The organism is Hymenobacter koreensis (assembly GCF_039541855.1).
Classification (GTDB): domain Bacteria; phylum Bacteroidota; class Bacteroidia; order Cytophagales; family Hymenobacteraceae; genus Solirubrum; species Solirubrum koreensis.
In genome coordinates this window covers 57,672-115,342 of record NZ_BAABHA010000003.1, presented here as the reverse complement: position 1 = coordinate 115,342, position 57,671 = coordinate 57,672, and the positions used below count along the sequence as shown (strand labels likewise).

43 protein-coding genes (1 of these 43 only partly in view) are annotated in these 57,671 nt (G+C 56.2%); 29 read left to right on the top strand and 14 right to left on the bottom strand.

What is annotated here, in order from left to right; genetic code table 11:
• Positions 1-143: the final stretch of a LysE family translocator gene (locus tag ABD903_RS08855; protein WP_345223365.1), read on the top strand. Its footprint begins 487 nt before the window's first position; 143 of the gene's 630 nt are visible here — the last part of the coding sequence; the start codon falls outside the window, past its left edge; it ends in the stop codon at positions 141-143.
• 115 nt (positions 144-258) lie between these two features.
• Here ABD903_RS08855 and ABD903_RS08850 read toward each other — a convergent pair whose 3' ends face one another.
• Entirely contained in the window at positions 259-990 is a 732-nt protein-coding gene (locus ABD903_RS08850) for a hypothetical protein (RefSeq protein WP_345223364.1), read from the bottom strand.
• Positions 991-1,168: 178 nt separating this feature from the next.
• Here ABD903_RS08850 and ABD903_RS08845 point away from each other — a divergent pair, with 178 nt between their 5' ends.
• From ABD903_RS08845 to ABD903_RS08835, 3 genes are all read left to right on the top strand, one after another.
• Complete coding sequence (locus ABD903_RS08845) at positions 1,169-1,564, top strand: hypothetical protein (protein WP_345223362.1); 396 nt, start codon at positions 1,169-1,171, stop codon at positions 1,562-1,564.
• Positions 1,565-1,781: 217 nt separating this feature from the next.
• Entirely contained in the window at positions 1,782-2,108 is a 327-nt protein-coding gene (locus ABD903_RS08840) for a hypothetical protein (protein WP_345223360.1), read from the top strand.
• A 192-nt stretch (positions 2,109-2,300) separates the two neighbouring features.
• Complete coding sequence (locus ABD903_RS08835) at positions 2,301-3,341, top strand: RtcB family protein (protein ID WP_345223358.1); 1,041 nt, start codon at positions 2,301-2,303, stop codon at positions 3,339-3,341.
• Positions 3,342-3,425: 84 nt separating this feature from the next.
• Here the strand turns inward: ABD903_RS08835 and ABD903_RS08830 are convergent, their stop codons facing one another.
• From ABD903_RS08830 to ABD903_RS08805, 6 genes are all read right to left on the bottom strand, one after another.
• The gene (locus ABD903_RS08830; protein ID WP_345223356.1) at positions 3,426-3,878 is read right to left on the bottom strand and encodes a hypothetical protein; all 453 of its coding nucleotides are present in this window, start codon (positions 3,876-3,878) and stop codon (positions 3,426-3,428) included.
• Between the two features lie 133 nt (positions 3,879-4,011).
• Positions 4,012-4,629 (bottom strand): recombinase family protein, encoded by a 618-nt coding sequence (locus ABD903_RS08825; RefSeq protein ID WP_425555442.1) that lies wholly within the window; start codon positions 4,627-4,629, stop codon positions 4,012-4,014.
• A 164-nt stretch (positions 4,630-4,793) separates the two neighbouring features.
• On the bottom strand, positions 4,794-6,146 hold the full coding sequence (gene nhaA, locus ABD903_RS08820; protein WP_345223355.1) for a Na+/H+ antiporter NhaA: 1,353 nt from the start codon (positions 6,144-6,146) through the stop codon (positions 4,794-4,796).
• 195 nt (positions 6,147-6,341) lie between these two features.
• Positions 6,342-6,653 (bottom strand): immunity 53 family protein, encoded by a 312-nt coding sequence (locus ABD903_RS08815; protein WP_345223353.1) that lies wholly within the window; start codon positions 6,651-6,653, stop codon positions 6,342-6,344.
• A 106-nt stretch (positions 6,654-6,759) separates the two neighbouring features.
• Complete coding sequence (locus ABD903_RS08810; RefSeq protein WP_345223351.1) at positions 6,760-7,596, bottom strand: relaxase/mobilization nuclease domain-containing protein; 837 nt, start codon at positions 7,594-7,596, stop codon at positions 6,760-6,762.
• Positions 7,593-7,913 (bottom strand): plasmid mobilization protein, encoded by a 321-nt coding sequence (locus ABD903_RS08805; protein WP_345223349.1) that lies wholly within the window; start codon positions 7,911-7,913, stop codon positions 7,593-7,595. The genes ABD903_RS08810 and ABD903_RS08805 overlap by 4 nt, the downstream gene beginning before the upstream one ends.
• 736 nt (positions 7,914-8,649) lie before the next feature.
• On the opposite strand from ABD903_RS08805, the gene ABD903_RS08800 reads away from it, so the two are divergent.
• The 4 genes from ABD903_RS08800 to ABD903_RS08785 all read left to right on the top strand — a co-directional run bounded on the left by ABD903_RS08800 (position 8,650) and on the right by ABD903_RS08785 (position 12,909).
• Entirely contained in the window at positions 8,650-9,459 is an 810-nt protein-coding gene (locus tag ABD903_RS08800; RefSeq protein WP_345223347.1) for a ParA family protein, read from the top strand.
• A gap of 12 nt (positions 9,460-9,471) precedes the next feature.
• Positions 9,472-10,116: a hypothetical protein gene (locus ABD903_RS08795; protein WP_345223346.1), complete on the top strand. Its 645-nt coding sequence runs from the start codon at positions 9,472-9,474 to the stop codon at positions 10,114-10,116.
• Positions 10,117-10,243: 127 nt separating this feature from the next.
• Positions 10,244-12,112 carry a sensor histidine kinase gene (locus tag ABD903_RS08790; protein WP_345223344.1) on the top strand — a complete coding sequence of 623 codons (1,869 nt, stop codon included), beginning with the start codon at positions 10,244-10,246 and terminating at the stop codon, positions 12,110-12,112.
• 32 nt (positions 12,113-12,144) lie between these two features.
• Complete coding sequence (locus tag ABD903_RS08785; protein WP_345223342.1) at positions 12,145-12,909, top strand: LytR/AlgR family response regulator transcription factor; 765 nt, start codon at positions 12,145-12,147, stop codon at positions 12,907-12,909.
• A 144-nt stretch (positions 12,910-13,053) separates the two neighbouring features.
• Here ABD903_RS08785 and ABD903_RS08780 read toward each other — a convergent pair whose 3' ends face one another.
• The gene (locus tag ABD903_RS08780) at positions 13,054-13,518 is read right to left on the bottom strand and encodes a hypothetical protein (protein ID WP_345223340.1); all 465 of its coding nucleotides are present in this window, start codon (positions 13,516-13,518) and stop codon (positions 13,054-13,056) included.
• 272 nt (positions 13,519-13,790) lie between these two features.
• Here ABD903_RS08780 and ABD903_RS08775 point away from each other — a divergent pair, with 272 nt between their 5' ends.
• The 17 genes from ABD903_RS08775 (at position 13,791) to traN (ending at position 41,958) form a co-directional block, all read left to right on the top strand.
• The gene (locus tag ABD903_RS08775) at positions 13,791-16,754 is read left to right on the top strand and encodes a T9SS type A sorting domain-containing protein (protein ID WP_345223339.1); all 2,964 of its coding nucleotides are present in this window, start codon (positions 13,791-13,793) and stop codon (positions 16,752-16,754) included.
• A 19-nt stretch (positions 16,755-16,773) separates the two neighbouring features.
• Entirely contained in the window at positions 16,774-20,340 is a 3,567-nt protein-coding gene (locus ABD903_RS08770) for a carbohydrate binding domain-containing protein (protein WP_345223338.1), read from the top strand.
• A 39-nt stretch (positions 20,341-20,379) separates the two neighbouring features.
• Positions 20,380-25,623, top strand: a complete 5,244-nt coding sequence (locus ABD903_RS08765; protein WP_345223337.1) for a DUF6443 domain-containing protein — start codon at positions 20,380-20,382, stop codon at positions 25,621-25,623.
• A gap of 728 nt (positions 25,624-26,351) precedes the next feature.
• Positions 26,352-28,739 (top strand): M4 family metallopeptidase, encoded by a 2,388-nt coding sequence (locus ABD903_RS08760; RefSeq protein ID WP_345223336.1) that lies wholly within the window; start codon positions 26,352-26,354, stop codon positions 28,737-28,739.
• 69 nt (positions 28,740-28,808) lie between these two features.
• Positions 28,809-29,258, top strand: coding sequence for a hypothetical protein (locus tag ABD903_RS08755; RefSeq protein ID WP_345223335.1), 450 nt, complete (start codon positions 28,809-28,811; stop codon positions 29,256-29,258).
• A 3-nt stretch (positions 29,259-29,261) separates the two neighbouring features.
• On the top strand, positions 29,262-31,580 hold the full coding sequence (locus ABD903_RS08750) for a T9SS type B sorting domain-containing protein (RefSeq protein WP_345223334.1): 2,319 nt from the start codon (positions 29,262-29,264) through the stop codon (positions 31,578-31,580).
• A 576-nt stretch (positions 31,581-32,156) separates the two neighbouring features.
• Positions 32,157-32,984: a hypothetical protein gene (locus ABD903_RS08745; RefSeq protein WP_345223332.1), complete on the top strand. Its 828-nt coding sequence runs from the start codon at positions 32,157-32,159 to the stop codon at positions 32,982-32,984.
• Positions 32,985-33,044: 60 nt separating this feature from the next.
• Positions 33,045-33,365, top strand: a complete 321-nt coding sequence (locus ABD903_RS08740) for a DUF4134 domain-containing protein (RefSeq protein ID WP_345223331.1) — start codon at positions 33,045-33,047, stop codon at positions 33,363-33,365.
• Positions 33,366-33,375: 10 nt separating this feature from the next.
• On the top strand, positions 33,376-33,708 hold the full coding sequence (locus tag ABD903_RS08735; protein ID WP_345223329.1) for a DUF4133 domain-containing protein: 333 nt from the start codon (positions 33,376-33,378) through the stop codon (positions 33,706-33,708).
• Positions 33,709-33,736: 28 nt separating this feature from the next.
• Positions 33,737-36,232 carry a TraG family conjugative transposon ATPase gene (locus ABD903_RS08730; protein ID WP_345223327.1) on the top strand — a complete coding sequence of 832 codons (2,496 nt, stop codon included), beginning with the start codon at positions 33,737-33,739 and terminating at the stop codon, positions 36,230-36,232.
• A 21-nt stretch (positions 36,233-36,253) separates the two neighbouring features.
• On the top strand, positions 36,254-36,901 hold the full coding sequence (locus ABD903_RS08725; RefSeq protein ID WP_345223326.1) for a hypothetical protein: 648 nt from the start codon (positions 36,254-36,256) through the stop codon (positions 36,899-36,901).
• A gap of 27 nt (positions 36,902-36,928) precedes the next feature.
• Complete coding sequence (locus tag ABD903_RS08720; RefSeq protein ID WP_345223324.1) at positions 36,929-37,570, top strand: hypothetical protein; 642 nt, start codon at positions 36,929-36,931, stop codon at positions 37,568-37,570.
• A gap of 43 nt (positions 37,571-37,613) precedes the next feature.
• On the top strand, positions 37,614-38,057 hold the full coding sequence (locus ABD903_RS08715) for a hypothetical protein (RefSeq protein ID WP_345223323.1): 444 nt from the start codon (positions 37,614-37,616) through the stop codon (positions 38,055-38,057).
• A 38-nt stretch (positions 38,058-38,095) separates the two neighbouring features.
• Positions 38,096-39,208, top strand: coding sequence for a TraJ family protein (locus ABD903_RS08710; RefSeq protein ID WP_345223321.1), 1,113 nt, complete (start codon positions 38,096-38,098; stop codon positions 39,206-39,208).
• Positions 39,209-39,247: 39 nt separating this feature from the next.
• Positions 39,248-39,862, top strand: coding sequence for a conjugative transposon protein TraK (gene traK, locus ABD903_RS08705; protein ID WP_345223320.1), 615 nt, complete (start codon positions 39,248-39,250; stop codon positions 39,860-39,862).
• A gap of 12 nt (positions 39,863-39,874) precedes the next feature.
• Positions 39,875-41,077 (top strand): conjugative transposon protein TraM, encoded by a 1,203-nt coding sequence (traM, locus tag ABD903_RS08700; protein WP_345223318.1) that lies wholly within the window; start codon positions 39,875-39,877, stop codon positions 41,075-41,077.
• A gap of 14 nt (positions 41,078-41,091) precedes the next feature.
• The gene (traN, locus tag ABD903_RS08695) at positions 41,092-41,958 is read left to right on the top strand and encodes a conjugative transposon protein TraN (protein WP_345223317.1); all 867 of its coding nucleotides are present in this window, start codon (positions 41,092-41,094) and stop codon (positions 41,956-41,958) included.
• A 104-nt stretch (positions 41,959-42,062) separates the two neighbouring features.
• Here traN and ABD903_RS08690 read toward each other — a convergent pair whose 3' ends face one another.
• The 4 genes from ABD903_RS08690 to ABD903_RS08675 all read right to left on the bottom strand — a co-directional run bounded on the left by ABD903_RS08690 (position 42,063) and on the right by ABD903_RS08675 (position 48,599).
• Complete coding sequence (locus ABD903_RS08690; protein ID WP_345223315.1) at positions 42,063-44,006, bottom strand: SBBP repeat-containing protein; 1,944 nt, start codon at positions 44,004-44,006, stop codon at positions 42,063-42,065.
• 278 nt (positions 44,007-44,284) lie between these two features.
• Positions 44,285-44,713: a hypothetical protein gene (locus ABD903_RS08685; protein WP_345223313.1), complete on the bottom strand. Its 429-nt coding sequence runs from the start codon at positions 44,711-44,713 to the stop codon at positions 44,285-44,287.
• 231 nt (positions 44,714-44,944) lie between these two features.
• The gene (locus ABD903_RS08680) at positions 44,945-47,254 is read right to left on the bottom strand and encodes a T9SS type B sorting domain-containing protein (RefSeq protein WP_345223312.1); all 2,310 of its coding nucleotides are present in this window, start codon (positions 47,252-47,254) and stop codon (positions 44,945-44,947) included.
• A 340-nt stretch (positions 47,255-47,594) separates the two neighbouring features.
• Positions 47,595-48,599, bottom strand: a complete 1,005-nt coding sequence (locus tag ABD903_RS08675; protein ID WP_345223373.1) for a Fic family protein — start codon at positions 48,597-48,599, stop codon at positions 47,595-47,597.
• 1,171 nt (positions 48,600-49,770) lie between these two features.
• On the opposite strand from ABD903_RS08675, the gene ABD903_RS08670 reads away from it, so the two are divergent.
• The 4 genes from ABD903_RS08670 to ABD903_RS08655 all read left to right on the top strand — a co-directional run bounded on the left by ABD903_RS08670 (position 49,771) and on the right by ABD903_RS08655 (position 55,423).
• Positions 49,771-51,342, top strand: coding sequence for a class I SAM-dependent DNA methyltransferase (locus ABD903_RS08670; protein WP_345223310.1), 1,572 nt, complete (start codon positions 49,771-49,773; stop codon positions 51,340-51,342).
• Positions 51,342-52,715: a restriction endonuclease subunit S gene (locus ABD903_RS08665; RefSeq protein ID WP_345223308.1), complete on the top strand. Its 1,374-nt coding sequence runs from the start codon at positions 51,342-51,344 to the stop codon at positions 52,713-52,715. The genes ABD903_RS08670 and ABD903_RS08665 overlap by 1 nt, the downstream gene beginning before the upstream one ends.
• 1 nt (position 52,716) lies before the next feature.
• A complete protein-coding gene (locus ABD903_RS08660; RefSeq protein WP_345223307.1) occupies positions 52,717-54,423 on the top strand; it encodes a restriction system-associated AAA family ATPase in 1,707 nt (568 codons plus the stop codon).
• Positions 54,424-54,523: 100 nt separating this feature from the next.
• Positions 54,524-55,423, top strand: a complete 900-nt coding sequence (locus ABD903_RS08655; protein WP_345223305.1) for a hypothetical protein — start codon at positions 54,524-54,526, stop codon at positions 55,421-55,423.
• A 176-nt stretch (positions 55,424-55,599) separates the two neighbouring features.
• Here ABD903_RS08655 and ABD903_RS08650 read toward each other — a convergent pair whose 3' ends face one another.
• Entirely contained in the window at positions 55,600-56,580 is a 981-nt protein-coding gene (locus ABD903_RS08650; protein ID WP_345223304.1) for a tyrosine-type recombinase/integrase, read from the bottom strand.
• A 135-nt stretch (positions 56,581-56,715) separates the two neighbouring features.
• On the bottom strand, positions 56,716-57,564 hold the full coding sequence (locus tag ABD903_RS08645) for a phospholipase D-like domain-containing protein (protein ID WP_345223302.1): 849 nt from the start codon (positions 57,562-57,564) through the stop codon (positions 56,716-56,718).
• Positions 57,565-57,671 lie beyond the last annotated feature (107 nt).

The window sequence follows — 57,671 nt, the reverse complement described above, 5'->3', positions numbered from 1 at the left end:
GTTGGTTTTCCATCCTGACGCTGTTTGCCTCGTATTTCTCGGCTCGGGTCGTGAACAGCCCCCACGCGAGCCGGTGGTTGAACCGGTTATCCGGGGTTGCCTTTCTCGCCATGGGCCTTAAACTGGCGTTGACCAAACGATAGGCGGGCAACGATACCGCTCGTTTTGCTAGAATTACCCTTTCGTTGAACCGGTAGGGCTTTGGAAACACGGCTTTGGGGTTGCTGGGCACCCCGGTCTACGAGGCCAGCCGCTTCTTCACCGCAGATCCGGCTCCATCCGAAAATTGAAGCCGTACAAGTAAGGACTTTGGGGCGCGGCATTCGGGTCCACCACCCAGGCAAATTGGTGGTTCCGCTTCGCGCGCACCAACACCCCCGCCAACCGAATCAACGGCCGCGTGCGCCCTCCCAGGGTTGGGGTCAAGTAGGCAAAGCCTTGCAGGCTGAAGGAGCAGACCCGGCCGTAGTCGCTGTCGAGTTGCCGAAAGCGGGGCTTGGCCCGTTGCCACGCGGCAACGCTGCCCCCCCAGGGGTTGCCCTTCGCGAGCAACGCGTCGTAGTCGCCCGCTTGCAGGAGCGGCAGGGCGCGTTTCAGCAAGGCCTCGCTCCGCTCCACGCGGGCCAAGTGGGCCAGGGGAAACTCGAACTGGCTGCTGGTCGTCTTTCCCTTGAGGGTGATGCGGACAAAGGCATGGGTTGCCCGGTGGCGGGGCGAGAGCTGCCGGTAGAACAGGTACGCGCAATTCGAGGCGGGCAGGTGCAGCGTCTGGAAGGACTGCTCCATCCGCTCCGCCATCCCGCCGGCCAACGTGATGCCGAAGTACCGGCCGTGGGGCCGGCCGGGGGCGGGCTGGGCCACGCCCTCGGCCACCGTGGCCGACCCAGCGCCGTAGAAGCGCCGGAGGGGCTCCACGCTCGGGGCTTCGGGGCCGCGGCAATTCGGCAGCGCGAGGGGCAACAAAAGCAAGACGACCAAGAAGGCGCGCATACCGGGCTTACGTGTGCGGGCAAAGGTACGTGCCTCGCGCCGGCTGCGGGGGTAAATCGGGTACAAGGCAAGACCTGCTTTCGCCCGGCTGCCTTCGCCTGCGGGGGTGTACTTTGGGACCCCTTCTAGTAAGCACAAGCAGTAATTCCTTTTAGAAAAGCCGAACGACCCGAACGCAATGGATACACCCCTTGAGGGACGCGAATACGCACAGATGGAGCAAGCCTTGTTCATCGACTTGATTCGCTCTGCCCCGTCAGGGGCTGATTTGGTCATCACACCGGATTCCTGGGACGGCTTGCCGGCCCTCTTTGGGGAACGGCTGACCACAGTCGTGGCAGGCAACAGCGAGGAGTGGGTAGTGGCGCTTACCCCGCAAAACCGCAATTTCTTGGTGGCCCAGGCCCTGGAAGACGAGGTGTACGGCAAGTTCGTGCACTTCTACATTGTCGCAGCCGGCAAAGAGATTGTCAGCTCGTACGACCACATGGCCTGCCTGATTCTGGACCCGAATTTTCCGGATTACCGCCGCATAGTAGCTGAGTACGCCCCACTGGGCGACATCATAGGTTAACGCTCGTTTCGCGAGTCGGACCGTTTGGCTGAACATCATGCGTTATATGCAAGGGGCGTAGTAGACTGGGCGAAAGCATTCAACACCCGATCCCTACTTTAGGGCCATGAGGTACCGGTTTGCGTGGCTGTGGCTGCTGTGGTCTTTTGCGAGTTGTCGACCGGCCCCGCCACGGCCTCCGTTGCTGGGGCATTGGCGGTTTCAACAACAAGATCAGGTGCACTACCGACCCGACGGCACCGTGTTGGAGGCCAGCACGCACCGACCGCCGCAGGCCCAGTACCGCGCCCTGGACATCACGGCCCGCGAAATGGTCTACCACCACGTGCTCGGAGACCGGTCTTTTCCCGGCGACAGCACCTACACCGTGACCCGTTCGTATACCCGCCAGGACACCATCCTCTGGGTGGTGCCCTTTCCCGGGATAGAAGCCGGGCCCGTGTTCATTCACCGCTTGACGGACCAGCACCTGACGTTGCGCGTGGCCCAGGAACGCGTGCCCGGGGCACCGTACAGCGTGCGGCGCTTGTCCTTTACCCGGTAACGGTCTTGACCATGACAACGGCAGGCCGCTGATGCAGCCCCTGCCTACTGGTTTTGCCTCATTCACCCTTTATACAAACTATTATAATCTACTACCTTTGTGGTGGCCTATGCTAAGGCCCCTTCTCGCGCGCCCTTCTTGCGGCTGCTCCCCGGCGCGCGTCCCTGTCATTTACTGGTAACCCAGACCCCCGTGAAAACTAGTTATTTTACGGATCGTAGCGGCGTGGAGCAGCACGCGCTACAGTCCCTGCTCGCCTTCGAGCAACAAGAAACCATCGGCCGGATGGCCGTTTTTCCCGATATCCACTACTGCTCCGAACGCTCCATCCCCGTGGGGGTGGCGTTTGCCACCACCGATGTGTTTTATCCCCTGGTGACGGGCAAGGACATGGGCTGCGGGGTGGCCTACCTGCGCATCCCCCGGCGGGACGTGTTGCGCCCCTTCGAGAAAGGCAAACACTACCGGGCCCTGGAACGCGAAGTCCACGCCATGACCGACGAAGGCCTGGGCGGGGGCAACCACTTCCTCTCGCTGGAAGCCTCCGAGGAGTATCTCTATGTGCTCGTGCACACGGGCAGCCGCAACCTGGGCATTTACATGTACCAGCAGAACCGCGCCCTGTTGCAACAGCACAACCCCGGTCAGGACTGGCTGCCCCGGGAGCTGGCCACGCCGGCCTATGTAAACGAATACGAGCGGGTGCTGGCCTACGCGGCGAGCCGCCGGCAGGCGTTCGTGTCTAAAACCTACGACTTCCTGCTGCGCAATCAGTACGTGGCCGCCGGCACCCCGGTGTATGCGGACAGCTGCCACAACCTGCTGGAATTTCATCCGCACCAGGTGATCCACCGCAAGGGCAGCACGCAGTTGGCAGCGGAGCGCGAAGTGGTGATTCCGCTCTCCATGAGCCGGGGTTCGCTCATCGTCAAGCCCAACCGCTGGGACCCCTCGCTGGAGCACGCGCTCTGGAGCTGCTCCCACGGGGCCGGCCGGGTCTTGAGCCGCACCGATACGCTCAAGCACTGGCACTCGCTCAAAAGAGCCGAGAAGGATGCCTACCGCCAGCGCTTCCCGGAGTTGCTGAATCGGCAAGGCGACTTTGAGAGCAGCATCCTGCAGGAGTTCGACTTTGCCTACAAGGACGCGACAGCGTTGCTGGCCACGCAACCCTTCCTCATTTGCTGTGACCAGACCCAACCACTGGTAACGGTGAAATTTACGGGAGTCTAGCCGCTGTTTCTTGGAAGCGAAAACGCGATAGGTTTCGCTTCCAAGAAGCCAAGCGGGTGATAGTTTGTCCGAATCACCGTTTTCCTAAACTTTCCTCAGCCTATTCGGACGTTTGCCCGGGCGAATCAATTCACCCCCTGTTCGCCACAATTTAAGGCTGTACACCGCCCCATAACTCGCCATCAAGAGTAGTAAAAAACGGGAAATCAGTTCGCCACGCATGGTTTCGCCCTCCGGCAAAAAGATGTCGGGGTATCGGCCCCAGTGGCGCAAGAGAACGGTCTGCCCGACAACGGCCGCTTCTAAATCTTTGCGCGCCACCCGAATCGAATACGCCCGTTCTTGGTAGCGAAAATCCAGGTAGTAAAGGGTCTTGCCTAGGTGCGTCTGCGCCAAACGCGTCACCTGCACCCCAACCAGTTCACCCTGCCGTGCCACCTCGTGCTTCCGGTACATTTTGGGTGCGGTATAGAGCATCAGGCCCACGAAGTACAGGCCGATAAAGAACATAATGGCCCAAACGTTAAGGTAACGCATCTAGCTTAGCAATGAGGGCAAATGCGTTTGCGCCGGGCTAGTGGCCACACTCGATTTCGCAAGAACGCCGAGTAGTAAAGGTAACCATGCCGGCAAAACAGACACCACGTTGTTCACTATTCCGCTCCTTTCGCTAAATGGAAACGTCTGCCACCGGTTTCAGGGCCTTGCGGTGGGGATAGACGGGCACGCCGCGGTGGCGCAGGTACTTGTAAAAGGTGGCCTTGGAGATACGCAGGCTGCGGGCCATGTCGTCGACGCTCAGCTGCTGGGCCCGGTAGAGCGTTTCGGCGGCCACGGCCGTGCGCTGAGCTTGCTCCGACAACCCGGGCTTGCGCCCGCCCACGCGGCCCCGGGCGCGGGCTGCCGCCAGCCCGGCGCAGGTGCGTTCGCGGATGAGCTCGCGCTCGAATTCGGCCAGCGAGGCGAACAGGTTCAACACCAAACGCCCTTGGGCCGAGTGGGTGTTAATCGCATCCGTCAAGGAGACCAGGCCTACCTCGCGGCGCTGCAGGTCGGCCACCAGGTCCAGCAGGTGCTTGAGCGAGCGGCCCAGCCGGTCGAGCTTGTAGATGTAGACCGTGTCGCCCGGGCGCAACTGGGCCAGCAGCTTGTCGAGTTCGACCCGGGCGGCCAACGCCCCGGAGGCTTTCTCTTGGTAAATGAGCGTGCACCCGGCCTGCGTCAAGGCGTCGAGTTGCAGTTCGAGGTTCTGGTCGCGGGTCGAGACCCGGGCGTAGCCAATCTTCATACTTTGGGAGTTTAGGGAACTCGTCCCAAAGTAGCGTTTCGTGAACTTTGAAAGGTGAACGGGTTTCGTAAACTCGAGTAGCCCGGTTTTTAATCACTGTCGGGCTTCGCCTGTGTTAGCGGGCGCCTCGTTTCTTCGTTCACGCAAAGGAGCATTAAACCAATTTAAATCCGGGTGCCTACCTGCTCTTTTCCTTCAATGGCTTCCTGATTCGTATCAGGAGCCATGCGCAGCAACGCATAGCCCAGCAGGCCCGCACTAAGGGAGGCGACCAGAATAGCCAGCTTGGCCACGTCGGCCCCACCCGAGGCCTCGCCTAGTGCGAGCAGGGTGATGAAGATGGACATCGTAAAGCCGATGCCCCCCAGCAGGCCCGCGCCCCACACGTGCCGCCAGCGCACCCCGGGTGGCAGCGTGGCCCAGCCCAGGCGCACGCTCAGCCACGACAGGCCCGCGATGCCCAGGGGCTTGCCCACCACCAGCCCGGCCAGGATGCCTAGGCCCAAGGGCGAGAGCAAGCCCCGCACCGCCGCCGGCGCAATCACCAGGCTCGTGTTGGCAAAGGCAAAGAGGGGAATGATGCCGAAGGCCACCAGCGTGTGCAGCTGCTGCTCCAGCCGCTGGGCCGGGGAGCTGCTGCTCAAATACAGGTATTCCAGCTCCTCGCTGATGGTGCGCGGGTCGGCGTCGACGGCATGCAGCTCGTGGCGCAGCAGGGCCAGCCGCTCGTCGACGCGGTGCAGCAGCTCCGGGCGGGAGTACGGGATGCGGAAGGGAATGGCGACCGCCAGCATGACGCCCGCCAGCGTAGCGTGAATGCCCGATTCGAGCATGAAGTACCAGAGCACCGCCCCCAAGGGCAGATAGGCCCAGAGGCTGCGCACGCCCAGCTTATTGAAGGCCAGCAATACGCCCCAAGTACCCAGGGCCCCGTACAAGGCATGCAGATGCAGCTCGGTGGTGTAGAAGCCGGCGATGACGAACACCGCGCCCAAATCGTCTACGATGGCCAGGGCCGTGAGAAATACTTTCAACGCCAGCGGCACCCGGGGCCCCAGCAGCTGCAACACGGCCAGGGCAAAGGCAATGTCGGTGGCCATGGGAATGCCCCAACCGCCGGCCGTGGGCGTGCCCCGGTTGAAAAGCGCGAAGAGCAGCGCCGGCACCAGCATGCCGCCGAGTGCCCCCGCGATGGGCAGGGCTGCCTGACGCCAAGAGGACAGCTCGCCTTCCATAACCTCGCGCTTGATTTCCAGGCCCACGATGAGGAAGAACACGGCCATCAGCCCGTCGTTGATCCAGTGCAGCAGGCTGTGGTCAAGCACGAGCCCGCCCACGGCCACGCGCAGGTGGGTGTCCCACACGGCGGGAAAATAGCGCGCCACGCCCCAGTCCACATTGGCCAAGACCAGCGCGAGTACGGCACTGCCCATCAGCACGATGCCGCTGGCGGCCTCGCGCCGAAAAAACTCGGTGAACGGACGCACCAGCGGGCGGACGATATCAGATACTGCCATGAGAGGGGTGATGGGAGGCCAGACCAGCGCCGGCACCCGGGTTAAACAGGACGCGACCGACGGGAAGGCCGGCACAGCCCTCTACCTACGCAGCAGCGCCTAGAACGTCTAGTTAGGCATCCACCCGGTGGGCGGCCAGTGGCTCGTTGGCATGCGGTTGTGTTCAGCAGAAGGGTCCGATAAGCGAGAGGAGCCTTAACCTTGAGAGGCGGAAGGAACGCCGTTTTCGATCAGGTTTCGAAACACGCGTAAAATGTGTTCCAACTTGGTTGGGTCGCCAGAACCCACAAACAAACCATCTTCCAAGAGATACCCGTACCAATCGTTTTCGGATCGGTAGAACTTGGTGAAGGGAATCTGGACCTCTTCCAACGGGGTGTCCGACACGCTAATTTCCACGCTCCAGCCCGGGTTGCTGACGGAGAGCAATTTGATGCCTTCCCGGAACTCCCATTCCCCGTCGCACCGGGCCAGGTACCAGGTTTGCAACCACGTCAGTGTTTCCATCCTTACAAAATAAGTAGGGGTAGCCAGAACGGGAGATACCGCCCTTTTGGGAGCAAGCTACGAAACAGCCTACCCATGCATTAGGAGGCGTTCAGGAAAACGGTCGTTATTTCAGCTTTCGTCTTATTAGTTTCTTGTCTAAAGTATCAGCAAGTTTATGCTGTGCGGCATCTTCTGTCAACAAAGCGTTTATTGCTTGCCTGGTCAACGTGTCACGTAATTGGGCAGCCTTGAACCCAACTTCCTGACCCTTTACTCCTACCCCATCTAGTTCAAAGCTGACCCCGCGCAGGGTGCCACCCTTGTCGTGGGTGTAACGCACACTTATCCGCTGTTTGTGCAACTGCGCGGCCAGCCACTCCTCCCCTCCCCTATCGGCTTGGCTTAAAATCTGCTTCACCGCTTGGCTTACCCGCTCCCGGACGGCTTCCTTTCGGGGATCCAAATCTTTAATGCTGCGGCGCCGCTCCGGAATGGGCTGCATCCCCAGCTCTTGGCTTATCTGCTTGGTGATAGCCGGCTGTCGGTAGAAATTATTGTCCGTCCGCAGGGCTGGGCCGCCGTGAATCGGCACCCGGTTGATGTAGATGTGCACGTGGGCGTGCTTTTTGTCGCGGTGCTCATATACGACTACCTGGTGGCGGGCAATCGGCGCCCCTATCAGCTCACAGTAGCGCTGGGCCGCCGCGACCTTTTGCTGCTGACTCACCTCCTCCCCTTCCTTCCAGGAGAGCACCGTATGCCATACCGGCTTCTGCACTTTCCGGCTCCGGTTGGCGATGTATTTCATCTCCTGAGCCATCTCGGCAGGGCTGCCAGGTATGACGTTGGACACGACCAACAGCGGAGCCTCCCCGGGTTCCTTTCCTTTGCCCCGCCGCTGCCCCGCCCCGTACGTCAGGGCACCCTCGAAGTCGCTGCCCGTGGTGGTTTTCGCTATCATACCAGGTAGCCCCGAATGATGGAAAGAGCTTGCACAAGTTGCGCCTCGTGGTTGGGGAAAGTCTTACCAGCTTGTGCCAGGCGAGCAATCTGATTTAAGTTGGTGCCAATTCCCACCAGTTGCCGCCGCAGTTCTGCCGGCAGTACTTCCTTGACTTCGGCACCCATTCCAAGCACCCGCAAATAATCGGACACCTTCCTAAATCCTGCTGCCTTAGCTCTGGCCTCAATGGCTGTTTTCTCGTCGGCAGTCACGCGAAAATGAATCTGCTGGTCGCGGTTCGGCTCGGCCGCTTCTGGCTTTACTTCGTCGGTCATATTCCCTCTGGTTGATTTCTGGGCTAACCTACGTCTAAATTCAAATGAAGGGTATTTCCAGTCGTCTGCTTTAGCAAGCCAAGCCCGGTGAGCCTGCGAATCGGGCGGTGTTATTGGCGGACGCAAACGCAGTTCGTGTACACAATGACATGGCTTGCTGGTCGTTGAACGAGGCATCAGAACGAGACCGTTGAACAGTCGTTGAACGAAGCTAAGGCTAGGCAATCTATTGCTTCACTGCTTCAAAACTTCATTGCTTCATTGAAGCACAAGCATGGCAGATATTATCAGGAAATAGCAATGGTGAGCAGCGCGATTGAAAACGTCGTTGGGCACCCTTCATTCCTGCTTCAATACATCGGCGCTTCATTGCTTCACTGCTTCATACAAAGCAAGAAGAAATACGTTTGTCAGACCCACCCAACTACGCTTCATTGCTTCAAAGCTTCTCTGCTTCAAAGCTTCTTGATGTATGTACAATTAACTGGCTGCATAAGGCTTCTACGCATCATTGCTCAATGCTTCATTGAAGCGGTACTTCAGCGCTTCTAGTTCTTCTTGCTTCATTGCTTCGTAGTTTCATTGCTTCGGTGTACTTTTGAAGCGTTGCTTCTTTGCTTCGCCACGTCAGGCAAATGATGATGCAACGAAGCATTGCATCGGTGCTTCGTTGAAGCATTGAAGCAGCGATGCACATTCTCTCAGAAACCTAACGTCTTCAACCGCTCTTCTCTTTATGAATAAACCCCGTGTAATTGCCTTCGCGACTCAGAAAGGAGGGGCGGGCAAGTCGACCATTGGGACGCATGTCGCCTCGGCGCTTTGCTACCTCTACGGCTATAAGGTGGCCATGCTCGACTGCGACTACCCGCAGAATACCCTGCATGCCTACCGCAACCACGAGCAGCAGCTGCTGCAGTCAGACGTGGCCTTTCAGGAGCGGCTCATCAAGCAGGGCGTCACCCCGTATCCCATCGCCATTTCCAGCATGGAAAAGGCCGTGGAGGCCATTGACACGCTAGCTGAGAAAGAGTACGACTTCATCCTGGTGGACACACCCGGTACGGTAAACGTCTCGGGCCTGAGCGAGCTGCTGGAGCGGGTGGACTACATTTTCCTGCCCATGGAGCCGGACATGGGCACCATTGCATCCACGATGTCCTACATGCATATCCTGGGCAACTTCACCCAGGCGCAGCGGCCCGAATCCAACCTGGTGGGCTTTTATGCCTTCTGGAACAAGTTTCTCAAGGCCGAGAAGCGCACGGTCTACACCAAGACCGCGGAGCTGTTCCGCGAGAAAGGCTACCCGCTGCTCAACAGCCGGGTGGAGTCCCTGGTCAGCATCAAGGACAAACGCTCCACGATGTTCCCCATGCCCGAAAAGGAGCTGAGCAAGCTGGGGCTGGGCAACCTAATTACCGAGATTCTGACGCTGGTGGTCGGCCAGGGCACGGTGACGCCCTCGGGCAAGCGCCTGGAATTCGCCCCAATAGAATTCGAGCAGCCCACGCCCGCCACCACCCTCGACGGCAACGCCAAATAACCTCCTTCCATCATGGCCAAGAAAACACCAGAATCGAAAGAAGAAGCCGCTGCCCGGCGCCAGCGCGAACTAGCAGCCCTTACTTCGGGCGTCGCGGCGTTCAGCCTCATGGGAGGGCCGCCAGCCCCAGCGCCGGTGGAAGCCCCGGCCGCACCAGCGGCCCCAGCCCCGGCGGCTACGCCGGCGCCGGAACCGGCACTGCAACCAGCGGGAAAGAAAGCAGCGGCTCCGCCGGCAGTGGAAACTCCTGCCCAGGATAAAGCCGCGTCAACCACGGCGCCGGCGAAGAGGGTAGGAGAGGAGCCCGTTGCTTCCCTTAAGGCAGTATCCGCCCCGGCACAGGGAGATACCGAGCCGGAGGCCGATGAGGACCCGGAGCAGGATGCTCCCGAAGTGGAGGCCGCAACATCTACCGAACCCGGCGAGCTGGACCTGGCCCGGCTGTTTGTGCCATCCAGTGAAAAGAAGGGCACCACGCTGCGCATCACGGCCGACCACCAGCAGTTCTTCACCAACATGGGCTTTCTGCTCGGCAACGGCGCTTCCGCCCCGGACATCATCCACAACATCCTGACCCGCTTCCGGGCCGACCACGAGGCCCAGATTCAGAAGGCGATGAAAAAGCAGCTGCGCCAGCTGATGACGCCCAAAAAGTAAACCTGCCGCTACCTGATTTTATTGCAAGGCCCGCTGCCCCGGCGCGGGCCTTGCTTATTAAGGCCTTTCCATTCCCGGCATCCTGGTTTACCGGCAGGGTAGGGGAGGGGCTTTATCGCTACCCAATATGTTTCCCGTTCGTGTTCTTGATGGCCGTAAGCTGCTGGCCGGCCTGACACTGGTGTGCTATAACACCGTGACCCAGGCGGAAACGCTGCCCTCCCCAGACCCGCAGGCCCGCAGCCAGGTGACCCTTGATTCCTTGCGGGGCCTGCTCCGGCAGCCGGGCCTTGCGGACTCGACCCGATTTCACCACTTAGGGGCGCTGCGGGACGCGTTGTTTGCCCAGGGCGCCCCGGATGCCCGCCGGGTAGGCGAGCAAGCCGTTGCGCTGGCCATCCGCCGGCGCGACTGGCCGGGTGCGGCCGATGCGCTGTACCAGCTGGTCGTCTCCTGCGAGCGGGGCAGCGACTACGTGGGGGCCACCAAGTACAGCCAGCAGGGCGCGGAGTTGGCCCGGGCGCACCAGCTGCCCGATCGGTGGCGCTTCACCCAGTGCCAGGGTTTGGTGGCAGTCGACACCAAGGACGTGGCCGGCGGACTCAAGTACCTGCGGCTGGCCTTGCGCCAGCAGGATGCCATTCCTACGGTTGGGCCCAAGGAGCGGGGCGGCCTGCTGCTCAACCTGGCCAATACGCTGCTGGTCCTGCAGCAGTACGACTCCGTGCTGCACTACGCGGCCCGGGCGCTGACCTACATGCAGCGGGCCGGCGACGCCCGCGGCCAGGGCTACGCCTACCAGTTCAAAGGCGAAGTGTACGCCCTGCTAGAGCCGCAGACGCCGGCCCGGCTGGACTCGGCGGCCGTGAACATGCGCCGGGCCCTGCAGATCATGCAGCGCCACGACTTCAAGCCCCAGGCGGCGGCCTCCGCCCTGGCCCTGGCCCGCACCTACCGGCGGCAGGGCCGACCCGAAGCCTCCCAGCAGGCAGCGGAGCTGGCCCTGGGTTTGGCGCGGCAAATCGGCACGGCCGAGTACGAGGCCGACGCGCTGGCAAGCCTGGCCTGGGCGCAGGCCGACCTGGGCGACGTGAGGCGCTCCATCGAGCTGGATAACCAAGCCATGAACCTGCGCGACTCGGTCTTCAGCAAGGACAAGGCGCAGGCCCTGGCCGCATTGCAGGTTGAGCAGGATGTGAAGCTGTTGCAGCAGCAGACCCGGGCCGCCGAATCCGAGCAGCGCACCCAGCGTGCCCGGCTGCAGTCCCTGCTCTTGCTGCTGGGTGGGCTCACGGCCACGCTGGGCGTGGGCAGCTGGCTTCACTGGCGGCTGCGGCGGCAGAAAGCGCTGCTGGCCGTAGCTAACGAGGCCAACCGCCAATCGGCGGCCGAGAAGGAGGTGCTCCTGCAGGAGATTCACCACCGGGTGAAAAACAACCTGCAGCTGGTCAGCAGCCTTCTGGCCTGGCAAAGCAGCGTGCTGCCCGACCCGGCGTTGACGGCGGCGCTGGCCGGCAGTCAGGCGCGCATTCAGAGCATGGCCCTGGTCCATGAATTCCTGTACCGGGCCGACAACCTGGCCCAGGTGCGCATGGATGACTACCTCGCGCAGCTGCTTGAGTCGCTGCATACTTCCCTCAATTCACCCGAGTTCCCCGTGCAGCTCAGCACCAACCTGCAGCCCCTGGTACTGGGGGCCCGGGAGGCCACTTCTTTCGGGCTGATGGTAAACGAATTGGTCAGCAATGCGTACAAGCACGCTTTTCGGGGGCCCGGGCCGGGCCGTTTGCACGTTCCCCTTTCCTCAAGTCCCACCGGTTTTGAGCTGCGCGTCATCGACAACGGCGTCGGCTTGCCGGCCGAGGGGGGAGGGGAGGCCGCTTCCCGCTCGCTCGGGCTGCAGCTCGTGCGCCGGCTCGCCAGGCAGTTGAACGCAACGGTGACGGCCTCGGCTTCCGAACCCACCGGCACCCGCATGGAGGTTACCCGCAACTGAGTCGGGGCCCGGCGGGAGTCAAACGCTACGCTATGGCTACTATCCTGATTGTGGAGGACGAACTACTGATTGCGGACGAAATACAGCGGGCCCTCGTGCGCCTGGGTCACACGCCGCTCGAACCCGTCGACAGCAGTGACGAAGCCCTGCAGGTGCTGGCCCGGCAAGCTGTGGAGCTGGTCTTGATGGACATCAACATCGCCGGCGACTGCGACGGCATCGCCGCGGCCCTGCTCGTGCGTCGGCAGTTTGCCGTGCCCGTGGTGTTTCTCACGGCCCGCTCCGACTCGGCTACCCTCAACCGCGCCAAGCTGGCCCAGCCCTATGGCTACCTGGTCAAGCCCTTCACCGATGATTCCCTGCGGGCCCAGATTGAGCTGGCCCTTTACAATGCCTACCAGGCCGGGCCCGCCGGTCCGGTAATGGACCTGGCCGCGGCCGGTGGGGATGAGGTGCTCGGTGCCGCCGAGCGCTGCCCCAAGTTCAAGGAGTACCTGTTCGTGCGCAAAGGCTCGGGTCACGTCAAGGTGCTGCTCAGGGACATTCTTTATTTCGAGGCCCTGCAGAATTACGTGCGCCTGCACACAGTCAAGGAAAACTTTGTGTTCGACTCCACGCTCAAGGAGCTGGAGCAGAAGCTGCCCGACCAGTTCTTGAAGACCCACCGCTCCCACATCGTCAACCTCGACCACGTGCAGGCCTACGAGGAAAGCAGCGTGCTGCTGGGCAAGGATTACATCCCGGTTAGCCGTTCCTGCAAAGAGGAGTTCAAAAACCGCATTCATTTAGTGGGGTGAACTCCTACGGGTCCCGATTTGCGTGCAAGGACAACTCGCCTGGCCAACCCCGTAAGGTTGGCCAAGGCTCGATTAATGTACGCCTGTGGGCGATGACTTCCGGAAGAAGAACCCAAACCCCAACCGAAGTAATTACCGCCGAGCTTAGTGTTTGTAGGTGTAAAAGTAACGGCGCATGATGTTCCCGGATCTTTGCTCGAAGCTGATCTTCAGTTGCTCTTTTGTAAGTCCATCCACGCGAAAGTCAGCGGGTGGACTGCCCGTCTGTGTAAAAGTCAACTTCTTTTCGTCCGCGCTCAGACTCCAAGTACCCGTCAACGTTCGAGGCGGCTCGCCGTTGTCCAAACATCCATCCAGGGCGCTAAAGGTATCGGGGTAATCTAGTTTGATATATTCCTCCGCGCAGAAGTCCACGTTCATAACAGTTGTTGTTCCACCACCGACTGGCGTAGACTCGGCTGTTAAAAGAACGGGCAGCCATTTGCCGGCCGCCAGCAGCTCTTTCGTGGAGGCGGGTTGTTGCTCGTCCTTCTTGCAGGAGCAAAGGCTGCCGAAGATCAGCAAGCACCATAGCGCAACGCCTGAAGCACGCGAAAAGATGTAATACATGATAAGAGAGGGTTTAAAGTGATTACAAAGTACCCGCAAATATTTATTATGCAACTAGTATAGTTTAGCGGCGATCTTCCTATCATTGCGCTGCTTACCTGCTTGCATTACCCCTGCTTTCCCGCAAAGCAGGCGGCTCCCGCTCCTTCCCCTTACACACCTTGTTTGCGGCTAACAGTACCCGACTGGAAAATCCAGTCGCGGCTACCTATTGCTTGCGCATAATGGGTGTGTCCCACTTCTCTTTCCGTACGCGTGGCCCGGCGATCGCCTTGAAAGCGACTGGCCGTGGTTTAATCCTGTGGTTGGCCCTGTTGGCAGTGCTGTTGCTGCAGCTCTTCCCCAACGCTGCTCGGGCGCAGTGTCCGGCGCCCATGTGCGTGCCGGGGGCCGCGCCCGCGGCGAACCTCGCCTTCGGCATGGGCATTTACCGCGTGCAGCTGGCCGGCCTCGACACCGTCACCCGCGGGGCTGCCGACGGCTACCGCGACTACAGTTGCGCGAATGGCGCGCAACTGCAGCGCGGTGCTACTTACACGTTGCGCGTGACAACCAGCCCCGGCGCGGACGAGACCGTGCGCGCCTGGCTCGACTTCGACGCCGACGGCCAGTTTTCGGCCGCCGAGCTGGTCCTCTCGTCCCCCGCCGCCCGCTCTCACCAGGCCGCCTTCACCGTGCCGGCGTCGGCCACCCTAGGCCAGCCCCTGCGCCTGCGCATCGCCGCCGACTACGCCTTGGCCCCCGTGCCCACGGCCTGCAGCACGCCCCAGTATTCCCAGACCGAGGACTACCGCGTCGTCGTGTCCGCTACGGCTTTGCCCGCCCCCGTGGCGCGCTTCGCTGCCCTCGACACGGTGAGCTGCGGCAGCCCCGTGGCCTTCCGCGACCAGTCCCTCAACGCCCCCACCAGCTGGCGCTGGCGCTTCGGCGACGGCACCGCTTCGACCCAGCAACACCCCACGCACACCTACGCCCAGCCCGGCACCTACGCCGTGTCGCTGCGCGTGTGCAATCCCGCCGGCTGCGACTCGCTTACCCGCACGGGCTACGTTACGGTGCTGCCCGCCGGCCCGCGCCCGGCCGCCTGCCAGCCCGCCACCACCGCCTACTGCTGCGACTTCGGCGTGCGCCGCGTGCGCCTGGGAACCCTTGACCACGCCTCGGCCGGCGGGCAGACCGGCTACGAGGATTTCACCTGCGCTCGCCGCGCCACGCTCACGGCCGACCAGTCCGCGTTGCTGCAACTGACCACTGGCCCGGCCGCCCACGACGTGCGCGTGTACCTGGACGCCAACGACGACGGGCAGTTCGACGCGGCCGAGCTGCTCTACCAGGGCCTGGGGGTGATCAGCCCCAACACTCCGCTGAGCGTGTCGGCTACCCTACCTGGCCTGGTCTACGACCGCCCGCTGCGCCTGCGCGTGTGGGCCGACTACGCCGGCAGTCCGGGCACCACGGCCTGCGCCAGCCCGCAGCGGGGCCAGGTGGAGGACTACACCCTGACGGTGCGCCCCAACGCGGCCGCGCCCGTGGCCGCTTTTGTTCTAGCCTACGAGCAGCTCTGCGGGCCTGTGCGCGTGGCCCTGACCAACCAGACCACCGGCGGGGCCACCGCCTACGCCTGGGACTTCGGCGACGGCACCAGTTCTACCGCGGCCGCCCCGCCGGCCCACGCCTACGCCACCCCCGGCGTGTACCCCTTAAGCCTGGTTGTGAACAACGCCTTCGGCAGCGACACGCTGACCCGGCTGGTGGCCGTGGCCGGCAACTGCCCGAGCTATTGCACGCCCAACGGGCGGGGCGCCAGTTCGTCCGCCCCGCAGCACTTGACCCGGCTGCAATTGGCCGGCCTCGATAATCGGTTGGTGCGCCCATTGGCCACACCCTACTTCGACTTCACTGCCCAGTACACGGAACTGGTGCAGGGGCGCACGTACGTGCTACGAGGCGAGTCGCCGCCGTGGTACTTTGCCGGGCAGGGACCGTGGGTGGAGGTTACGGCCTGGATTGACTACAACCAAGATGGCATAATGGGGGCGTCCGAAATCCTGGGCACGCAGACCACCGGCAGCCCGCACGAGCTTTCGTTCCGGGTGCCGCCGCGGGCCGCGGCCGGGGCTACCCGGCTGCGCGTGCTGGTGGCCATGCGCAATCAGCTTGTCTACTCGCATTCGTGCACCCCGGTCAACCTGTCGGCCTCGACCGAGGATTACACCGTGGTGATTGTGCCCGAGCCGGTGGCTCCGGCCGCTGGTTTTCTGGCCCGCCAGCGCACGAGCTGCAACGGCGCCGTGCAGCTGCAGGACACCAGCGGGTTCAGCCCCACGGTCTGGCTCTGGAACTTTGGCGACGGGGGCAGCAGCATTCAGCAACACCCCACGCACCAGTACACGCAACCCGGCACGTACACCGTGGAGCTGACGGCCTCCAACGCCTTTGGCAGCACCCTTGTTTCGCGCGCCAGCTACGTGACGGTGGCGGCCCTGGCCCAGGGGCCGCGGCCGATGGCGTGCCGTCTGCCGACCCCGGCCACCTGCTGTGGTTACGGACTAGCCCGGCTGTCCATCGGCTCGTTTGTCTACGCCAACACCGTGGCGCCCGCCGCCGGGTACATCGACGAAACCTGCACCGTGCCGCCCTTGCAGCTCACAGCCGGTTCGGTATACCCGCTGACGGCCTCGTTTCAGCGCGGGGCTTACACGTCCGCCTACGCTTGGCTGGACGCCAACGACGACGGGGTCTTTGCCCCCGGTGAGGTGGTGTACAACTCCAACAGCGAAACCAACACGGCGCTCCCCCGCTCGGGGCCGCTTCAGGTACCAGTGGGCGCGGTAACGGGCCGCCCGCTGCGGTTGCGCGTGCTGCACATGAGCAACTGGGACGGGCTCTCGCCCACGAGCGTGCCGGACCCGTGCCGGCGCGACGAGCAGCGGGCCCAAGTGCGCGATTTCGCGGTGATAGTTTCCGCCGCGCCCCTTTCCGTCAATCCGGCGGCTGGAACTCGGGCGGATTGGACGTTTTATCCCAACCCGGCCCACGGGTCGATTACGATCAGCAGCCCGAAGAAAGGACCCTTAACCGTGCAAATAATTTCTCAGATCGGGGGAGTACTACTGGAAAAGAGAATAGAAGGCTTTTCCAATAATGCTGTCTTGTCAATAGCAGAGCTTCCAAGCGGCATTTACATACTCTCCCTGTCCAATCACCACAAGAAGCACAAGCTAATTGTAGAATAGCACAAGCCATAGCTAGACCATGAAATCACTATTTCTTTTTCGCGCCACGATGGTGTTGCTGGCGTTGACCCAGCTTAAAGCGCAAGCCCAAGACTTTAAAGTTATCCTTCCGCCTTCCCCTAACGCATCCTCGTTGGGGAAATACGGAGATGTGCCGGTTTCACCGTATACCGGCTTGCCCACCATTAACATTCCGCTGTACACCGTTAGAACGCGCAGCTTTGAGTTACCCATTTCCATTTCTTACCACGCCTCCGGGAACCGGGTCGAAGAAGAGGCCTCTAGTATCGGGCTGGGCTGGACATTGCTGGCAGGCGGTACGATCACGCGCAGCATCCGGGGAATTGATGATTTAGCCCCGGGTTTAGCTCAATCCTACCAGGCAGATGCTGCCCTGCCCGCGGCGGATGGCAACAACAACTTTCCAACAACACCGGGCACTTACAACCCCAAACCATGTGCGGAACTCCGGCCCATAGCCGTAGGATGTACTGACATTAAGCCTTATTTTAAATCTTATTGCGACGGCAATTTTGACACGGAGCCCGATGTGTATTACTACAATTTTGGCAGCAAATCCGGAAAATTTGTAATAAGCAAAAGCAACGGCGGGCCAAAGTTATTAACGCAAGACAAATTGCGTTTTGAGTACAATTACAACTCGTCCATTTGGACAGCTTTTGATGAAAGGGGAAATAAATACGTATTTGCTGCAGTCGAGTTAACAGACATTACTACCCACCCGGCGCCCCCCACCACCAATACACCACCGGCTCGTGTATCCAGTTGGCATTTAACGCGCATTACCACTGCACAGGGTGAAGACATTGATTTCTTTTATCACGGCGCATACGACCCAATCACCGGGATACAGGCTCAGTCGAAAAGAACACCTAGCATATCCGAAATCCGTAGAACTCATCTTGACTGGCGCTATTGGTGCTGGCCCAGCAGTGTAAATAATCCCAATTGCGCGCCACCACAAATTGCTTCGTCCGAGTACCGAACGATTGCAACGACTTTCTGGACGAAGAATTTTCTAACCCTGCAAAAAATCGTTTACCCGGGTGGGTCAATTGAGTTTGACTTATTCGACAGGGACGACATTGAGTCTGTTTATTTCTCGGCGGGCAGAAGAATAAAAGCAATTAGTGGGTTTGTCATTAAGGACGGTATTTTACCCAATAGCCGGCTGGTGAAACGCATTCGTTTTCACCAGAGCTATTACAATCAAGCGGACTTTTCTGCAAACAACGGTACGGAACCCCAAAAATATACGGCCCGCAACCGGCTTTGGCGTTTGAAGCTTGACCGTGTGGATGAGGTATCAGGCGCAGACCAGACCGAACCGTACGTTTTTACCTACAACACGACCAGCCTTCCTGAAAAAGGATCATTGAACCGCGACAATTGGGGATTTTACTGCATGACCGGTTCAACAACCTCTTTGATACCGGCAGTTGTCGTGCCGTTCCCTTTTCACACCTCACAACCTGACTTCGTTTTAAGTCAAGACGCTGCTGCACGTTCTACTCCTGATTTAGAACTTACTAAGGCCGGAATTCTCAAGAAAATCACATATCCCACCAAGGGGTATACGGAATTTGAATACCAGTTAAACGATTACTTCGATCCGGCCAGTAATAGCACGAAGGGAATAGGCGGGTTACGGATAGTGGATATAAATACTGCGGAAAGCTCCACTGGGCCTATTAAAAATCAACATTTTGTGTACACCCACAACGGCGTTAGCAGCGGCAAACGTATGTCACCAAACAAGTTTTATTATATAGAAGCCTCGGATGTGAAAGCAGTGAAGAACTGCGGAGGCGACTTGTACGACTTTCAGTTTGCCTATGCCGTCCGTACCTCGCAGAGCAACCTTCCTTTGGGTGATGGTGCGCAAGGCAACCATGTCGGCTACAGCCATGTAACCGTGCTGGAGGGGCCAAATGGCGAGAACGGAAAGACGGAGTATACCTACCGGAATAATGCCGAGATACCTGCCTCATATCCGGTTCCGGGATGGGAACCTTCTTATGTCCCCAACGTCCCCAACACGGTTCCCGCAGGCAACGGCCTGCTATTATCGGAAACTTCCTTTAAACGAATAAACGTGGCCGGCGCTAACCGGTTTGTGGAAGTAGCAAGCACTACCAATGAATATGATTTCTCCGCGCCCGTTCTCGTTCCGGGAATGATTGTCAACGGCTCCCTCTGTCCCTTCGTGACCAGCGGGAATCACCCGGAAGTATGTGCGTTCATTGCAGAAAAAGTAAAGTTTTACAATTACGAATCCACTTGGATTAAAAGGCTTCGTACGACTAACAGAATATACGATCAACAAAATACCACCGAGAATTCACCGAATTTTCTGGCAACAAGTGTCGCGTATGAATACGCCAACCCTACCCACCTGCAAACCACCCGGGTTGAAACCACGGCTCCCGACGGCATTGTACAAAAACAGTACTTGCGGTACCCGGCCGATTACGGCAATACCAACCCTGTGTTGGCAGCCATGGCCGGGGCCAAACACATGCACAGCCAACCGGTAGAGGTTTATTACACCGTCACGCGACCAGGAGGAGCGGAACAAGTGGTCAATGGCTTATACACTGATTTCAACCAATTCGGCACGCTGACCTTGCCCCAGCAGGTACGGATCCTGCGAACAAACACCCCCTTAACGGGCCTATCCAACTCTACCACGGCGGGACCTGACCCGCGCTACATTCCCGAGCAAACTATTTCCTACGAACCCAGCCCTGCTCCCGGGAATGCCAATACCGTGCGCTCGCCGTTCAAGCCAACGATGTCCTACCAGTGGAGCAAAGACCACCAGCAGGTGGTAGGGGCCTTCGTGAACGCGTCACGGGAGCGGAGCGGACCGCTGAGTTCGGCACCCGAACTGGGAAACGAAGCCAGTTGGATAGGTTTTGAAAACGCCAATACCCAAGGCGGTACAGCGGAAGACGACTATTGGTCTTTTAGCACTTCCCCGCAGAGCAGTTTGGCCACCGGCACTGCGCACACCGGCACCTACAGTTGGTATGTCAATTCCACACCCACAGGGTCGCAGTTGTCTGGTCCCGGCCGGGTATTTAGTCCGGAGCGACAAAACCATCGCTATAAGCTTTCGGCGTGGGTAAGAACCACCGGAAATATCAATGGCAAACTGGTGCTTGTGGTCCAACGTGAAAACCCGGCCGACCCACCTTTGACCACGGCGGGCAGTTACCAAGACCAATCTTTTGGTAATACCGGAGGCGAATGGCGCTACGTGGAAGTGATTCTTGACCTCAACCAAGCTCGTCCGGCCGGCAACACCGAACGACTGAAAATCAACGCCTTCAGCACCAACAACGGCGGCGTGGGGTACCACATCGATGACATGCGGTTTCAACCCGTCGAGTCGCAGGCAACGACTTATACCTACGAGGCGGGCAATCCCCAACCGAGCAGCGTGAGCGGCGCCGACAGCCGGCCCCAGTACTATGAATTCGACGGCTTGCAACGGGTAAAGGTGGTGCGGAACTTCCGGAAAGAAATCATCAAACAGTTTGACTACCGCTATAAAAAATAGCTCTCACACTTGGTGTCCATTCCTCCTATGCGTCCTCCCATGAATATATTCTACAGTATTTTTCTTCGGCTTTTTGCAACGGTGATGTTGCTATGCTGTGCTTTCTCATCCCGCGCTCAGCAACCCACGGTAACCGGAAGTGTGACGGTATTGCCCGACCCCATTCGATACACCTATACCTACAACGGCCCTGCAGATCACCAATTTCGTAATTGGGTTGTTAACGGGGGCACGATTGTATCGGACCCCAACAACCCTCAGCAAATAACCGTCAAATGGGATCCCAATTACGTATGGTGGGGGACACCAGGCGAAGTGTTGTTCATATCCAATAACGTCAGCAAATCAGCTTACCTACAGAACATCTATGTCGGTTGCTCCTTGCAGACCATTGACAACTACTTTGAGGTAGGAGAATTGGATCCTTGCGGTGATAGTTATACCCGGACCGTAAATACGGATCCGGTCAACTGTTTTGCCAATGAAATGGGCGGCAGCGAGTCCCAGGGAACGGAGGCCTATTTCGAGTTCAGCTTGGCGGAAGACGCTGAAGTGGAAATTTCCACTTGCGGCAGTTCCTACAATACGTATATGTATTTGAAGGAATGGGAATATCCTATCAACACGCAAACCTTCCTGACGTCCAACGACGACGGGGGGCTCAGCTGCGGGGCTTCCCAAGCTTTTATACGGCGCCGGCTTCCCGCGGGCATGTACTACATCATCGTGGATGGCAAGAGCGATTTAGACTTCGGCAATTTGACCCTGAACATCAACGTTTCCCCTGCCCAACCGCTCGTCACTGTTACACCCAGCCTCACCCGGCAAATCGACCCGGGCGAAACGGTGGAGTTGACCGCGACCGGCGCGGGCAGCTACACGTGGTCGCCTGCCTCGGGCGTAACCCCACTTACCCCGTCGGGCAACCGGGTTCAGGTTTCCCCAACGCAGACCACGACCTACACGGTCATCGGGCGCTCTGTGTGCGGGACGGATGGCCCGCCCGTATCCGTTGTCGTTACGGTGTCACAGGGCAATTACAATTACATAACGTCCCGGACCCCCCTCGTTCCAAACCAACAAACGACGGAGCAGTTGGCCTTCTTAAACAACACGCAACTTCTGCAATCAACCACCTATTTCGATGGATTGGGACGCCCCTCGCAAACGGTAGCCAAACAACTAAGTCCTTCCGGCAAGGATGTTGTCGAACAGCTTACCTACGATGCATTTGGCCGAACAGACAAAACCTATCTGCCCTACAGCGCCGGCACCAACGGGTTGTTTAAACCCAATGGGTTGGCAGAACAATCGCAGTTTTACCTCAACACCAACGACAAAGTAATTAACGACGCGGCCCCATTCGTGGCGGCAGCTTACGAGGCATCGCCCTTGAACCGGGCCTTAAAAATGGGGGCGGCCGGCGCCGCGTGGCAACCGGCTACGGCGCACGCCCTCAAGGCCGAAACCCGGCTTAATACGGCAGCAGACGAGGTGCTGAACTGGCAGTGCGATGCCGCGGGACTGCCGATCCTGTCGAGCGTGGCGGCGAACCGGTTTTATGCTGACCGGCAACTGATCGTGGCCAGTACCTGGGACGAGGACGACCACCAGGTGCTGGAGTTTAAAAATGCATTCGGCCAGGTGGTGCTAAAACGCACGCAGCTGGAAGAATACTCCAGCACCATCTTCGGTGACACCTATTACGTCTACGACGATTTGGGTTCGTTACGGGTGGTGATTCCACCGCAGGCAGTGGTGGAAATCAAGGCGTCCAACTACGCCGCCATTAGCCCTTCCTTCTTGGCCCGTTGGTGCTTCGGCTACCGGTACGATGCCCGGGGCCGCGTGGCCGCCAAAAGCGTGCCCGGGGCAGGCACCACGCTGTTGGTATACAACAAACGAGACCAGGTTATTCTTTCCCAATCGCAAGAGCAACAGCCCACAACAGCCAAGCCAACGGGCGAATGGCTCTTTACGAAATACGACGCGCTGGGGCGGCCCATCCTAACGGGTCTGTACGCGAGTACGCTGTCCCAAACAGCCGAACAATCCGCGGCCGATAATGCGGTCAACCAAGCGCACGAGGATCTGGTCCCGATCAGCCCGGGCTCCAACCGGCTGCGTTATACGCTTGACCGCGCCTATCCGCGCACCGTAACCGAAGCCAACTTGCTAACGCGGGCCTATTACGACACCTACCAGCACGACGCCCTAGCGGACCGGACTTTTCAACCAACTACTCTGGTTGTTGCTTCCGATGACATCAACTTTTCAATTGTTGAGGGAGACAAAAACACGCACGTGCAAGGCTTGCTCACTGGTAGCTCCAAACGGGTGCTGGACGGCACGCCCAACGGCCCGTGGTTGCATTCGGTCACGTATTACGATGCGTTGGGTCGTGCGCTGCAAACCCAAGGGGATCATTATCTGGGGGGCAGCGAGCATACGTCGGTCAAGCTGGATTTCTCCGGGCGCGTTCTGGAGTCGTACTTGACGCATTCCTATCCCGTGGGCACGGATGCGCAGCTGGCAACCCACCACCGGTACCTTCGCCACGGGTATGATCCGGCCGGACGCTTGCTTAACACCTACCAAAAGCAGGACGCGGAACCGCTGGTACTACTGGCCCAGCACGAATACAACGAACTCGGGCAGCTGGTGGACAAAAAGCTTCATTCCACCAACTGGCGCCCCGGCAACGGCGCGCGGCAGTACCTGCAATCGGTGGATTACCGATACAACATCCGCGGCTGGCTCACCCACATCAATAACCGCAACGCGTCCAACAACGAATTCCTCGACGGCACGGACCCCAACAGCGATGATCCCCTCACCGAAGACCCCGATCTATTCGGGATGGAGCTCAACTATAACGACAATTTGCAGACAGGCCAAGTACCGGCGCAGTATAACGGGAACATCGCCGAAGTGCTGTGGAAAGCGAAGAACCCACAAAAGAGTGTGCATCACCTGCATGGTTATGCTTACGAGTACGGTAAGGGTAACCGCCTGAAGGGGGCCAAGCATCGGATGTGGAACAACGGGTGGTACGAGGACCCCACGTCGAATTTCAGTGTTTCTTACCTCCATTACGACCGCAACGGCAACATCAAATCCATGGACCGCAGGGGTACCGTTAGCGGCGGCAACGCCCAGCCCGTAAACGGTTGGCTCGATCTGCTGGACTATTACCACGTGGGCAACCAGCTGGTGGGCGTAGACGACTACGCGAGCACGCCCGGCGCCACGCACGACTTTAAAGATCTGTCAGGCGTTTACACGAGCAGCAACCCCGAGTACACATATGATTTGAACGGCAACCTAAAAACGGACCGCAACAAGGGCATCACGAATATCACGTACAACTACCTGAACCTGCCGGAGCTCATCACGTTTGCGGGCAGCAAAAGCCTGAGGTTCGTGTACACCGCCACCGGTGAAAAGCTTTCCAAGATTGCGACCGAACCGGCCGGAAAGGGGCAGACCGCGTCTACGCGTACGGATTACGTGGGCGGATTTGTGTACCAAACCACCGGCTCTGCGCTGACCTCTGCCGGCCGGGTCTTGGTGTTTGCTCCAACTGCGGAAGGCAGAGTGCTTTACACGCCCAACCCGCCCCTGAACGGGTACCGCTGGAAATACGAATACCACCTGCGGGACCACTTGGGTAACCTGCGTCTGGCGTTCCGGGACCACGGCAACTCGACCCAGCAACGCACCGCCGGCATGGAGCCAGTCAACGCGGCAAAAGAAGAACAGGAATTTGAGCGCGTGGCCGAGACCCGCCTGCAGGATGTCAATCACGCCCGCACGGGGGACTATGTGGCCAAGCTCAATGCCGGCCAAGGCCGTCGCCTGGGCCCGAGCATTCGCCTGGCCGTGCAGGCTGGCGACAGCGTGTACGCGGAAGTATACGGACGTTACAACCACGGGGCAGTCGGTAAATCCTGGCAGCGAAAGGCACTGCTGACCGGGGCCAGTGTGGCTGGTTCAGCCGGCCCGGTGGCCACGGACAAAGGCCAACCCACGCCCGCTCGGTCCCGGCTGGTGCCCCAAATTAGTGCCTCGTTAGCGCTAGTGCCGCAGCTGCTGTTCGCCCGGCGGGCAGAAGTGCCACTGGCCTACCTTCGCTACGATCTGTTTGACCAGGATAGCCAACTAGTGGCCACGCGAAAAGTGAACTTGCTGCCAACTGCCACCGACGAGTGGCAGCAGCTCAAGACGGGCCTTACAGCCGACAGCGCGGGTTATGTAGTGGTGACGCTGGTGAACGAAAGCAGCATCGATGCTTATTTCGATGACTTAGCGCTACGCCCGGTAGATCAAACCTTAGTGCAGGAAAACCATTATGACCCCTGGGGCATGAACTTGGTGGGAATAGAGTCCACGGGAAGCCCTGATGCCAAGTTTCAATACAACGGGAAGGAAAAACAGGAGGACTTTGGGTTAAACTGGAATGACTACGGGGCGCGCATGTACGATGCACAACTAGGAAGATGGCATGCTGTGGATCCAAAAGCAGATGCTTTTTATCCACAATCACCATATGCTTACACCTTTAATAATCCTTTGAAATTTGTTGATATTAGCGGGTTATATCCTAAATCAATCCTAACTTACAGAGATGGTGAATACCGTTTCACTCAATCAGCTGCTCACTTACTATCATTAGTGTCTGGAGTTGATAGAGTTTATATTGAGAACATTGTTGTTAAAGAAAGGGGAGTTGGACACTACAGACCATTCTACAATGCTAATGAAGGTGGAGGAGCTATTACAGTTGGTCATAATAGTTTTGGTGCTACAATAACATATACTCAGAATTGGTTTGCGGATGATCCAGATTCTTACAGTGGCCATGGGTTCGGCCAAAACGTAATGCGATGGTTAGCTCTCTCATCACACGAGGTGGGTCATATACCTCAAATCTCAAAAGAGGGAGGGCTACTAGGTTATTTAACAGAATTCGCTAAGCAATATGCCCAAGCAGGAGAACATGATGGTGCGCCTTATGAAGAAGATGCAAATAGAGGAAAAGAAACTTTTTTAAAATTTAATAATTTTGTTGAAAATACGTACGGAACGGGAGCATTAACTGGCCTATTTGATTCTAAAAAGTCACAAACTAATAAAATTGAGACTCTAAATAATTGGTGGAATGCTTTTCAAGGAGAGCAGGGAGGACAAAAGAAATCTTCAACAAATTCATTCCTTAATAGCTTCCAGAGCATTGAGCCTGGAAAGTATAAATGGGACGGCAGTAAATGGGTTAAAGAATAAAGTGTCTCGTCATGGCAAACCTTCGAAAATACACAACGTCATTAAGGCTGATTTTATTATCGACGCTTCTTTACTCGTGTCATAATAACAATAATATTTATTATGACACGAGTAAAGAAGCAATCGTAACATGCAGCGGAAAAAATATCACTAGTCTTCATATAGTTAGCAACAAGGCGGATTTTTATCATTTTAAAAAAATACCTAAAAAAGCAGGAACAAATACTTTTAATCTAAAAAACATAAACAATAACTACAAAATAGAAGATATTTATAAAGAAATTGACTCGAAAGCGTTCAGTCTTAAACCTAATACAATCTATAAAGTAAGTAATACTTCGATTGGAGACGCTGCCTATTCAGAGATAGAAATAAGGACAGATGAACGCAGTAAAATAATTTTTTCAAATACTAAATCTTGTAAATAGACCCCCATTCGCTTGCGCAAGTTTGCAGGCCTTGTCTTCATACTGTTTTATAAGAACATAAACGAAAGCCCACTCCCTTTAGTCATGCACTGAGTTATAAAATATCCCCTCGTCTAGCTTAATGGTTTTCCGCTACTCGTCACCGTTTACACTATACCCCCTTGCCTACTTTGAGGGTACGACTTTCTGTTTATACATAAATTTAATTTTCAAAGTCCCTTTCAAATCTTTGGTATTGCTAAAACTACTAGATCTAAAACATCCCATTGACTTTTCTTTTTTCCTGCTTAAGCACTACATATGATAATTTTCTCTTCCAAATGCATCCAATTATGGCGTTTGACAAAGCAGCAACAGTCGCAACTTGTTGTCTTGGTGAGTGGCTTATTAATGTTGATCACACAGCAAAGTGCGGCACAGTTCCAAAGCAGAAAGGGCGTAACCATGCCCTACCCCAAAGAGAAAATAGGACAATTAGCCAAAGAAGTCCGCTCCGACGGTTGGGTGTACTTCAAAGAAGGACTGAAGGCCAAGCCGGAGGAAATTGCCTCCAAGCACAAAGATGCCTTCGGACTAAGCGCCCGCGACGTATTGAAGACCACCGAAGTGGTAACGGACGAACTAAAAATCACCCGTTTCCGATACCAGCAGCTTCACCTAGGTCTTCCCGTGGAGGGGGCTGACTTTAGCGTATACGCCAAAGGCGGCCGGGCTACGCACGCAGCGGGCAAAATCGTTCCGGGCATGGATCAGGCAAATATCCCCCGCGTATCGGAGGCCCAGGCGCTGGCAGCCGCCTTAGCAGCCGTACCAGCTAAGCGGTATGCATGGCAGGATAAATTGCAAGAAGCCGAACTCAAGCGCGAGGCCAACAACCCCAAAGCCACCCATTACCCGGTTGCCCAACTGCTGTACGCTTTACCGGCCACAGATCCTAACGCCGCCGACACCCGCCATCAACTGGCTTACCGGTTTGTAATCATGCGCGTTGAGCCCAGCGCGTACGAAGCCGTGTACGTGGATGCCGCAGCTGGCAAAGTGTTTCGAACCGACAACCTGGAGAAAGCCTGTAATTCGAACACGGTCGATACGTTTTACAACGGCAACCATACTGTGGAAACGCACTGGGATGGCTCGCGCAACAAATTTCAATTAAAGGATTTCTGCCGGGGTGGGGCAATTAACACCAAGTACAGTGGCTGGACAACCGACGGCTGGAATGCCGCCGTGCTAATTGAGGCCAGTGGTTCGAATTCCAATCCGTACGCCACGAACTGGAACTGGGATTTTACCGCCAAGGCGTGTGCCTCCGCGCACTGGTCTTTGCAGCGGGCGCACGATTATTTTTGGAATACCTACCAGCGCAACGGCGGGGCAAACGACAACCGGGAGCGTCGAATCGAAGTGGATTTTCAGCCTTTACAACTCGGGGCCAGCTACAAAAATTGGGACGGCAAGGATTACTTCAAGGTCAGCCGCAACCCGTATAACAACAACAGCATGGCGGAGCTCGACGTCGTTGCCCACGAGTTTACCCACAGCGTGACGGAGTTCTCCGCCCACTTTCAGTACCGGTACGAGTCGGGCGCGTTGGACGAATCGTTTGCCGATATCTTTGCCTTGATGACCGAACGCTTCATCACGGGCTCACTAGACTGGGTAGTGGGCGCGGGCGCGGGCTATCCGCGCTGGTTTGCAAATCTGGGGTACTCGATCGATCCACAAGCGCAATCGTACCTATCGACTGGCGCAGGCTGGCTGTATCCCAGTTCGTTCGACCGCAATGACGACTTCGGCTGGGTGCACATCAACAGCGGCGTGCAGAATCGGTGGTTTTACCTGCTGGCAACCGGCGGCACCGGGAACTTTGGCACTGTCGTCTCGGGCATCGGCCCGGATAAAGCAGCACGCATTGCCTATCGTTCCCTGACCACTTACCTAACTTCTACGGCTACTTACCCGGATGCTCGCGCCGGAGCCATCCAGGCCGCGCAGGATTTGTACGGGGAGTGCTCGGCGGAAGCAATTGCCACGATTCAGTCCTGGCGGGCAGTTGGCGTTGGCGGTCCGGCGCCTGCCTTCTGCGCGGGTGAAATCCGCGGATCTACCGATTTTTGTTTGGAAAACGGCCCTTATATCTCCGCGTACTATACGGCCGCTGCTTCACCGGGCGCGACAAAATTTTGGAGTTCGTCTAACGGAAACTTCATGTTTGATCAACTCGGGGTCCTTGATGGCGTAAGGCTAAGGCAAATACCGACCTACGCCGAAGCCACCTCGCTTTCGGTGGAAATTACCTACAACGGCAATACGACCACTAAGTACCTTACCATTGCCGCTCAGGATTGCTACCCTGATCCTCCTTATTGCCCGCCGGGCCAGCCTTGCGAGCTAGAAGTACAACCTAGAGCTCGTAAAAGTGGCGACAGGGCTGGGATAAGCGGCCAGGATTACGCAGTGCATCCCAATCCGGCCAGTTATTACCTCACGGTGACGCTGCCGGATGGGGAATTCACCGGCATGCTGATCATGACCGACATGTTGGGTAGGCGTGTGGCTACTCATCGCTTTGCGGCCGGACAGCGGCAGGTGGAACTGAAGGTCTCTGACCTTCCAACTGGAACCTACCTGTTATCTGTAACAGGGGCACCCAAAGCGCCGGTTAAACGGATTCAGATAATTCGCTAGTTTGATTGGCCATTCCGTGCGATGGTGGATCCTGAGTCGCGTTTATAATACCCGATCAAAACAGCTGTTATGAAACAAACTTTTCTGCTCTTTACGCTGCTGGTAAGCTTTAATGCTTGCAAAAAGGAAGAAAAAGGACCCTCTACCGAGCACATTGCCGTCGCCTTTTCGCAGGAATTCACCCTGAATTACCAGCAGGCGGCCCACCTGCCGGAGGTGGCGGCCCCGGCTGCACGGGTCTTGCTGCAGGATATCACGGATACGCGGTGTCCATCCAGTATGCGGTGCTTTAGTCCGGGAGTTGCCGAGGCAACGGTACGGGTACTGGGCAGTCAGAGCGGCGATCAAACCGTCGTGGTACGTGCGTTCGGCGAAAAGTCAGTGCCTGATTCAGCCACTGTACAGGTAAACGGCTCGCGCTATACCTTGCTCATCCGCGCCATTGAGCCCGGCCCGACGGCATCGGAGTATGCCAAGAAAGAACAGGGCCGGGCAACGCTTCGCCTCCTACCCCGCTAGCTTGTGCCCCGTTTCACTCCGCGCAGCTCCTGCTTTGGTATCACGGCCCTTCGCCTCTTTTTTATCATAACAATTAGCTGGCTGCGGCCCTCACCCGCCTGCGCACAGTTGCAGGCGTCGCACTGGTTTTTTGGACAAAGAGCCGGCCTGGACTTCCGAGCCGGGTTGCCCATTTCGCGCACCGACGGCGCGTTGACGGCAGCTGCAGGCTGCAGTTCCCGCGCCGATAGTCTCGGCAACTTGCTTTTCTATACCAACGGGGAAACGGTCTGGAACCGGCAGCATCAGGTAATGAATGGTGGGGGAGGGCTGCTGGGTAACAATTCAGCTACGCAACACCTGATTGTACCTGGCCCGGGAAGCGACCGGCACTACTACATCTTTACGCTTCCCGGCCAGGGCACCGGCGGGGCTACTTATGGCCTGCGGTATTCGCTGGTGGACATGAGCCGGCAAAATGGGCTGGGGGAAGTGACGCGACGAAATGAGCTTCTTTTATCCAGCGCATCGTCGCGGGTAGCGGCCGTCCCGCACGCCAACCGCCGGGATATCTGGGTGGTCACGCATCAGGTCGATTCAGATGTCTTCTATGCTTACCTGCTCTCTGCGGGAGGAATAGTGGCTCCGCCCGTAACCAGCCGCGGCAGTTTCGTGCACGATTCCAACGTGGGGGGAGGAAACGGGCAGCTAAAAATCTCACCGAACGGAAAGCAGCTGGCATTGGCCGCCGAAACCTCGTCAACCCAGCGGCCACAGGATAAGGTAGGCCTTGAAATCGCTGATTTTGATCCTCAAACCGGACGGGTAAGCAATGCCATTTCGTTGCCCCCCCCGCAACTGGCCGCCTACGGGGTAGAGTTTTCGCCTGATGGCAACAAGCTTTACGTAACGGACCCTAGCTTCAACGGGCTTTTTCAGTACGACCTGCTGGCTAGCAACATAGCGGCTTCAAAAGCACAGGTTGCTTCGCCGGTACGGCCGGGATTGGGGCAAACGCCCAAGCACAGCCTGCAGCTTGGTATTGATGGGCTAATTTACGTGGCGCATCCTAGGGAAACCTACCTGGGGGTGGTTGCCGAACCGAATCAACCGGCCAATAGCTGCGCTTACAATGATAACGCTGTTGCGCTGGCCGGGCGAACCAGCGAGCTGGGACTGCCTTCTTTTCTGCAACGGGACTTGTGGCATTTCACCAGCCGCGGGGCGTGTCAAAATTTCCCGGTTGCCTTTGCTTTTCCGGCAGGATACGCCCCGGATTCGGTTCGCTGGCATTTCGGCGACCCCCAAGCCGGGCCAAGTACGCATTCTACGCAGACGTCTCCCTCCCACACGTACAACGCTCCCGGCCGCTACTTGGTAAGCCTCACCTTGATTTTGCCAGGCGGCTATGCTTCTACCCTAAGGAAGTATATCGAGATTTTTCCAGTTGCCCGTGTTAGTCTGGGCCGAGATACAACCTTGTGTCCCGGCAGCACTGTTAGCCTGAATGCTGCTTCGGCAAATGCACGTTACCGGTGGCAGGACGGCTCAACCGATGCAACTATTACCGTTTCCCAAGCTGGCTGGTATTGGGTTGAGGTAACGAATGCAGCGGGTTGCACCACCCGAGACTCGGTACGCATCATGGCTTCACCCGTGCCAAGGGTTCAATTGGGAGCCGATACAGTGGTCTGCCTTGGAACAGCGCTGGAACTTCGACCTGGGCTGGTGGAGCCAGGCGTACGGTACCGTTGGAATAACGGGGCAATAGGTACCAGTCAGGTAGTTGGTCAAGCGGGTAAATATTGGGTGGAGGGCACCAACAGCGCCGGATGCAGCGCACGGGATTCCATAGAAATCTTTTACCTGGACCCTCCTACGGTCTACCTGGGCCGGGATACGCTTTTGTGCATCCAATCGGATCGGCCGCTGGTACTCAACGCCGGTCTGCCCGGGGTTCGGTATCGGTGGCAGGATGGCTCTACAGGTCCAACCTTTGTGCCCACCAGCACCGGCCTTTACTGGGTCACGGTTTCGACGGCATTGTGTAGTGCTTCCGACACCATTCAGGTCCGGCTATTTGAATGCCGGCAAACCGTGTTTGTGCCCAATATTATTACGCCCAACGGCGATGGGAAAAACGATGAGCTGCACATCATCGGTTTAGGGGATGAGGGTTGGTCGCTCAGCATATATAATCGGTGGGGCCAAGCCGTTTACGAAACCAGTCATTACAAGCAAAACTGGAATGCAGAAGGCTTAGTGGACGGGGTGTACTATTACATGCTCCGACAGTACTATACAAATCAGCAAGTAAAAGGCAGGGTAGAAGTACTGCGGTGAAGCAGAACTAGGCAGCATCATTAAGTCAGTGTACTGTGCGCAGGGCATAAAACGCGAAATAGCTTCACAAGTGCACCGATGAGCTTTAGCGCATGGATGAACACTAAATTATTGGTAGCCCCTGCCACATCTCATTCAACTGAATTAGGCGAACGAATAAAGCTTAGTGGATGCGGACTGGTGCCTTTTCTCACGCAGGGAGCGGCATGGGGTAGGTGATGCACTGGCTGCGGCGCCATTAGCAGCGACCTCGATGGCAGTCCGTCTAGACACGTGGCTTTTGGGCTTGTTTCATGAGAGCATTAGGTTAGTCCCTACCGCTCATGGATGTGGTGCGGATGCGCTTCACGGCTGGGCAAACTCTGGTAGACGACCCGCAGAACAAGGACAGCGGATCTCTTAACCAAGGTACGCCATTCGTGTGGAGTGGGTGCACCTCACCGGCTTTTTTTAACCGTTCGTCAACTTTCTACCAATCGGGTTTTAGGGGCCGATAGGTTTGCAGCGTCAAACTCCGGTTTGGCATGTTCCCGCCCGGGTCAGCCGACTCAGGGGGTGCCACGCTAATCCCAGACGATGCTCAGCGCTTACTCTTGGAGCCAATTTGGCCTGTTTGTCCTGGCCCTGGTCCTGCTCTACTACTTGGTAGTCGGATTGCTCTACTACCGGCAGGAGCTCACCGACCTGCTCTCGTCCCGTCGGAAGTCCGGCAGCAATGCCCTGGCGGCGAATGCAACGAGTGGTTTTGCCCCGCCGGCGCTGGTGCGCCCAACCTCCGCCTTCGCGCCGGCTGCAGCATCAGTTGAATCCGCATCACTTGATGCCGACGTGGAAAGAGAAGGTTCAATAGCTGGGGCCGCGGAAAACCTTCCCCCGGGGGCTGAGCCGGTAGTAGGAGGGGAGTTGCCCGCTTCTTCTGCGGCGGCTACCGGTCAGGACGAGAGCACGGACGAGGCCACTATTCTGGAGCCCCCCCACGCTGCGCAGCCCGAGGCCCAGCTGCAGGACGAAGCCCGGACCGAGGAGGCTGATCAAGCTGACGAGCGGTTGGCGGCGCTGGTCCGGCAGCCGGTGCCTTCGCCCTCCGGGGAGGCCAAAGCTCAACCCAACGTCCAGGCTCTGGAACCGGAGATCGTTCCGGCGGAGCCATCGCTGGCCGGCTACGAGCCGCTGGCCTCCTTCGAGGAGCCTATTGCTTCCCTGCTCGACATCATCACGGCCGAGCCGGTGGCGCAATTAGTGGATGCCGAATCGGTCAGCGAATACATCGCCCGGCTGCAGGCCGGCCAAAACCCGCCCCTGCCCGCCGGCCTGCAGGGCTCCTGCCTGGCCGCGCAGATGGCCCAGCACCTAGACAACTACAACGCCGAGCTGGCCGCCCTCTTCGAAGCCGACGAGGTGTAGCCCAACAGCCCGCATTTCTTCTCTCCCATTCCCTTTCCGCTACTTCCATTCCCAGTTGCCATGAACAAGAAGCATCTTTTCACCTCCCTGGTTTTGCTCGCGCTCCTGCTTTCCTCCCCGCTGCTCTACGCCCAGTCTGGAGCGGGCGGCAACGGCACGGCCGGCATTCAGGACGCGACCACGCAGGTAACCAGCTACTTTGACCCGCTTACCCGGCTCATGTATGCCATCGGCGCCGTGCTGGGCCTGGTGGGGGCCATCAAGGTCTATGGCAAGTGGAACTCCGGCGACCAGGACACCCAGAAAACGGCGGTGTCGTGGTTTGGCTCCATGATCTTCCTGGTCATCGTGGCCACGGTAGTGCGCTCGTTCTTCTTGTAAGCGGCCGGTCATGCCCGTGTACGACCTGAACCGGGGCATCAACAAGCCCGTGGAGTTCAAGGGGCTGGTGGGAAGCAACATCTACTTTCTGGTGGCCGGTATCGCCCTCGTGTTTGCCCTGTTCGTAACGTGCTACCTGACGGGCGTGCCGCTACTGCTGACCACGCTGCTCACCTTCGCCGCCGGGGGCGGGATGTGGGCCGGGGTCTTTGCCCTGAATCGCCGCTACGGCGAGCACGGGCTGATGAAGGCCGCGGCCCGGCGCTCCTCGCCCAAGTACATCACTTCCCGGCACAGCCGCCTATTCCAACGCCTTAACGAAGACCCAACCGGCCGCGCTTAGAAGCCGGTCCAAGGGGGCTTTCCCACCCATGAGCAACAAGGTTCTGCCCTCTGCATCCCTGGAATCCAAGCAGCCCATCTACAAGGTGGAAAAGGACTGCCTGGTCTCGAAGAATGCCGACGTGACCGTGGCCTTCCGGCTGGAGCTGCCCGAAATCTTCACCCTCTCGCGGGAAGACTACGCCCAGCTGCAGGCGGCCTTTGTCAAGGCCGTGCGCCTGCTGCCCGACCACTGCGTGGTGCACAAGCAGGACTGGTACGTGGAGGACCGGTACGCTCCCGGCTTCGAGGCCGAGCGCACGCTGCTTTCCGCCGCCTACGAGCGCCACTTCCACGAGCGGCCCTTCCTCAACCACTTCTGCTACCTGTTCGTCACCAAGTGCTCCTCCGAGCGGCCGGACTGGGGCAGCTCGGCCGGCCTGCTGGCCCGGCGCCACATCGTGCCCCGGGAAATGCTCGATGCCAAGGAACTGGAGAGCTTTTTCGATAATGTCGGGCAGTTCGTGCGCACGTTGGAAGGGGTGGGGCCCACCAACGCCCCCTACATCAAATCCCACCGGCTGACCTCCGACGAGCTGGCCGGCACCGAGCAGGCAGCGGGTTTGCTGGAAAAGTACTTCGCTCTGGACCTCTCCGACCAGGCCCGGCAGGTAGATCTGGACCTGACCAACGGGCTCAAAGTAGGGTCGGAGTACTGCCAGCTGTTCTCGGTGGCTAACCTGGACGACTTGCCTACGACGGTAGAAACGGACATTCGCTACGAGCAATACAGCACCGAGCATTCCGACTTTCCCATCTCTTTCGCCGCGCCCCTGGGCTTGCTGCTGAGCTGCAATCACATCCTGAACCAGTACGTGTTCCTGGACAACACCCAGAAAACGGTCAAAACCTTCGAGCAGAAGAAAGACCGGCTCAACTCGCTCTCGCTCTACTCCCGGCAGAATGCCATCAACCACGCGTACTACAACGCCTTCCTCAACGAGCTGATTGCCCACAAGCGCCGCCCGGTGCGGGTGCACTGCAATGTGCTCACCTGGGGGCCAAACGAGGACACCCTAACCGAGGTGCGCAAGCTGGTAAATGCGGCCTTCAACGCCATGAACTGCAAGCCCCGGCAGAACACGGTGGACATCGCCGCGCTCTACTGGGGCGGCATCCCGGGCAACGCCGGCGACTTTCCCAGCGAGGAGACCTTCTACACCTTCATCGAGCAGGCCGTCTGCTTCTGGGCCTGCGAAACCAACTACCGCAGCACGGGCGCCACCAAGGGCGTCAAGCTCTCCGACCGGCTCACCGGCAAGCCCGTGCTGGTGGACCTCTCGGACGAGCCCATGAGGCGGCAAATCATCTTCAACCGCAACAAGTTCGTGCTGGGCCCCTCGGGCTCGGGCAAGTCGTTTTTCACCAACCACATGGTGCGCCAGTACTACGAGCAGGGCGCCCACGTGCTGCTGGTGGACACCGGCAACTCCTACAAGGGCCTCTGTGAGCTGGTGGGCGGGGTGTACTTCACCTACGAGGAGGACGACCCGATTGCCTTCAACCCCTTCCTGATTTCGGGCCAGCTGGACGTGGAAAAGAAGGAGTCTATCAAAACGCTGCTGCAGGCTTTGTGGAAGAAGGACGACGAGAGCGTGAGCCAGTCGGAGTACGTGTCGCTGTCCACGGCCGTGAGTTTGTACTATGTAATGCTCGAAGCCAACGCGCATATCCAGCCCAGCTTCAACACGTTCTACGAGTTTGTAAAAACCACTTATCGAAGGGTGCTCGAGGAGGAGAAGGTGCGCGAAAAGGACTTCGACCTCGACAACTTCCTCTATGTGCTCAGTCCCTACTACCGGGGCGGGGAGTACGACTACCTGCTCAACTCGGAAAAGGAGCTGGACCTGGTGCAGGCCCCCTTTATCGTCTTTGAGCTCGACAACATCAAGGACCACCCCATCCTGTTTCCGGTGGTCACGCTCATCATCATGGAAACCTTCATCTCCAAGATGCGCAAGCTCAAGGGGGTGCGGAAGATGATATTGATTGAGGAAGCCTGGAAAGCCTTGACCACGCCCGGCATGGCCGCCTACATCAAGTACCTTTTTAAGACGGTGCGCAAGTTCTTCGGCGAGGCCATCGTCGTCACCCAGGAGATTGACGACCTCATCGGCAACGAGATTGTCAAGGACGCCATTATCAACAACTCGGACTGCAAGATTCTGCTCGACCAGCGCAAGTTCATCAACCGCTTCGACGAGATACAGGCCCTGCTCTCGCTCACGCCCAAGGAAAAGGATTTAGTGCTGAGCATCAACCGCGACAACAAGGCGGCCCGGGGCCGCTACACGGAAGTGTTTATCAGCCTGGGCGGGGTCGTCTCGAAGGTGTACGCCATCGAGGTGTCGAAGGAAGAGTACGTGACCTATACGACCGAGGAAACCGAGAAAGTACGGCTGTTCGAGAAGCTGCGGCAGACGGGGGACATGCCCACGGCCATCAAGCTCTTCGCCGCCGAGCTGCGGGAAGGAGTGGGCGCCTGATTTCAACAAAAGGGAAAAAGCATGAAATCGAAAATCATCCTCCTGGCCGGGGCCATGCTGGCGCTCAGCGCCTCCAACGCCGCCGCGCAGCTCGTGGTAACCGCCCCCGTGCTGGAAGTGCAGTCGGGCGTGCAGACCGGGCTGCAGAACACCATGAAGGGCCTCTCCCAAGCCGCCAACGTGCTGGTCAAAGCCGGCGTGAAGGAGCAGGAGCTGACCAAGGTCTTCTCGGAAAAGAACCTGCAGCTGGCCCAGACCTGGTACGACGGGCTGCTGCAGGTCAGCTCCGCGGTGCGCACCTACCGCCGGGTGCAGTCGGTGTTCGAGAAGCAGGGGCGCATCATCCAGACCTACTCCACGGCCATCGAGACCCTGCGGCAGTCGCCCTACGTGCAGCCGGAACAGCTCTCCGTGATGACCAGCGTGTACACCAAGATGCTGACGGAAAGCGCCAACACGCTCCAGGACCTGCAAACCATCGTCAGCCCGGCCATGCTCAAGATGACCGACGCCGAACGCATGCGCTTCATCGACAAGCTGGATGGCAAGATATCCGACCAGCTGGGCCTGATCACCTACTACACCCAGCGCAACCTCGTGCAGATGCATCTGCACGAGCAGAAAGCGCAGGACCTGCAGGCCCTCAACGCCCTGATGGGGGCCCGCTAGCCCTACCACCTTTTTACGCTCCCTCCTATGAAAGCAAGCATTAACGTTCTCGCGCTAGGCCTAGTCCTGTTCGCTGCGCCGGCTTACGCCCAAGCCGTTATCTCGGCCCCGATTGCGGAAAGCCAGTCCCGCCAGCAGGTCGTGCACCAGGGCGTTTCCACCACGCTGCTGGGGCAGGGCAAGAAGCTGGCCGGCGACCTGAAAGTGGTCAGTGGCAAGATCAAGGGCATCATCGACAAAACCCAGCAGCTGCACGATGAGTGGTACAGCAGCCTGCTGCAAATCAGTGCCGGGGTGCGCAACTACCGCCGGGTGCGGGAAATCTACACCCACCAAAGCCAGATGATCAGCGAGTTCTCGGCGGCCATCCCGGAGCTGCGTACCAAGCAGCTCTCGCCGGCTCAGCTCAGCGAAGCCTCCACCGTGTACCAGGGCATCCTACAGGAAAACATCGGCCTGCTGAGCGAACTGGCCGGAGTGCTCAGCGCGGGCAAGGCGAAGATGACGGACCCGGAACGGATTGAGTTCATCGACAACATCGCCGACCGCATCGCCCGGCAGCACCACCTGATGAACTACTTCAGCAATAAGTGCCGAGCTATCGCGCAGCAGCAGGCCCAGCAGGTACAGGACCGCCAAGCCATGAATGCCCTTATGACGGCCCGCTAAGCAGCCAGCTCGTCCCCATCATCCTATCTACCCTTTCTGAGTTATGAAAAACACCTTCCTCCTGGTGCTCGGGCTGGCTTTGACCAGCTGCGGCTCGGACTCAACCACCGGTAGATCTACCACTTCTGCCACGGCCGTTGCCTCGCCTGCGGTTGGCGCCAACCCGGACCCTCGCGTTGCTACGATTCGCCAACAGCACGAACAGCTACTCAGCATCCAGCGAGAGTACTTGGTGCAACTCGGCCAGTTGAAAGGCTACGAAAAGCTAAGTCCGGCGCACATTAAGAAATCGGAAGGTTACTTCTCTGATTACGTGCAGCAGAGCAAAGCTAACCTAACGGCCCTGGACCAACTCAATGCTTCTAAAGCACAAGACCCGGCACAGGTCGCGCTGGTAGGGGAGATAGCCGAAAGACAAAAGAGCATTCTGGAACGGGCTAATAAGCGATTGGCCGGCATCCACAACGAGCACTACTTATCCAAGTAGGTCTTTCCTGGCCAATTATTCCCTTTGATACCCTTTTCATGGATCCAACCGCAATCGACCTGAACATGGCTGTGTACGAGCAAAAGCTCGAAGCCATTTACACGGAAATGCTCACGTTCACCGCGCAATTCATCAACCTTGGACGCGCTATTGGAGGCATCGGAGCCCTGTTGTTTATCAGCAGCCGGGTGTGGGGCAACATTGCTCGTGCTGAACCCATTGACCTGTTTCCTCTACTCAGGCCCTTTGCTATCGGCCTAGCCATTCTGCTGTTTGTGCCGCTGTGCGGGGCACTGCGGGGCATAACCATGACCGTGGCGCACGGCACCGACGCTATCCGGATGGGTCAGATTGCCGAAGTAAATCGACTTACGGCTACCCGTGACCAGTTAGCTGCCGATGCCAAAGCCAAGTCTGATATGGCGATAAACCAGCAGTATGAGGATGAGCTTGGTAAGCTTGGTGCGTTGGACCTGGGTCAGAAAGCAAGCCTGGCCATGAACCAAGTGCAGTACTCGGTGGGCCAGAACTTCCGGGAGTGGACCAAATCCATCCTGGAGCTCGGCGCCCTGGCGGCGAAGCTGGCCATCAGCCTGATCTCCACCTTCCTGCTGGTGCTGCTCAGCGTCGCCGGCCCGCTGGCCTTCGGCATTGCCATCCTCCCCGGCTTTGGGGGCGGGCTGATGAAATGGTTTGGCTACTTCCTCACGATTTCGCTCTGGGTACCGGTCGCGAACATTTACGCCGCGGTGCTGGCCCACGTGCAGGTGACCATGCTCCACGAGAACATCCGGCAGCTGCAGGCCGGCGGCAGTGTCGAGTCGGCCGACATCGCCTACCTGTGCATGCTCGTGCTGGCCATTGCCGGCTATCTGTTTGTGCCCAAAGCGGCGGATATGCTCATTGACGGCTCCGACATCGGGCGGGCTGCCACGCGATTTATCACTACGGCCACTGCCACCACCGCCGGGGTAACGGGAGCCATGGGTGGGGCAGGTCTGCGGACCGGGGCGGATGCCGTGGGAAGCGCGGTAGGCGCGGGCCAGGGCCTGGCCGGAATGGCGGGCACCGCCAACATGACCCGGGGCGAGTCCCTGGGTTACCGGGCCGGCGCGGCCGTGCGGGAGCGCATCAACCGCATGCGGGGCTAAACCGTTCGCGCTCCTTTTCTCCCACCTATTCCGACGCTTATGTTCGCATCCCTGAAAACCATTGATTCGGCCTTCCAGCAGGTCAAAACCCTGGCGCTGGTCTTCATCCTGGCCGTGCTGCTGCTGGCGGGCACCATTGCCTACTTCGCGTTTCAAACTACTAACGCGGCGGCCCAGCGCATCTATGTCCTAGAAGGAGGGCAGCTGCTCACCGCCAGCGCCCGGGACGCGCGTGCCAACCGGCCGGTGGAGGCCCGCAGCCACGTCACCCGCTTTCACGAGCTGTTTTTCACGCTCGACCCCGACCAGAAAGCCATCGACAGCAACGTCGACAAGGCCTTATACCTAGCCGACAACTCCGCCAAGCGGCAGTATGAGAACTTCAAAGAGAAGGGCTTTTACAACGACCTGATTGCCGCCAACATCAGCCTGGAAATGAGCGTGGACAGCGTGGTCATCACCAACTCCCGCCCCCTCTCCGCGCGGTGCTACGGGCATCAGCGGGTCATCCGGGCGACCTCGGTTACTACCCGCAACTTCCTTTCCGAGTGCTCCCTGCGGGACGTGACGCGTTCGGAAAACAACCCCCACGGCTTCCTGATGGAAAACTGGCGGGTGCTCAAGAACGAGGACCTCAATACGCTTCCCCGCTAACCCTCCTTCGGTATGACAACGGCAACCCGCACCCCGCGCGACGCGCAATTTTACCGGACCCGCAAGATGGCCACCTTCCTGCCCGTGGTGGGCGTGCCCTTTCTGGCCGTGATGTTCTACCTGGGCGGGGGAGGCACCGGCATGCCGGCGCAAGCGCAAAACAACGAGTCAGGCTTCAACACCAACCTGCCCAAGGCTGAGCAGGCTTCCATCACGTCGAGCAAGCTGGAGGCCTATGCGAGTCCCGTGGATACCCTGCGCAACCGGGGCCTGGTGGACGCCCGCGTGGATACTACCACCGGCAACGGGCTTTCGTATGCCGTCGGCGCCGACGGCCGGCCGGGACCCAATGGATCGGTGGACCGGTCCGTGGCCGAGGCGCAGCAGCAGCTCATTGCCGCGCAGCAGGCGCAGCTCAACGGAGGAGCGACTAATACAACGGCGCAGCCGGCTACTGAACCCGGGACCCTCACCCCGGAAGAGCAACTGCAGCTCATGCGCTCGGAGCACGAGCGGGAGCTATCCGAAGCCCGGGCCCAGGCGCAGATGGCCGCGCTGCAAGCCCAATCAAACAGCGTGGGTGCAGCTGCCCCGCGGGCAGTGGCAGCAGCCCCTAAAAGGAAGAAAAACCCCTCGACCAGGCTCCGCGTCATAGATGACGATGCCGTCGTATCGCGTCTGGGCTCAAATGGCCCGAGACGTCGCCGGACGGCATCCTTTCAGGGATTTGACTCGGAAACCGGAACGGGCGGCGACGCCAATACGCTGCCGGCGGTCATCCACGAATCGCAGGAAGTAGTCAGCGGCTCGCTGGTGAAAATGCGGCTTACGGAGTCGGCCGTCATCAACGGCCACCAGTTGCCGGCAGGCACCTTCATCTACGGCAAGTGCAGCCTGATGGGGGAGCGCCTAAGCATTGCCATTGAGACGCTGAAGTCCGGCAATAACGTGTTTTCGGCCGCCCTGGAAGTGTATGATGTGGACGGCTTGGAAGGCCTGCACATTCCGGGTGCCATCACCCGCGACGCCGCCAAACAGGCGGGTGCGGAAGGGCTGGGCGCGGCCGACATGATGACGATGAGCGCCGACCCGGCCATGGCCGCCGCGGGCGTCGCCGTAAGCGCCGTCAAAGGCATCGGCCAGAAGAAAATCCGCCTGGTCAAGGTTCGCCTCAAGGCCGGGTACAATGTGATGCTCAAAGTAGACCAGCAGTAACCCCACCCACCTTCATGAAAATCTCTCTTTTTGCTGCCGGGGCCCTGGTATTAGCTCTGGGCGGCGCTACCACGCAGGCCCAAACCTCCGCCGCTCGTAGGCTGCAGTATTCGGAAGCCAACAAGCTGCCGACGTACCCGCTCTACATCAGCGACCAGAAAACCACGCACCTGGTCTTTCCTTTCCCGGTTACCTACGTCGATCTGGGCAGCTCGGGGCTGATTGCTGCCAAAGCCACGGGCGCGGAGAACATCGTGCGCGTGAAAGCAGCCTCGGCGGGTTTTCCGGAATCCAACATGACCGTGCTGACCTCGGACGGCAAGCTCTATTCCTTCGTAGTAAACTACCAGCACGACCCCAAGGTGCTCAGCCTCGACCTTGGCGCCGCCGGGTCCACTTCGTCGTCGCCATTGGGAGCAGCTATCCTGTCGAACTCGCCTATCCCGCAGGGCAATCTGGATGCCTATTCCCGGCAGGCCCTGGCGGCCGGCGGCACTTCCGCCAGCGAAAGCGCCAACCAGCTGAGCGTACGCGCCGGCCGCGTGGGCTACACGCAGGAAACCCTGTTTTTCCCGCTGCACATCGCTAACAAGTCAAACGTGAGCTATGACGTGGACTTCGTGAAGTTCTACATCCAGGATAAAAAGGTAGCTAGGCGCACGGCCGAGCAGGCCCTGGAAATCACGCCCATCTACATCTTCCATGGTGGCCTGAAAAAGATTGCTGCCAAAGGTCAGCTCGAGCAGGTCTACATCTTCAGGAAGTTTACCATCCCCGAGCAAAAGCAGCTCATCATCGAAGTCTACGAAAAAGGCGGCGGGCGCAACGTCAAGCTCAAGCTCCGTAATCCTGATTTGCTTAATGCTCGCTCGTTTAACTAATGCGGTCTTTTTGTGCCGTAGTTTAAATCTGGTAACGCCGGCTCATCGGGATCAATCCATTGGGCTAGATTTATCGCTTCCCTCGTCAAAGCCAATGCCAGCGTCTATTCGACAACGAGCCGCTGCCGAGCAACCTGGCCCGGCGCAGCCCTTACTTCCAGCATGTATACGCCACGGGGTATGGCCGGCAATTCCAATACTGCTTCCCGGCCGGCTATCGTGCGCTTTAGCAGCAGTTGGCCTTGCAGGGTATACAAGCCCACTTGGACCACTCGACCGGACTGCTGCAGCGTAATGTTGAGATGACCGCGAGCAGAAACCGGATTGGGCCAGTAGTGCACGTCCGGTAAGGCAACCGCGTTACCGCTTCCCGTTGCCAAACCGACTTGGAAAACAAAGCCTGGAGTACCCAGACCAGCGGCCGTGCGCACACTTACGGGCCCGGAACTGGCTCCGGCCGGCACGATAGCCTCAATTGTCGTAGGAGACGTGACGGTATAGGATAAGGCGGGAACCCCGTTAAATAGCACGGTGCTCGCTCCGCTAAGCCGGGCGCCGCGTAGCAAGACCCGGGTGCCAGCGCCGCCCTGGGGCGGGGTTACCTGGGCAACTGCCGGCAAGGCGCTGTCTCCCAATCGAGCTACGAAACCGGTGTTGCCCCCGGGATTCTGGGTTAAACCGATGCCGCTGAAGCTCAGTTGGGGACTCGTGAAAGAACCCGACACGTAAACGCCGCCCCGGTAGTCGAGGAATAGCGCCTGCGGGTAATCGGTGTACGTACCGTTTGTAGTCGTTACCCATTGCCAAGCGCCATGAGCATTTACTTTACCGAGAAACAGCTGTCCATACCGCCGCCCTAGGTTGGGCATCACGATTGAGCCGAAGGTAGCCCCTGGGCCATAATCCTGGTACGCGCCCAGCACGTAGGCCGTCCCGTCGTGATCGACAGCCACACTTATGGCGTAATCGTTGTCCGTACCACCGCAGCCATTGGCCCACAACCAGTTGCCTTGCGCATCAAGCTTGGCGATAAAACCATCGAAATTGCCGTTTCCACGGTTGTTCACTCGCGCTAGCGAGCCAAAGGCAGCGTACGGCGGGTTGAATCCCCCGACGAGAAACACGTTGCCGGCATAGTCCACGTCTACCTTGGCACCGTAATCGTAGCTCGGGCCCCCGCCACCCCGGACCCATAGCCAGTTGCCCTGCGCGTCCAGTTTGCCGACGTAAGCATCCTGTCCACCGGCCTGCGAAGCAAGGGAGTGCGTTCCGAAGCTCATGGTTCCCCCGTACGAGCCGGCTACGTATACATTGCTAAAGGCATCCACGGCCACACTGCCGGCACGTCGCCCGGCCCGGACGGCCCAGCGCCACGCGCCGGAAGTATCGCACTTGGCTACGAAAGCGTTGTCTTCGACATAAGGAGGTGTGCCGGTATTAACGATGGTATAGGGCCCAAACCGCGCGGTAGGAGCGCTGAAGCCGCCGTGCACTAGTAAGTCGCCGCCGGCGTCGAGGGCCAAAGCGCTGCCAAAAGCGTTGGAGCCACCCAAATTAAAGGCCCACAGGAAACGACCGTTTGTGTTTAGTTTAGTTAAAAACCCTTCGCTTATACCGGGCCCGGAAAGAGTCGTGGTGCCAAAGGTTGCCGAGTAGCGATAGCTTCCGGCCAGGTACACGTTACCGGCAGCGTCGACGACCAACCCGCTGCAATTGTCCGCCGCCCGATTCCCGAATCGGTGAGCCCATTGATACACCCCACTCGGATCGATTTTGGCGACATACACATCGTAGTCGCCGGCACTGGTTAGCGTAAAAGAACCAAAGTCCACCGAGTGTTGGAAGCGTCCCACCACGTACACATTGCCCTGCGGGTCGGTGGCCGTATTGTGAACGTAGGAGTCGTGAACAATTCCTCCCTGGGGAAACCCGGCGGTCGTGGTACCTATGCCGAGCGCCAAATTGAAAGCCGGAGCCTGGGCGAAGCTCATTGGCCCCGAGAAGATTAACAGCAGCCCCAGTACGAACGTGAATAGACGTGTAAGCATAGATTTTGAATTGATCTTACCAGCCGTAAACATAGCCTGCAGAAACTAAACCTGCACCGCGTCGCGCCGGTGTTTCGCAAGCATCAACATCATTATTGATGTTGTTTGGAGTGGATCTCAAACCTGCTCGTCTTGATGGCTTTGTGACGGAAACGAAGAGCGTGCCCGAAGTCGTCCCTGGTTTGGTCCCGTGATGGTGCTCGAGATTCCTTGTTGGTGGTTGTTGGGAAAGAGGTGGACAAGCGGCGCGGCAATTATTAAGGCCAGCAAGGCTTAATCTATAAGGGTTCCAATAGCACCCTCCCCAGATGGTCCGGCACGCGCGCATACAGGGGGTCCACGGCACTTCCCCGCGTATCGCTTTGCGCATCGGGCCACACGTAGTATTGCTCGGCGACTACCTGCTGGTTGAGCGGCGCGGCACTATGCGCTGTGGGCAGTCCCCGGGCCTGGGCCCCAGGTTGCGTCGCAAACACCACCGGCAACCCATACAGCAAAAACCCCAGGAAAGTCTGCCGGGCCACGTGCCGGCCTTGGCCGTCCAGCAAGCGTGCGTACCGGCTCCGCTTCAGACTGAACGAGATTTCGGTCGGGCTCAGGAATAAGGCGTGCGCCAGGTCCTTGCTTTGCCAGGATGTGCCTTCCAGCAACAGCACCTTAAGTAAAACCACCACATCCTGGGGACGCATGCCATTATGCTGTCGCATGAGCGGTAAATCGAATTTCAATTTGCAAATTGAAACCCAGTTTCATGGAAGTTCACCTATTAGAACTTCAGGTTCGCTACGGTTAGGGTTTATAACATTTACTTGTTGCTTCTCTTAGGTGCTAAATTCTCCCTTTTCTCGGGCCCAGCCGGATCAACGCAGTGCCAATTGTGCTGGATTAACTCGGTATGGATCCACATCCCCCGGAACGGGTGTGCAACCGAGTTCACCTCACCGCACCACTTGCAGGTAGCCTTTGTAAACAGAGCCGGCGGTGGGGTGTTGGAGTGAGAAGTAGTACGTACCGGCCGCAGCCGCGGCACCCCAGTCATTTTGATAGTTCTCCGTGTGGTAGACCCGCTTGCCCCAGCGGTTGTACACCACGAGCTGCCAACCGGCGCCCGCCAGGCCCTTGATTTCGAACACGTCGTTGAGGCGGTCGCTGTTCGGCGTAATGATGTTGGGGAGGGTCAGGCACGGAGCAAAAGCCATAACCCGCGAGGCACTGTGGGTTTCGCACCGGGTGCTGACTTGGAGCGCGTACGTGCCGGGTTCGCGCACCGTGATGGACGGCGTTTGAGCGCCGGTAGACCACTGGTAAGTTATACCCACACCCCGCAGCGTTTCCGGCACGCTTAACCGCACTTGCTGGCCTGCACACACCGTCGTGTCAGGGCCGAGGGAAAACGCGGCTACGGCTGGCACGGTGCGCACCCGCACCCGGGCCGTGTTCGCGCAGCCCGCGGCCGAGGTCACCGTTACGGCGTACGTGCCGGGCTGGTTCACGGCCAGCGCAGGCGTGGTGGCGCCGGTGCTCCAGGCATACGTCGCACCCGTTCCTCCGCTAGCGGTCAACACGTTGACCTGGCCGGGGCACAGCGAAGAGTCGCCGCTTATCGCGGGAGCGGCCACGGCCGCGACCTGGTGGGTGGCCGTGCTGGTAAATCCCCCGGCAAACGCCGCCGTGACCGCGTAACTGCCGGACTGGCCGACGGCGAGCACGGCCGTGGTGGCGCCCGTGTTCCAGCGGTAAGCCAGGGCCGGCTCCGAGCCGGCGGCGACGAGCTGCACTTGCACGCCGGCGCAAAGCTCCGCGGGGCCCGTAATGCGCACGGCGGGCGGGGTCAGCTTCACGAGCCAGCCGTCGGTCATTTGAAGGGGGGCGCTGCTGAGGTTGGGCTCGCTTTTATCGGCGGATGCGTTCGAGTGCGAAAAAGCCGCCAGAATGTAGCCGCCGTCGGCGGTGGGCTGCACCTGATACAGGCCGTCGCTATCCGCGCCCCCCAGGGTGAGGTCCCACTGGGGGGCGCCCTGCGCGTCCACTTTTGCCAGCCAGGCGTCGCCGTTGCCGGGGCCGGGCTGGGTTTTGTCGCCCGAGGCGCCAGCGCGGGTGTATCCGCCCACTATGTACCCGCCGTCGGGCGCGAGGCACACGCTGCGCGCGTAGTCGTACTCGGCGCTGCCGAGCGTGCGGTCCCACTGCCGCTGGCCCTGCGCATCGGTCTTGACGAGCCAGTAGTCAGCGGCTCCGCGGCTGGGGTGGCTTTTGTCGCCGCCGGCCGCCGAACTGGACGTACCGGCCAGGATGTAGCCCCCATCCGGGGTAGTACGCAGGGCGAGCAACAAGTCGCTGTCGGCGCCGCCGTACGCGCGGTCCCAGCGCTTGTTGCCCCGGTCGTCGAGCTTGATCAGCCAGAAATCGGTGCTGCCTTTGCTGGGCTCGGTTTTGTCACCGCCCGCCCCGGCGCTCGTGAAACCGCCGAGGACGTAGCCCCCGTCGGCCGTTTGCTCGACGTGGTGCAACTGGCTGCTGTGCGTTGCGGCCGGGTTGCCGCCGAAGGTGCGGTCCCACAGCTTGTTGCCTTGGGCATCTGTTTTCACCACCCAATAATCAGTAATGCCCCGCGCCGGTTGGGTTTTGTCGCCGCCCACGCCCGAGCCGGAATAGCCGCCCACGATGTAGCCGCCGTCGGCGGTCTGGTGCAGACTCGTGAGGTAGTCGGGGCCACTTCCCCCGTACGCTTGGTCCCACTGCCGCTGGCCCTGGGCGTCCAACTTGACAATCCAATAATCGTGGTTGCCCCGGCTGGAAGCCGTGCGATCGTTGCCCACGCCCGAGTCGGCGTGGCCGCCCAGGATGTAGCCGCCATCGGCCGTTTGCAGCGCGCTGTAGAGGTAGCTGTCACCGCCGGTGGCGCCGCTCACGGTGCGGTCCCATTGCCGGCGGCCTTGGCCGTCGAGCTTGATCACCCAGTAGTCGAACACGCCGCGGCGGGGCTGGCTTTTGAAGGGGCTGACCGGCGAATTAGAAGAGCCCGCGAGCAGGTAGCCCCCGTCGGCCGTTTGGCACACCACCCGCATGTTGTCGTGCTCGGCGCCGCCCAGCGTGCGGTCCCACTGCACGGCGGGGGCGCGCAGCTGCGCCCATCCGGAAGAAGTGGCCGCCATCCAAATTATCAGCAGCAGCGCCGGCCGGCTTATAAAGCCCATCCGGGCGGCAAGCGGGGCCGCGCGGAAAACCCCTACGTAATCGTGAAGCATAGGCCAATGAGCAGGGCAACCGGGAACCCGACTGCCAGGATGAGAGAAATCAATAGAAGGGGATAAATACAAATCTAAGCCCTATAAGCGAATTGCTTGCGCCGGCAACGCGTGGTAGCGCCATTACCCGGAACGGCGCCCTTCCACTCCACCACGGCTTGGCAGCGCGCCAATTTGGAGTGCGCTGCTGGATCCCCCAACGTTCAGGCACGGCCGGTTTGCCGTCGGTAACGAATCGTAAATCTGGTCGCACCCTATTGATCCTGGGGCACTAATAAGCACCCCACGTTTTACGTTAGAGCCTGGCCTTACTTTGTTGGTCCACGTCCGCGGCAGAGCGTTAGCCCAGTCGCGAAAGAAGTTCAAACAACGGCTGGTTAACGTAGTAGTTGGAGTTTACCTGCTTGTGCTTGACCAGGATGCCGTCTTGGGCCAGTTTATTTAAGTAGCTGGCGGCAGTCGGACGGCTTACGTTGAGTTCCTGCTGTAAGAATTCGATGCGGGTGTAGGGGTGCCGGTATAGATTATTAAGCAGGTCCTGGCTGTAAAATTTGTAGGTGCGCAGCTGGTGCTTGGTTTGCTGCATCAAGGCGCGCATCTCGGTGATCAGTACGATGCTTTCGCGGGCCGTTTGCTCGATGCCCGTGAGCATGTAGAGCAGCCACGGCTCCCAGTCGCCGGTGTCGCGTACCGCTTGCAGGTAGTGGTAATAGTCGGCCTTGTGTTGCGTGATAAACCGGCTCAAGTAAAGCACGGGGATATCCAGCAGCCCTTTGAGCACGAGGTACAGAATGTTGAGAATGCGCCCGGTGCGCCCGTTGCCATCGTAAAACGGGTGGATGCTTTCGAATTGGAAGTGCAACACCGCCATCTTTACGAGCGGGTCGGCGTCGTGCAGGGAATCGTCGTTGAGGTACTGTTCCAGATTCCCCATCAGGTCGAGGATGGTAACGGGGTCTTGTGGGGGCGTATACACGACCTCCCCGCGTTGGTTTTTAAGCGTGGTGCCCGGCAGCTTGCGGAAGCCCCCGCTATCGCGCTTTAGCTCTTCTTGGATTTGGGCTATGTGATTGGCGCTTAGAAACCCGAACTGCTTTACCAAGCGGGTACCCAGACGCAGGGCGGCCGCGTAGCGCTGGACTTCCTTGGCGGCTTGGGAATCGCCCAAATTAAGCTCGGCATTAAAGAGCTCGTCGTGCGTGGTGATGATGTTTTCAATCGCGGAACTGTCTTTCGCTTCCTGCAACGGCAGCGTATCGAGCAGAATGCCCTCGTTGGGGATGGCCGCGACCAGGCCCTTGAGCTCTGCCAGGGCCCGGTGGGCAGCGGGTAGTTTTTTCAACACCGCTCGGGTTTCCAGCTCTAGTGCCGGCGGAAGCGCGGAAGGTTGCCAGGTCGTTTGCACGCGGGATGGGAAGTAGCCAGGCAGAAAGCCGACCTGGCTTTGTAAAGAAACTTGGTTTTTCTTTACAAAGGGGCGCGACCTATGTAAAAGAAGGGCCGGCTTTCTTACCAGAGGTACGGCCGCCGCTTGCGCGGGCAGCCGACGGTTTCGCGCGGGAAAGCAAAATCGTAAGGACTGATAAGGTTTACTTATCGGTCCTTGTGAGATCCTGATAGGTTCTGATAAGATTTCAAAGCATGTTCTCGACGTTTGATTCATCTTTGGTCGAGTTTGACCGCAACAATGCCTCTAATAGCATACGCACAAGCTTGCATGTAGCAAAGACTATAGATGCAGACAATTAGCGTAGCTTTTAGGCATGAATAAATATCGCGCGCTGCTGACGGACGCGCAATAGGCACCCTAGGCGCTGGTGCTGCTGGGGAGCGCAAAAAACGACCCGTAAGCCCTCGGCCGCTCGTGCGGCGGCTTCAGCTCGAAGCTGCACCTGAGCTGCGACGCGCTGAGCCGCCCGTGTTATCTGGCGATGACGCCCGACCACGCCGGCGACTGCCCGCATGCGCTAGAGTTGCTCACGCAGGACCAGCGCCGCAGTCAACGGGTGCTGGCTGACCGCGTCTGCGATGCGGATTATGAGAGGGCAGTGGTACGGAATCCGGCGCCCTGTCTGTCATTCCTAGCAAGAGGCACTGCGAGAGCTCATCCCATACGATACCGACGCCTGCAAGCACCGCAACTAGTTAAACAACTGCTTCATTCAATTCAAAGTCTACCGCGGCTTGACTATCCACTTCGAAGAAAGCTCGGACGCCTGCTTGGCTTAGGTCACGCTCGCGGCCATCCGCATGTGGCTTTAATTGTTGACACCTCCTAGATCAAAGAGCGACGTCGCTGAACCAGACATAGTCATTACAGCAGCTTACTTAGTTGCCAAAGCAGCAGGCAAATAAGTCTTTGCTTTAGCTTATTCCTCTAATTTGTCCATCAATAGCAAGAACATGTTCTGAAGATCAAGGGCAGAACCACTACATGCACAGTCTATATTTGCGTTTTATAGCTTGAACGACTTCCACACACCAAGCTACATCTTCCCTCCAACCCAGCGAACTCGATGCTCTCCCCATTAATCAGATCTAAAGTTAGTTGGCTCTGGGACCGTTTTTGGTCAGCTGGTCTATCAAACCCAATCACAGCAATTGAACAAATCTCCTATCTGCTGTTCATGCGCAGATTGGAATATGTTGATAATGGAGATTACTTTATCGAACGCGAAGATCTTAAATGGAGCAAGTTCAGAGACTTACCCCCAGAAGAGCTCCTTGAGCATATAAGAGCTAATGTATTTCCATTTATTAAGAATCTGCATGATCCACATGAGCCATTTTCTATGGCAATGGATAACGCTGTTTTCTTAATTGACAAACCTACACTTTTAAAAGAGGCTATAGAAGTAATTGATGAAATATATAAAGACATTGACAGCCAAAAGGATGCTGGACAGCATTTTCAAGACACTCCTGGTGATCTATACGAGCATTTGCTCAAAGCAACTAGCGAAGCAGGTAAGAATGGCCAGTTCCGTACACCAAGACATATCATTCAAATGATGTGTGAGATTGCAGATCCTGATGTAGGTGATAGGATTTGTGATGTAACCTGCGGAACAGGTGGGTTTCTCGTTGGAGCATATCAGCACATTTTATCAAAATACTCTAGCAGCAAATATATAGAAGAAGACGAAAACGGATTAAAACGGAGCTTAAAGGGCGACTTACTATCAATACAACAATTCGTAGAACTCAAATCAAACACTTTTTTCGGGTTTGACATAGATCCTACTATGATCAGAATCGGGTTGATGAACATGATAATGCATGGTATTACTGAGCCAAGAATAACAAGAGTGGACACACTTTCAGAAGCATTCGACGTTTCTCAAAGTGTAGCTAATGCTTCTACACCAGTCGCAGTAGCGCCTCCATTTTTATATACTACTCCTGACTTATCTGATGAGCAATATTCTATTATTTTGGCAAACCCGCCATTCACTGGCAGAATAGACAAAAGCACTTTAAGCAAAAAGCTACAGAAGGTTGACACTTCACAATCAGAATTGCTCTTTCTGCATAGAATTATCAGAATGTTAAAAACCAATGGTCGAGCTGCCGTTATAATACCCGAAGGGGTATTATTTGGCACCTCAAACGCTCAAAAGTACACGCGTGAAACATTACTTAAAGATTGCTGCTTAAATGCAGTTATATCGATGCCAAGTGGTGTTTTTTATCCTTATACCGGGGTCAAGACATCAATTATAGTTTTTACAAAGAAGGAATTGGGAAGCACTGTATATCATACAGATAAAGTATGGTTTTACGGCATGGACGGGGATGGTTATTCTCTTGACACAAATAGGAAGAAGCTAAAAGAAAATCCATTACCTATTGTATCAAGATCATATAAAACAAGAGAATCTTCGATTATTCAAGATAGAAAGGGAAAGTATTTTTATGTTCCCATCGATGAAATTCAAAAGCAAAGCCTCAACTTAAGCTTCAACCAATACAAAGAATTCGTATATGAAGCGCAAGAGCATGAACCTCCTGGAGAGCTATTAGCTCGCATAATAGAATTGGAGAAATCCATTCTTAATGATTTAACGAATCTGAGCACATTGTTATAATGAGACTCGGGGACATTGCGAATATTCAAATTGGCAAAACACCTTCAACTGCTGTTGGTGAATATTGGGGAGCAGGCTATGATTGGCTAGCAATATCCGATTTAAACAATTTACATAGGGGAAAATATCCCACTAAGTCTGCAAAGCAAATAACGCAAGCAGCTATAGAAGGGGCAGGCATGAAGCTTGTTCCTGAAAACGCTATTTTATATAGCTTCAAACTCTCAATTGGTAAAGTTGCAATTACAACCAAACCTGTATACACAAATGAAGCGATTGCTAGCATTATAATCAAACCGTCATGTGAAGACTTAGTAAACCTTGATTATTTGATGTATGCGCTTAAATATGCCGACACATCAAATCTAATTGATCATGCAGCTAAAGGAAAGACCTTAAATAAAAGCAAGCTCAGTGAAATTGATGTATACATACCATCATTGAATGAGCAGCTCGATATCGTTCAGATATTAGATCAAATAAATATAATAAAAGAAAAAAGCACTGAATTAGCCGGGAGCTATAGGAGAATGTCTGAGGCTAAGTTCACCCAGCTCTTTGGTGACCTTTATTACAACACTCATGATTATCCTGAAAAGCCTTTGAAGGAACTCGTGGTTCCAGGTACAACCATATCTTATGGAATCCTACAACCAGGGGACAACAATCCTGATGGAGTTTATATCATAAATTCAGGAGACATAAAGCATGGAAACATATTGCAAAATAAATTAGCAAAAACATCGACTCAAATAAATGAATCAAACAAAAAAACCATATGTAACGCCGAAGATATAATCATCAGTATTAGAGCCTCTATTGGCTCAGCTGCAATTTTACCAAAAGAGCTAGCTGGGGCTAACATAGCTCGAGGAGTTGCGAGAATAGCAACCAATAGGGCCGCTGTTAATTTGTATTACTTATATAACGCATTAATTTCAAATGGAATACAAGCTAAATTGCAAAAACAAGCTAAAGGAGCAACCTTTAAAGAGATAACTCTCGACATGCTCAGAGAGACAAGAATACCTTTGCCTCCATCTGACGAGCAAGATATTTTTGAAAAAATACATATACAAATTTCTGAGTTAATCAAAAAAAATGAATCAATCCAAAAATATGCAAAAGCTCTATTGGCTTCAACCGTGCATGCTATATTCATAAATAAGCAAGCACTAAAAAATACGAATGTGATTTTTAGCGATGATTTTGAAAAAGAAGAACTAATCAACAGAATCAACAATAATGAGTTTAAGACTTTCGAAGAGTACGACCTAAACAAGGAAATGCTTTTTTCATTACTCAGCAGTGTATCATCTGATGTGTCACAGTTCTACGATAACCAGTCAAAAAGCGTAAAAATAAAAAAATAAGATGAAGTTAGTCCGACTGAAGATGCTGGCTTCATTCCGAAGCTTGAGCGAGGGTTTCGAAATGAACTTTCGCTCACAACATGTCCTCCATAGAGATAGCGATGACCTGTCTGATTTCAACCCATTCTGCCTAGTTGGCTTGAATGGCAGTGGCAAATCAAATGTACTTGAAGCTTTGTCAGGGATCTTTTTTCATCTGGATTCTTGCACGTCCAAGTATAAGCCGACTGCATTTACAAAGCATTTTGACCCTAAAACTTCAACTCCAACTGGATTTGAAGTTGAGTATTTTATTGGGCTTAATAATGGAAGCCCATACGTTATTCAGAATTTTTATAAGGTACGAATATTAAAAGAGCCTTCCTTAGAGCCTAAAATGTATGTCCAATCATATCCTTTCAGCAGTAATCAAGAAGAGGTCGCTGTCAGCCTTAACTCCCAATTTGGTGAGGCTGCTCCCGCAAGGATATACTTGCCTGACTTGGTAGTAGGATATTCTTCGGGAGAAAACGAGATATTAAGTCACGCGTTTATTAAAACTAGATTTATTCATTTTGATGAATATATCGAGGCTGTAGCAAAGAACTATTTTTACTCAGAGCCTGAATCAAGTCTTGTTTATATTGATGAAGGAATGAGTCAAGCCGTCTTGCTTTCTAATATGTTATTCCAAGACGATGATACATTAAAACCTCTCAGAGAAAATCTCGGCGTTTGTGCAATGCGCAGTTTTCGTATAAATATAAACATGCACGAAATAAAAGTAAGAGGCGAAAAAGAAAACTATATTAAACAAAATATTATCAAGCAATTAGACGGAAGTATTGACTCGCTAAAAGCTTGTTCAACATGCTGGTATGAATATATTGATGAATCTGGATTAAAACATTTGGTTTTGGATTATTGGGTAAATGAAGCGACAAAACTAGCTTTCAAAGAGCATTTCCAAAATGCTTTTACACTTTTCAGGCTTTTTCAAGTTCTTTATACTCTCAATAATAGAATTGTCACAGACGACATAAAGGAAGAGGTCTATCAATCAAAGGGATTTTATATAGATGGTAAAATACCTCATGCAGCGCCTTCTGATCATGTATTTTATTTTTTAGATTTCTTAATTACCAAAGAGAACAAGAACAGCAATAGCAAAATAGACCTCTTATTGAGGAATTTTTCGGATGGCGAGCATCAGTTTTTGCACACCATAGGCATATGTTTAATGCTGAAGAACCACCGCACATTGCTTTTACTTGACGAACCTGAAACGCATTTCAACCCTAATTGGCGTTCTAAGTTTATCAAAACACTTAGAGATTCTATAAAAGCAGGAGGTGGCAACAATTTACTTAAGGAGGTATTGATGACATCTCATTCGCCATTCATTATTTCTGATAGCAAATCAAAATTTGTTCATATTTTCAAGAAAAATAACAATGACATCACCACTACACAAACAGCGGAAAATATCAACCTTAATACGTTTGGAACTTCAGTAAACTTAATAACAATGAAAGTTTTTGGCAAAACTGAGACCATTGCTGATCTGTCAAATGATAAAATCTCTGAAATAAAACACTCATTCGAACAGGGTGATATTACAGCTGATGAAGCTCTTCAAATAGCCAATCAGCTTGGTGAGTCTTTAGAAAAAACTCTTCTAATAGTTGCCATTAATAACAAACCTAAAAACGATGTTGTACTCTTATAAATCAATCCCTCATAAGCTGGATAAATTCCACCTGTACATAAAGCATTTAGTAATGGAAGTCTGGTGCAAGGAAACCAGACCCTTCGCTACAAGCATGCTAATGCCTGGCCTTGCAAGTATTGCTTGCGGCATGCCAGCTCATTACCTACTTATACCTATAGAAAAGAATTACAACCTAATCAAGGGCAAACCGAAGTCATTAAAAAACCTTATTTCTGATGGATTCCGATTCAACAATGATATTAATGGACTTTGCAATGGTACAATTAGCCCTGTTCAATATTCCGCTATTAAAAAATCAGATGAAGGTTTAGCTAAAAGTTTAAGTGAGTTCTTCGTTGAAGCATATTCTTTATTAAGTGATTCGCGTGTTATTTCCGCATTAGATGGTATTGATGATCACTATGACACCTTTTTTGCAAAAGGAGCTAACGAGCCTGTTTGCCCATTTTGCGGAATATCCTCTATGCTTAATCCTGAAAACAGCACCAGAGAAGCATATGATCATTTCTTTCCGAAAGAATTATATCCATTCAATTCTATAAATTTTGCCAATTTGGTCCCTATGTGTCACACATGTAATTCTAAATATAAAACAAGAAAAGATCCAATAAATTTAAGATTTGGAGGGCCTCGAAAACTAGTGTTTTATCCTTTTAATAAAGACAAATTTGAAATTAATATCGAATTTGTTTTCAAATCTTATGATTTAGAGAATATTACCTCTGATGATATCGATATTACCATCGCTTCAAACACACATAAAGAAGAGGTGAAAAGCTGGAAATATATATTTGGTATCGAAGAAAGATATATAGCCAAGTGTTGTGAAACCTCTGCATACAAAGGCTGGCTTGAGGAATATCGCCTCTTATTATATGCAGGCATGAGCATATCCTTTGACGAATATATTAAGACTAAAGAGGTACACAAGTACACTAATGTCAAGTTTCTTGAAGTGGCATATCTTAAAGCATGCAATAATTTGTCTATAATTTAAAAACACATAACACAAACATCGCAAATCATAACTCTTTTAATATTTCATTCAATCATAAACAAATCAATTAACATACTAATTATGCAGCAATATTTGTCATTTAAACAACAACAAATACATCTTTGCATTAACAAGCACTTGGCCTATTCAGCGAAATAAATATTGAATATATTTCTTTACAACCCTAAATACTGGGCAGCATTAAAACTTTTCACGTCGTTCAACCGTGCGTAACGTTCGATCATCGCATCAGTTTTCTGTTTTGTTTGATTCTTGATTGCTTTGTTTGACTGCCCTGCTTCAACAGCCACCGTTACAAAGGAAGCTCGCAAAGAGTGGGCTGTGTAAACAAGGCCAAGGTGACGCTGGACTAAATCGTTCACACTTTGATCAGAAAGGCGAGCCTTGCCAGGTTGAGCAGGTCGCTCCTTATTGCCACGGCTCATGCGTGTGAAGAGAGGCCCAGTGGTTCGGTCCAAGCATTCAATCCATTCCTGCACAGCCCGCACTGGACAGTAATCAGCACTGGGTGCGTAGAATACTGCCTTATTTTCTTCAAGGCCATACTGATTCGTTTTGCTGCGCCGCAGGTGAATCACTAATGCCTGTCGAGTAAGTTCTACATCTTCTACGTTCAACGCCACGAGTTCCGATCTTCGGAACGCTCCAGCAAAACCTAGTAGCAGCACAGCACGATCCCGAAGTCCAGTAGGTGTTGTAAGATCCATTGCCCGAATGGCTTGCTTCAACTCAGTAACAGTAAATGCTGGCGCTTGTCGTTGGCGCTTGCCAACAATCCGCGCAATTCCATCCAGCACCACGTTTAAGGCTTCGTGGTTCGTAGGCGAAGGCTGGCCAGCGAGTTGGTGCAGCTTGCTAATGGCTGCTACATGCCTGCGAATGGTCGCCAGCTTCAACCCACGATCCGCTAACTGCGATACATAAGCCGCTACGGTTGTTACCTCCGCCGGCAGATGGACCTGTTGGTGATGCTCGCAAAAATCCTGGAAACTACGCAAGTCAGCTGCGTACCCACGTTTGGTATTCTCCGCGCCGTGCAGTCCCGCCTCGACGTACTTCGCCACCGAGGGCGGCAATTCCACCAACGAGTGATTTCGGGTTGGCACGACCACGGCGAGCTGGGCCGACTTTTCCATGAGCTATATAATTAAGGAGTACTGACGGGATTTCTCCCCGAAAATACGCCTTTTCATCTTAGTACCGATAATTGTAGGTTATCGGTACTAAAGCCTCAGATTCACTAACTGTCGGCACAGCACAAAGGCCAGCTTTCAAGCATCTTTAAAAGCTCGTACACTCTTAATGAACGTCATCACCTCTGCTAACAGTTGCTTCTTTTCGGGCAGCCGTAGGTTATCTAGGTATGCAGTTGACAACCGCGGCTGGTAGGCGCCTTCCACCATACTATAGTGTCCCCGATCACCCCTATCCAGCTCATATCGGAAAGCTGGAGACGTGAAAAAAGTTGAGCACCGCGCCTCAAACGCGCTGGCCTCAGCTTCCGAGACAATGGCACTCAGGAAAAGTCGATTCGTAGCCTTGTCCACGTACAAGAAGAACGTGTTCGACACCGCCCGGATTTCGAACTCGTCTTTTTGGAAGGTCACCCGCGCGTCTCGCCGTGTCTGGTCGGCAATATAGTGTTCCAAAGCCACGCTGAACCGCTCCTTGGTCAGGTACAGGTCGGCCTCCGTTGGCCGCTCGCTTATTTCGTGCGGCACCACGAAGCGTTTCACAAAGCTTTTGAGTTCATCCAACTCCGTCTGCGTTTCCAATTTGCAGCCAATTTCGATGGAGTTGCTGTTGGAACTGGCCAGTAAGTTCATCGAGGAGATGACCCCACTGGTTTCACTGAAGTAAAACTTTGCGTGCAGGTTGCTTACTAGCCGCGCTTTTAGCCCCAGCGCCTCTACTTGCTCCCAACTGCCCGCATTATCGGGGTCGTTACGCACGAAAAAGTCAATCCGTACTCCCCGTCCTTTGGCTGCCGTTAGGGCTGCGGCCAGCTGCTGCCATTGGGTTAGTTTTACGTAAGGCGACACTAGAATCAAGTACTGCTGGGCGGAGTGAATCACCTCTAATACTTCACTGCTGATTTGGTGGGGCTGGAGAATCTTCATGTAACGAATGCAGGCAATCAACGCGCAATTTAAAGGTTGGTAGCTCACGTGCCACACGGACCAACGTTAGTTAAATTGACTGTGGCTACACGACTAATTTCCTTGCA

What these genes read in the sequence shown, in the direction of transcription:
- ABD903_RS08665 (WP_345223308.1), top strand. Translation starts at nt 51,342, where the DNA reads ATGAGACTCGGGGACATTGCGAATATTCAAATTGGCAAAACACCTTCA.
- ABD903_RS08755 (WP_345223335.1), top strand. Translation starts at nt 28,809, where the DNA reads ATGAAACAAACTTTTCTGCTCTTTACGCTGCTGGTAAGCTTTAATGCT.
- ABD903_RS08715 (WP_345223323.1), top strand. Translation starts at nt 37,614, where the DNA reads ATGAAAAACACCTTCCTCCTGGTGCTCGGGCTGGCTTTGACCAGCTGC.
- ABD903_RS08850 (WP_345223364.1), bottom strand. Translation starts at nt 990, where the DNA reads ATGCGCGCCTTCTTGGTCGTCTTGCTTTTGTTGCCCCTCGCGCTGCCG.
- ABD903_RS08650 (WP_345223304.1), bottom strand. Translation starts at nt 56,580, where the DNA reads ATGGAAAAGTCGGCCCAGCTCGCCGTGGTCGTGCCAACCCGAAATCAC.
- ABD903_RS08655 (WP_345223305.1), top strand. Translation starts at nt 54,524, where the DNA reads ATGCCTGGCCTTGCAAGTATTGCTTGCGGCATGCCAGCTCATTACCTA.
- ABD903_RS08735 (WP_345223329.1), top strand. Translation starts at nt 33,376, where the DNA reads ATGCCCGTGTACGACCTGAACCGGGGCATCAACAAGCCCGTGGAGTTC.
- traN (WP_345223317.1), top strand. Translation starts at nt 41,092, where the DNA reads ATGAAAATCTCTCTTTTTGCTGCCGGGGCCCTGGTATTAGCTCTGGGC.
- ABD903_RS08720 (WP_345223324.1), top strand. Translation starts at nt 36,929, where the DNA reads ATGAAAGCAAGCATTAACGTTCTCGCGCTAGGCCTAGTCCTGTTCGCT.
- traM (WP_345223318.1), top strand. Translation starts at nt 39,875, where the DNA reads ATGACAACGGCAACCCGCACCCCGCGCGACGCGCAATTTTACCGGACC.
- ABD903_RS08800 (WP_345223347.1), top strand. Translation starts at nt 8,650, where the DNA reads ATGAATAAACCCCGTGTAATTGCCTTCGCGACTCAGAAAGGAGGGGCG.
- ABD903_RS08845 (WP_345223362.1), top strand. Translation starts at nt 1,169, where the DNA reads ATGGATACACCCCTTGAGGGACGCGAATACGCACAGATGGAGCAAGCC.
- ABD903_RS08660 (WP_345223307.1), top strand. Translation starts at nt 52,717, where the DNA reads ATGAAGTTAGTCCGACTGAAGATGCTGGCTTCATTCCGAAGCTTGAGC.
- ABD903_RS08745 (WP_345223332.1), top strand. Translation starts at nt 32,157, where the DNA reads ATGCTCAGCGCTTACTCTTGGAGCCAATTTGGCCTGTTTGTCCTGGCC.
- ABD903_RS08685 (WP_345223313.1), bottom strand. Translation starts at nt 44,713, where the DNA reads ATGCGACAGCATAATGGCATGCGTCCCCAGGATGTGGTGGTTTTACTT.
- ABD903_RS08825 (WP_425555442.1), bottom strand. Translation starts at nt 4,629, where the DNA reads ATGAAGATTGGCTACGCCCGGGTCTCGACCCGCGACCAGAACCTCGAA.
- ABD903_RS08780 (WP_345223340.1), bottom strand. Translation starts at nt 13,518, where the DNA reads ATGTATTACATCTTTTCGCGTGCTTCAGGCGTTGCGCTATGGTGCTTG.
- ABD903_RS08760 (WP_345223336.1), top strand. Translation starts at nt 26,352, where the DNA reads ATGATAATTTTCTCTTCCAAATGCATCCAATTATGGCGTTTGACAAAG.
- ABD903_RS08795 (WP_345223346.1), top strand. Translation starts at nt 9,472, where the DNA reads ATGGCCAAGAAAACACCAGAATCGAAAGAAGAAGCCGCTGCCCGGCGC.
- ABD903_RS08645 (WP_345223302.1), bottom strand. Translation starts at nt 57,564, where the DNA reads ATGAAGATTCTCCAGCCCCACCAAATCAGCAGTGAAGTATTAGAGGTG.
- ABD903_RS08670 (WP_345223310.1), top strand. Translation starts at nt 49,771, where the DNA reads ATGCTCTCCCCATTAATCAGATCTAAAGTTAGTTGGCTCTGGGACCGT.
- traK (WP_345223320.1), top strand. Translation starts at nt 39,248, where the DNA reads ATGTTCGCATCCCTGAAAACCATTGATTCGGCCTTCCAGCAGGTCAAA.
- ABD903_RS08680 (WP_345223312.1), bottom strand. Translation starts at nt 47,254, where the DNA reads ATGCTTCACGATTACGTAGGGGTTTTCCGCGCGGCCCCGCTTGCCGCC.
- ABD903_RS08815 (WP_345223353.1), bottom strand. Translation starts at nt 6,653, where the DNA reads ATGGAAACACTGACGTGGTTGCAAACCTGGTACCTGGCCCGGTGCGAC.
- ABD903_RS08740 (WP_345223331.1), top strand. Translation starts at nt 33,045, where the DNA reads ATGAACAAGAAGCATCTTTTCACCTCCCTGGTTTTGCTCGCGCTCCTG.
- ABD903_RS08690 (WP_345223315.1), bottom strand. Translation starts at nt 44,006, where the DNA reads ATGCTTACACGTCTATTCACGTTCGTACTGGGGCTGCTGTTAATCTTC.
- ABD903_RS08730 (WP_345223327.1), top strand. Translation starts at nt 33,737, where the DNA reads ATGAGCAACAAGGTTCTGCCCTCTGCATCCCTGGAATCCAAGCAGCCC.
- ABD903_RS08770 (WP_345223338.1), top strand. Translation starts at nt 16,774, where the DNA reads ATGAAATCACTATTTCTTTTTCGCGCCACGATGGTGTTGCTGGCGTTG.
- ABD903_RS08710 (WP_345223321.1), top strand. Translation starts at nt 38,096, where the DNA reads ATGGATCCAACCGCAATCGACCTGAACATGGCTGTGTACGAGCAAAAG.
- ABD903_RS08785 (WP_345223342.1), top strand. Translation starts at nt 12,145, where the DNA reads ATGGCTACTATCCTGATTGTGGAGGACGAACTACTGATTGCGGACGAA.
- ABD903_RS08725 (WP_345223326.1), top strand. Translation starts at nt 36,254, where the DNA reads ATGAAATCGAAAATCATCCTCCTGGCCGGGGCCATGCTGGCGCTCAGC.
- nhaA (WP_345223355.1), bottom strand. Translation starts at nt 6,146, where the DNA reads ATGGCAGTATCTGATATCGTCCGCCCGCTGGTGCGTCCGTTCACCGAG.
- ABD903_RS08765 (WP_345223337.1), top strand. Translation starts at nt 20,380, where the DNA reads ATGAATATATTCTACAGTATTTTTCTTCGGCTTTTTGCAACGGTGATG.
- ABD903_RS08830 (WP_345223356.1), bottom strand. Translation starts at nt 3,878, where the DNA reads ATGCGTTACCTTAACGTTTGGGCCATTATGTTCTTTATCGGCCTGTAC.
- ABD903_RS08805 (WP_345223349.1), bottom strand. Translation starts at nt 7,913, where the DNA reads ATGACCGACGAAGTAAAGCCAGAAGCGGCCGAGCCGAACCGCGACCAG.
- ABD903_RS08810 (WP_345223351.1), bottom strand. Translation starts at nt 7,596, where the DNA reads ATGATAGCGAAAACCACCACGGGCAGCGACTTCGAGGGTGCCCTGACG.
- ABD903_RS08790 (WP_345223344.1), top strand. Translation starts at nt 10,244, where the DNA reads ATGTTTCCCGTTCGTGTTCTTGATGGCCGTAAGCTGCTGGCCGGCCTG.